The following is a 54,452-nucleotide window of genomic DNA, read 5'->3' as shown; positions in this document are numbered from 1 at the left end:
ACCGCGCCAACGCCGCGGCGGCCCGCGACACCACCCGTTGAGAGCGAGGGCTGACATACCCGTTCAGCGCCCGAGGGCGCCACCTTCATGGCGGTCATCTCCACGGCCACCGGCGGCGTCGCCCCGCACGAGCAGAGGGCGGCCTCGGCGGCCCTCAACACCATGCAGCAGGTGGGCGGGTCGGTCGGCACCGCGCTGCTCAACACGATCGCGGCCGGCGCGACCACGGACTGGCTGACGGACCACCGGATCGACCCCGCCCGGCGGACACCGCGGACGGTGGCGGCACTGGCGGAGGCGACGGTGCACGGCTTCTCCGCGGCGACCTGGACCTCCGCGGGCATCATGCTCCTGGCCGCGGCGGCCGAGGACCGGGAGGCCGTCGGGATACCGGTCCACGCCGGTTAGCCCACCGGCGGGCCGGCCTCACCCGCGCGGGAACGGGCTGGCGGGGGTCCCGCCGCCCGTTCCCGCGCGGTCAGGAGGTCAGGTTCTCCCGCCAGCCCGGGTCGGCGGTCAGGACCGTGAGGTACTGGGTCGCCCGGGACACCGCCACGTACAGCACCCGCAGGCCGCGGGGGGACTGGGTGGCGATGGTCTCCGGGGCGACGATCACCGCCGCGTCGAACTCCAGGCCCTTCGCCTCCAGGACGTCCAGGGCCTGGACGCGTTCGGGGAGCCCGGCGGCCAGGCGTTCCCGGTCGGCGGGGGTCCACCGGTCGCCGCCGAGGGGGAGCGGCACGATCAGCCCGATCGTGCCCTCCACCCGCGTCAGCAGCTCCTCCACGGCGGCGCGGGCGGCGGCCTCCAGCTCGGCGGACGGGACCACGTCCACGACCGGCATGATCCCGGAGGACCGGACGGCCCGGGCCGGGCGGGCCTCCGGCAGGGCCATCGCCAGGACGCGGGTCGCGACCGCCGCGATCTCGGTCGAGTTGCGGTAGTTGGTCGTCAGCTCGTACTCGTGGCGGACGCTGCGGGCGGGCCGACGCCGGCCGCGGGACTTGCGCTCCCGCTGCTCGCCGCCCAGGGCGGCGTCCATCGCCCGGCGGGCCTCGTCCAGGTCCTCCCACGCGCTCTGCGCCGGGTCCTCCACGATCGTCCAGGACGCCTGGCGGCCCCGGCGGCCCAGCATCCGCCACTGCATCGGCGACAGGTCCTGGGCCTCGTCCACGACGATGTGCGCGTACTCGGGGCGCTCCTCGGCCACGCCGTCGTCGACGCGGCGGGACCGCTCGATGCGCTCGATGGAGGTGGTGAGCTCCTGCATCTCCGGCTCCCAGTCGTCGCCCGCGACCTCCTGGCCGGTGAGGATGTTGATCCCGTCCACCACGTACGGGTCGTCCTCGCGGACCCGGCGGCGCGACGGACGCGGCGGCGGGCCCAGCAGCGCGTCGAGCTCGTCGAGCAGCGCGACGTCCTGGTAGGTGACGGTCTCCGGCAGCGCCGCCCAGGAGCGCGCCAGCGCGGTCACCGCGCCGCGGTCCAGCTCGCGGCCCGCGGCGCGGCGCAGCCGGTCGGCGTCGGCGAGGGAACCCAGCACCTCCAGCGGGCGGCGGATCGGCCACCACGCCACCAGGAAGTCGGTGAACGCGCGCTGCTCGCGGACCCGCTTGTCGAAGTCGCCGCGCCTGCCGGGGGCGTCGGCCGCCGACGTCCCCTGCCGGTCGATCTCGGCCAGGCCGTCGGCGGCGAGGATCTGGCTCCACAGCTCCAGGTTGGCGTCGGGGGACTGGGCGGCGGCGTCCGGTCCGCCGAGGTCGGTGAAGCGCCGCCACAGCGCGTCCAGCAGCGCCTCGGCCGCGCGGGCGCGGGCGGCGTTCACGCTGCCCCGGCTGCGGCGGTGCACGTCGCCGCGGATCCGGTCGAGGGCGGGACGGTCCAGCGCCACGACCACGCCCCGGTAGACGACGCGCAGCTCGTCCGGCGCGCCGGGGGCCTGGTCGGCCACCGCGCGGCGCAGCACCCGCGCCATGTCCGCCGCGCCCTTCAGGCGCGCCAGCTCCGGGGTGTCGTGGCCGGTCGCCCGCACCCCGTCCACCAGGTCGCCGAGCGAGCGCAGCGCCGCCGACCCCTCGCCGAGGGACGGCAGGACGCGCTCGATGTAGGCGGTGAAGCGACGGTTCGGGCCGACGACCAGCACGCCGCGCGACCCGAACCGGCGGCGGTGCCGGAACAGCAGGTACGCCACCCGGTGCAGCGCCACGGCGGTCTTGCCGGTGCCGGGGGCCCCGCGCACCAGCACGGTCCCGTCGGCGGGCGCGCGGATCACCTCGTCCTGCTCGCGCTGGATGGTGGCCACGATGTCGCGCATCGCGCCCTCGCGGGTGCGGGCCAGCGACGCCAGGAACGCCCCGTCGCCGACCACGGTCAGCCCGTCGGCGGCGTCGGGGTCGAGCAGGTCGTCCTCCAGGTCCACGACGGTGTGGCCGCGCGAGTGCAGCACCCGGCGGCGGATCACCCCGCGCGGGACCTCGGGCGTGGCCTGGTAGAAGTCCTCGGCGGCCGGGGCCCGCCAGTCGATCACCAGGGAGTCGTGGTCGCGGGTCCGCACGCCGATCCGGCCGATGTAGCGCACCTCGCGCCCGTCGACGATCCGCCCCGGGGCCTGGGCGCCGTCACCGTCGCCGCCGGACGGGGCGCCGGGCAGCGGGCGCGGCGTCAGGTCCAGGCGGCCGAACACCAGGCCGTCGTCGGCGATGTCCAGCGCCTGCGCGCGCAGCGCCGCCTGGTGGACCATCGCGTCCCGGTCCACCAGCGAGCCCTTGGTCCCGGCCTGCGCCTGCCGGTACCCCTCCTTGATCATCTCCTGGGCGGCGGCGCGCATCTCCTCCAGTCGCCGGTACGCCACGTCGACGTACTCCTGTTCGGCGGCGATCTCCTGGTCCTTGACCGTGCCGCTGCGGCCGGTGGCCGGGGACGACATGCAGGCTGCTCCTCGCGACGGTGCGCCCGGGGACGGTCCCCCGGGGGAAGGAGACAGCTTATGCGGTACCGCCGACACGGGAGGCGACGCGGCGCTCAGGACCGGTGCGGGTCGGTGCGCGCGGCGATGACGTGCCGGGTGGCGCGGGGCAGGAGGCGCTTGGCGGTGACCGTCGCGCGGGTCAGCGCGTCGGGGAACACGTACAGGTCGTCCTCGGGCCGGGCCAGCGAACGCTCGACCGCGTCCAGCACCCGTCCGGGCGGCATCCCCTTCGCGCCGCCGGTCGCGGCGGGGTGCCGGGCGGCGATGGCGCGGTACATGGGCGTGTCCACCTGCCGGGGGCACACGCAGCGGAACGTCACGCCGCTTCCCCGGTGCTCGACCGCCAGCGCCTCCACGAACGCGTTCACCGCGGCCTTCGCCGACGCGTAGGCGCTGGTCAGGTGACCCGGCAGCCAGGCGCCCAGCGACGAGAACACGACCAGTTCGCCGCGGCCCCGTGCCAGCATCCCCGGCAGCGTCGCGCGCGCCACGACGACGGTGCCGAGGAAGTCGACGCGCAGGACGCGTTCGACCTCGGCCAGCGGCTGCTCCAGCGCCGCGCCGAGCGGGCTGATCGCGGCGGCGTGGACGACGCGGTGGACCGCGCCGCTCTCGGCGACGACGCGCGCGACGGCGTCCGGGTCGGTGACGTCGCAGACGCGGGTGTGCAGGTTGGGGGAGCGGCGGGCGGTGGCGGCGAGGCCGTCGGCGTCGACGTCCACGGCCACCACGTCCCAGGCCGCCGCCGCGAGCCGCCGCGCGGCCAGCGCCCCCAGGCCGCTTCCCGCCCCGGTGACCAGCGCCGTCCGCGTCATGACCGCACCTCCGTGGCCGCGTCGAAGACCATCTCCAGGTGCTCCACGCACGTGCCGCTCAGCGCCCGGGCGCGGTCGAGCCCCAGACCGCGCAGCTCCGCCGCGACCGGGTGGTCGCCGAGCCGCAGGGACACCCCGCCGGGACGGGCGCGCACGCCGTGCGGGGCCATCGTCCACGGCACCCGCCGGGTGACGCCGTCCAGGCAGGAGAAGGCGTCGAACGTGGACGCGGCGGCCCGGCCGGGCATCCGCACGCCCGGCCGGATCGCCACCTCCAGGGCGGTCCGGCCGCCGACGCGGACCGCGCACCGCCTGATCCGGCCCGACAGGTCCATCGGGATGTCGGCCATCTCCTTGGGGAAGCCCCAGATCGAGCGGCCCGCCTCCAGCGTGAACGCCTGGTTCACCGGCAGCCAGTGGATGAACGCGCCGAAGCCGCGGGCCCGGCCGGGCGGGCGGACCAGGAACGCGACCGCGAACTCGTGGTAGGGCCCGAGGTCCCCGTCGGCGTAGCGGACGAACGCCAGCGAGCAGATCGCCCGTCCCGGCAGCGGCCGGGCGACCTCCAGCCCGGAGTAGCCGATCACGGCCTGGGCGGGGCCGGCGGGCACGGCGAACATCGCCGACGCCACGGACGCGTCCCGGACGCGCACCGGGAGGGCGACGGTCTCGCCCTGGATGACATGGGTGGTGGCAGTGGTCGTCACGCCATAAGTAGAACAGGTTCTCGTTTTGATGTCACGGGGTGTCCCGCCGCCGGTTCCCGCCTTCCACGGCGATGCGAATGCGTTCCAGCGTCGCGCGCATCCCCCGGCGGTTCAGCGCGGCACGGCGGTCGGCGGGGACGCCGGTGAAGACCCGGCCCATCAGCGACACCGGCCGCGCGCTCCGCGAGTCGCGCCGCAGGTCCTCCCAGTACTCGGTCAGCCGGGTCCGGCCGCCGCCGATGCCCTCGATCCGGTAGCCCCACAGCGCCACCGGCATCCCGAAGCTCGCCACCCGGAACGCGAACACCTCGCCCGGCACCACCGCCGACACCCGGCAGGTGGTGAACCAGACCCGCCAGCCCAGCCGGTTGAACCCGACGAACCGGGTGCCCTCCGCCACCTCGCCGCGCACCCACACCGCGAACAGCTCGGGGCTCCACTCCGGCATCCGCCGCAGGTCCGACACCGCCGCGTAGACCTCCGCCGGTCCGGCGCCGACGGCCACGCTCTCCTCGACGACCCACTCACGCTCCATGCCGACGATCATCTCGCGGCGCCGTGGGGTGGCGGGCGCGGGGCGGTCAGCGGAGCGCGGCGAAGCGGTCCCGCCAGGCGGCGTACCAGCCCGCGAACCACGGGTGCGGCTCGGCCAGCGGCAGGATGTAGGTGATGGTCTCGGCGTAGTAGCGGCGCTGGAAGTCCGGCGCCATCCGGTCGAGGGTCTGCACGTTGCTGACCCGGTCGGCCAGCTTCACCAGCACGGCCCGCTCCGGGGCGTCGCCGAGCCGCCGCAGGTAGGCGGCCTTGGCGGCGCGCTTGGCCTGCCGGTCCGGCCCGGCCGCCGGCGGCTTGGTGAGCCAGTCGACCAGCTCGGCGACACCCTCCCCGAATTCGGCCTCGACGTCGGCGACGGTCGCGTCGGTGTCCTCGACGACGTCGTGCAGCAGCGCGGCGGCCAGCATGTCGGGATCGGTGACCCCGGCCCCGCGCACCAGCACCTCCAGCGCCTCCAGCAAGTGTTCCAGGTAGGGCGCGCCGGTCGGGCGCCGCTGGTCGCCGTGCCAGCGCGTCGCCGCCTCCGCGGCGCGTTCCAGCGTCGCGACGACCCGCTCGTCCAGCCCGGCGGCCGCCAGTCCCGCGCGGGCCTCGTCCCAGGTCCGCCAGCTCGTGAACATCTCCATGCGCATCCCCGTCCCGCTCGTCTCCTGCCCGCATTCTGCCTGGTGGACCCGGCATACCGGGCGAACGCCGGGAAGGGCCACCGCGGGCGGGTCATCCGTTTCCCGTCGAATGTCCCAGTGATGATCAAGAATGGCGCCATGGGATGGATCGGGATCGCGACGGGTCACGAGCTCACCGTCGAGGGGACGCGGCGGCCGGTGCTCGCCTGCCGGACGGCCGCGGGCCACGCGCCGGCCAAGATGCCCGCCAACGTCAGGAAGGATCCGGTCGCGGTACGCCTCGCCGCCCTCTGCGACCGGCTCGGCGAGCACGCGCGGGCGGTGCACGACCAGGTCGAGTCCTGGATGGTGCGGTCGCTGCCCGTCCCCGCCGCGGTGTTCGCGGCCGTGTGGGACGACCCGGTGTGGCGCGAGACGCTCACCGACCTGGTCATCGCCCCGATCGTCGACGGCGCGCCCGACCTCGACCGCTGCGCGCCCCTGCGCGAGGGCGCGTGGACGGGCGCGGACGCCTTCGCGATCCCGCACCCGCTGCTGCTCGGCGACGAGCTGCCCCTCTGGCGGGGACGGAACCTCACGCAGGTCGTCGAGCAGGTACGCCGCGAGGTGTGGACGCGTCCCGCGAGCATGGACCGCACGTTCGGCGTGGTCGACACCCTCGGGTACATGGACGCCCGCTACGAGAGCGGCGCCGCGTTCGAGCGCCGCGTGCACGGGCTGGGCGGGCGGATCAAGGGGGACAGGGCGCGGTTCACCGTGCACGCGCCCGAGCCGCTCGGCATCGAGATCGACCTGGACTGGAGCGGGCCGATGAGCCCGGCCTACATGGCGTCGCTGAGCTTCACCGCGGGCGGCCGGGAGATCGGCGACATCGCCTGGTCCGAGGGCGTCCGCCTCCTCATGGCCCTGTACGCGGACCGCACCGTGGACGAGACGGAGCCGGTGGTGGAGGCGGCCGAGGCGTACTCCCGCTACTGCGACGCCCACCAGGGCGAGCCCGGCACCGTGGCGCCCTCCGGCACCACCGCTCCGACACGGGACGTGCTGCTGCGTGCCGGGGCGGTGCTGCCGGGCACGCCCGCCGGCTCCGGCGAGGACACGTCCGTCGCCGTCCGCTACGAGCATCCCGTCCTGGACGAGCCGGTCGTCACACTCGTCCGGCGCGCGGCCGTCGACGGGGACAAGGCCGAGAAGTCGCTGTACGGCCTGGCCCCGGTGGCGGAGACCGGCGTCGGCGCCGTGCACGCGGGTCCGCTCGGCTTCCTGGCGTCCGCCCTGCGCCGGTACCCGGCGCACCGCGCCCGCATCCTGGCCGCGCACACCGAGCTGCGGGCCGCCCGCGGCCTGGCCGCCCGCAAGCCCGGCCTCGCGCGCACCGCGCTCACCCGTACCGGCGACGACCTGGAGACGCACGCCCCCGAGCTGCTGCCGTCGTTCCACGAGGAGTGCGCGCGGATCCTGGCCGCCGCGGGCAGCGCCCGCTTCGCCGCCGCGTTCTTCGAGAAGGCCCGGGCCGCCGAGGACGCGCACGCGCTGCCGGTCGACGAGGCCGCGCTCGTCGCGGCGCACCTCGCCGCGGGACCGGACGCCGTCGGGACGGCCACGCTCAAGAAGCACGGCAAGCGGCTCGCCGCCCGCCATCCCGCCCCCGGCGCGTACCGCTGGCACCGCGGCCTGCTCACCGGCTGGTGCGAGGAGGTCCCGGGCGGCGCGGACGGCGCGCTGGCCCTGGCCGACGGCTGGGCGGCGCTGGCGAAGGCCGCCGGGCACGCGCTCGGCGGGCCCGAGGACGAACGCGCCGTACGGGCCCTGCTGGAGAGCGGCTGCATGGAGTCGGCACCGCGGGCCCTCTGGAAGTTCGTCCTTCCGCTGCTCGGCCCGATGGCGCGGGCGGACGCGGGCGTCGGCCGCGCGCTCCTCGGCGTCCTGCCGCTGCCCGCCAAGGACACCCCCCGGGCGAGGAGCGCGGCGGTGGCGCTCCTGCTCGGCAACCTCGCGGGCGCGGGCCTGACCGCCCCGTTCACCACGTCCCCCGGGCTGGCGGGGGCGGCGGCGAAGGACTGGCTCGGCCGCTTCCTGAAGCTGTACGCGGGGCTGGCACTCCCCGTCGCCGGTCTCGGCGACCTCCTGCACGATGCCGGTGCGCGGCTGCGCGCGGAGGGTCTCACCTGCGACGACCACGAGGCGGTACTGGGAACGGACGAGGACGAGGTCAATTACTGGGAGGACACCGCCGCCGACCTCCCGCTCCTCGACCTCCTCCTGGACCGCGGCGTCCCGCTCGCGCGGCCCCGGCTGCTGCACACGTTCAAGCTGTACGACCGGCTCGCCTCCGGAGCGGGCACCGACCTGGCCGCCGTCGCCGCCGACCCGGACTGGGCCCCGCTGCTGCGCGACGCGATCGTGGGCAACGTGACCAACCAGCTCAACGTCACCGAGCCCGCCGTCCCGAAGCAGACCGCCCCCGAGACCGTCCGGGCCCTGACCGCCACACCGGGAACGGCGCGGATCGTCGCCGCCATCCTGGCCGAGCACGCCGAGCGGGTCCCCCGCCAGGGGCTTCCGGACGCGCACGCCGCCCTGTGCGACGCCGGGCGGTTCACCATCGCCGGAGTCCCCGGCCCTCTCCTGGACAGCGTGCGGACGATCGCGACCGGGACCGACCCGGCCCGCGCCCTCGCCCTCACCCTGAGCGGCGGCGTCCTCGACGAACTGGAACTGCCCGCCTTCGTCCCCGGTCACGTCGACACCTTCGTCGACTACCTGGAGGAGAGCGGCGCCGACCTGCTCCTGATCCAGTCCGGCCGGCTCTGGGAGCACCAGTTCCGCGCCTCCGTCGTCACACCGGAGGGAGTCGGCCCGTCCCATGGCTTCGGCACGTACGAGTCCGTCTCCAGCCGGTCCCACGAACGGACCGAGGCGCGCGACCTCTACGACCGCTGCCTGATCGCCGTGAACGGCCGGGTCACCGTACTGGACCACGGCGGCCCGCACTGCCCGCACGGCGGCGCGCACCCCGCCGCCCGCCGCGTCGCACCGGCCGACGGCGAGCGGGTCGTCTTCCCCGGCGGCGCCGAGGCCACCGTGTGGCGCGGCCAGGGGCGGATCATCGAGCTGCGGGACCCGGCCGGGCGGACCATCGGCCGCTACGTCCGCGGCTGGGGCCGGGTGCCCGAGCACGACGGCGCCGCGAACATCGGCACGGTCGAGCACCACCGCTACGCGTCCGGGACCCGCCTGGTCGCGCCTCCCGGCTGGTGGTCGGCGATGCGGCCGCGCGACCCCGAGGGGTCCAGGGCGCTGCGCGCCGTTGACGAGAGGAAGGCGCAGGACCTGATCGACGTCGTGGACGCCGCGCTCGCCGCCGACCTCATGCGGGCGCTGGACCCCGAGAGCGAGTACTCGAAGCAGGACGCCGTCCGCGACGAGCTGGCGGGACGGCTCCGCCCGCTCCTGCCGGAGATCACCGACGAGTCGCTCCGGAAGGGCGTCACGTTCCTGGTGTGGACGGCCGTCGAATGCCGCGAGCGCGCGTTCGCCCTGCTGGAACGCCTGGCACTGACCCCGCCGCCCCACCTGCGCCCGGCTCCCGCCTCCGCGGCGCCCGCCGTCCGGTCCGAGAAGGTCCCCGAGCCGGACGACCCGGGGCCCCAGTCCGCGTACGACAGGATCGTCCACTTCACCCGGACCGCCGTCGACGTGCCGTACGAGAAGGAGATCGCGACATTCCACGCCCCCGCCGTCAAGGGGGTCGAGAACACGCTGGGCCGCCTCGGCGCCGCCGTCCTGGAAGCCGCGTGGGACGACGGCGGCGGGCGCGCGCGGCTCCGGGAACTGGCCGCCGTCCCCGAACTCCTCCGTACCGACGGCACCTGGCACGTCGCCCGGCTGCGCCCGGAGTACGAACTCGGGCAGATCCGCTCGGGCTACGGCCCCATCGCGGCCGCCGCCGTCGCCGACTACGAGGAGGTGGGGCACGGGTACGCGGTCACGGCGCTCCTCTACACCCCGGATGGCCCCGATCCGCTCCTGTTCACCCGCAACCGCGTCGTCGAGCTGCGGACCTGCCGTGGCTGGGGCGACCCGGACCGGCTCCGGCGGGCGCTCGACCTGATCGCCGAGAACGGCCCGCCGCCCGTGGACCGGGAGGCGACCGTACGGGCGTTCGCCGAGGCCACCGGCCTGTCACCGGCCCAGTGCCTGATCCTGCTGTCCACCTCGGCCCGCACGCTCTCCTGGCCGGACGGCTGGGCGCGGGGTCGCGCCGCCGCCCTCCGCGAGGGCGACGCCGCCCGCGCCCGCGAACTCGACCTGACCCAGGCCGGGCTGCGCGCCGCCACGCTCTCCCTGGAGGCGCTCACCACCACCGACGAGGCCGTCGAGGTCGTCGAGCTGCTCATGCCCGACGACCCCGCCGACCTCTGGCGCACGGGCCCCGACCTGGACCGGGCGGTCGCGTACTGGACGGAACGCCACCCGAGGCTCACCCCGCTCACCACCGGGCAGTGGGTCACCCTCGCCTCCGGCGCCGAGGACGCCCTGGAAGCGCTGATCGCCCTGCTCGGCGAGCGTCCGTCCGTACCGCCGCCGGGTCACATCGCCCGCGCCGCGAGCCTCCTGGCCGACCGCCTGCCCAAGGACCACCCCGCCCGTACGACCGCCGCCGCCCGCCTGCGTGACCTGCACGAACACGTCACCGGCCCGGACGCGACCCTCCCCATCGCCACCGGGGTCACCTCGGTCGCCGCCCTGGAGCGAGCCGCCGGGGCGACCGCGGCCCACCTCCCGGAGGGCAGGCTCGCCATCAGCGAGGCCCTCACCCTGGAGCCTGCCGGGGACGGCTACCGCGTCCACCTCCGCCCGTCCCGCTGGTCCGACCTGGACGCGCTGGCCCCGGCCCTCCGCCGCGGCGGCGCCACCGATGCCGCCCTGGTCGTGGCGGACCTGCGCTTCCTCCGTTCGCCCGAGTCACGGGAGGTCGCGGCCCGGCTGGAGTGACGTTCCCGGAGGGGCCGCCTCGCAGGTCCTGCCGGGACACAGGGTCTACGCCCGCCTCGGCGAACACATCTCCGCCCAGGTCACCGCCGACGTACCCGCTGACCGGTCCCTCCGCCGCCGCCGAAATCCGGTCCGATCGTCCTCGAAGGACGGTTCGTCCGCGTGCTCTGGCCCGCTCGTGTCGCGCGGGAGGCACGGGACAGGGCATGGTGGAGTCCTTGCGGTACCGCTGGGAGAACAGGTCTGACGGAAAGGCCGGACGGGAGGCGCACGGTCGTGGTCGGGGGCCGGCAGCGGCTGGTGCTCGGGGTGGGCGCGGGGGCGGTGGCGGCGGTCGTGTGCGCCGTGCTGGTCTCGCGGCTGGTCGTCAGCGCCGAGTGGTGGCAGGTCCGGCACGCGGTGACCGACCGCCCCGTGGCGTGGATGGAGCGGATCGGCCCGCCGCCGGGCCCGCTGGCCGTGCGGTGGCAGCGGTCGGCGCGGGTGCACAGCGGGCCCGTCGCCGGGTACGACAGCGTCTCCTACGAGATCGTCCTCGGGCAGGTGGTGACCGCGACCGGGCGCGGGCTGGAGGTCCGCGACGCGCGGACCGGACGGGACCGGTGGAGCTACCGCCGGGTCGGCTGGACGCTGCTGGGCTGGGCCGCGACCCGCGGCCAGGTGGTCGGCTACTTCGAACGCGACGGGCGGCGCGGCGAGCACCAGATGGTCGGGTTCGACGCGCTGTCGGGCGGGATGCTGTGGCGGCGGACCGGCGACCGGCCCGCCGCGGTGGGACGCACGACGCTGCGCTGGCCCGGCGGGTCCGGCGTGGTGATCACGGCGGACGCGCGCCGCACCGCGGTGTTCGGCAGGTCGGCCGAGAGCGGGCTGCGGCTGTGGAAGCTGCGGCTCCAGCCCGGATGCCGCCTGTTCGAGGACGCCGCCCACCCCTCCGACGGCGTGGAGGAGCTGACGGCCGTGGCGCTGGACTGCGGGCGCCGCAGCCGACTGATGGCGCTCGAACCCGCCTCCGGCCGGGTGCGGTGGATCCGGGACCTCCGGTCGGACGTGGCCCCCGAGGTCACGGCGCTGGGCGAGGTCACGCTGGTCGCCGACGGCGCCGAGCTGCGCGCCTACGACCGGCACGGGACGCTGGTCGGGACCTGGGACGGCGACGTGTGCGGCGACGCGATGTGCCCGTCGGCGCTCACCGACAACGGGCGGCTGGTCGTGGTGCTGCGGACCGGCGAGCGCCCGGAGAGGGCGCGGATGGTGGTGGTGCGGATCGCCGACCGGCGGACCGAGTGGGACCGGGAGGTCCCGGGGTACACCGCCCTCGCGCACGCCGGGGACCGCGTGTACGCGCTGCGCCCGAGGCTGGCCGAGTGGCTGCTTCCGGCGGCGGTGGACCTGGTGGACCTGCGGGAGGGGCACGGCGGGCGGACGACGACCGTTCCGGTGCCGTTCACGCTGGACCCGGACCTGCGCGGGGTGCGGCCGTGGCTGTCGGCGGCGGGCGGCTACCTGTTCGCGGCGGTGCCCGAGGCCGCGCCCCGCCCGGAGGGCTCGGCGCGGCTGGTGTCGCTGAGCGGCGGCCCGGTCGGCCCCGGCCCCGACGAGCTGGCCGGGGTGCGCCCCCAGGAGTGGCCGGACGCCTGCGCGCTGCTGACCAAGGAGGACCTGTCGGCGGTGGGCCTGGCCGACCACGTGGCCCGCCCGGGCCGGACGAGGGTCGGCCCGGTGCCGCTCCCGCGCCCGGTGACCTGCACCTACGAGCCGAAGGAGAAGCGCGGCGCCGACCGCCGCCCGGCGCGCGTCAACGAGGGGCTCGGCCGCCGCTCCCTGACGGTGACGGTCCGCTGGACGGCCTCCTCCGGCCCGGCCGCCTCGGGCCTGCTCAACGCGTTGCAGGCGACCCAGGCCCAGGCCCGCCGCCGCTTCGACCTGGGCGGTGACGAGGCCTACGACATCGGCCCGACCTCGGGCACCGTCGCGCTGCGCGTAGGCCGCCGCATCGTGGTGGTGAGCGCCTCGCCCCCGGCGACGACCCCCCGCCTGGCCCGCACGGTGGCCACGGCGGTCACCCGCCACCCCGCCCCCTGACCGGCCGGGCGGTCAGGCGGTCCGGGGGCTCAGGGCGGGCCGCTCCCCGGGCGTGTAGGCGCCGGCCCAGGTCTCCAGGTGGTGGACGAACGGGCGGGCCTGGACCGGCCAGTGGAAGCGCTCGCGGGCCGTCTTGTAGCCCTGGCTCGCCAGCGAGTCGCGCAGGTCCTGGTCCTTGCGGAGGCGGCGCATCGCCTCGGCGGCGGCCTCGGGCGCGTTGAACGGGACCACCAGGCCGCTGCCCGTGGGCTCCACGATGCCGCGGGCCGGGGCGAGCGGCGTGGTGATCACCGGGATGCCGTGGGCCATGTACTCGATGACCTTGGTCGGCATCGAGTGGCGGTAGTTCGGCTCGTCGTGCAGCAGCGACAGGCCCGCCGTCGCGCCCTCGACGATGCGCAGGGCGCGGTCGTTGGGGACGAAGCCGTACCAGCGCAGCAGGCCCTCGCGCTGGGCGTCGCGCAGGGCCGGGCGGACCTCGGGGTCGGCCGCGCCGATCAGCTCGACCATGATGCCCTCGGGCGCCAGCAGCCGCGCCATCTCGATCATGTCGAACGCGCCCCGCGCCCGCGACAGGTGCCCCACGTACACCGCGCGGTTGTCGTCCGGCGGCGTGGGTGGGGTGTCGGCCACGTAGGTGGTGTTGGGGACGACCGGGTGCTCCCGCGTGAAGCGGTCGCGGTAGCCCTCCTCGGCCAGCAGCAGGTGGTGGCGCCGCTCGGCGCGCCGCTCCAGGCGGCGCACCGCCGGGCGCAGCAGCGGCGCCAGCGGCGCGGGCAGCCAGCCCTTGGCGGTGAGGGCGGCGGCGGTGTCCTCGTGGACGTCCCACACGACCGTGCGGCGGCGCACCGCCCGCGGCATCCCCACCAGCAGCTCGGGGTCGTGCAGCAGGACGATGTCGGCGTAGGCGGAGTGCTCGGCCAGCGCGCGGTGCGCCGCCCGCAGGGCGTGCAGGCGGCGGCGGCCGGTGGCGCGGGGAACGTCCACGGGGCTGATGTTGCGCCACGGCGTCACGTTGCAGGCCCGGAACGGCGCGATGTAGGTGACCTCGTGACCGGCGTCGAGAAGCGAACGGATCTGCCGGTGCAGAATCCGGGCGTCCTCGGGGTGGTGCACGACCGTGCAAACACAGACCCGCATTCCATTCACTCCGGAAAAGAGCCGGGAATCATCCGAGAATGATTCTTGTGGCAGGGGGGAAAGCGCCGATGACGGGCCGCTGGACGGGAGGTTAAGGATCACAGGAGTTCGACGGTCTCGGCGGCGCGGCCCCGGGTGCGGCCCCGCGTGTCGAACAGCAGGCGGGCGTGCCGGGTCAGCGTCGCGGGGTCGTAGTCGCGGTGGTCGGCCAGCACGATCGTCAGGTCCGCGGCCTCCAGCGCGGCCGTCAGGTCGGTGCTGCGCGGCACCTCGGCGTCGCCGACCCGCCAGCGGTCCACGTGCGGGTCGTGGAACGTCAGCTCCGCGCCGAGCTTGGCCAGGCGGCGCGCCACCGGGCGGGCCGGGGACTCGCGCTGGTCGGCGATGTCGGCCTTGTAGGTGACGCCGAGCAGCAGCACCCGGGAGCCCTTGAGGGCGCGGCCCTCGCGGTTGAGGAGCTGCTGGGCGCGTTCGACGACGTAGCGGGGCATGCGGTCGTTGATCTCCTGGGCCAGTTCCACGAAGCGGAAGGGGTAGCCCAGGGAGCGGACCTTGTAGGACAGGTAGTTGGGGTCGATGGGGATGCAGTGGCCGCCGACGCCGGGTCCGGGGCGGAAGGCCTGGAAGCCGAAGGGTTTGGTGGCGGCGCAGTCGATGGCGTCCCACAGGTCGATGCCCAGTTCGTGGCAGAAGACCGCCATCTCGTTGACCAGGGCGATGTTGACGTGCCGGTAGGTGTTCTCCAGCAGCTTGGCCATCTCGGCCTCGCGGGTGCCCTTGGCCTGCACCACCTCCTCCACGAACTTGCCGTAGAAGGACGCCGCCGCCGACGCGCAGTTCCCCGTCAGGCCGCCGACGATCTTCGGGGTGTTCGCGACGCCGTACACCGGGTTGCCCGGGTCGATGCGCTCGGGCGAGAACGCCAGGTGGAAGTCCCGCCCCGCGACCAGCCCGGACTCCTCCAGGATCGGCCGGACGACCTCGTCGGTGGTGCCGGGATAGGTGGTGGACTCCAGCACCACCAGCGTCCCGGACGACAGGTGACGCGCGATCGTCGCGGCCGCGCCGCGCACCGCGGTCAGGTCCGGCCCGCCCTCGGCCGACAGCGGCGTCGGAACGCAGATCACCACCGTGCGGGCCCCGTCGAGGACCGCCTCGTCGGTCGAGGGCGTGAAGCCCGCCTCCCGCATCGCCGCGACCTCGGCGTCCGAGACGTCGTCGATGTGCGAACGGCCCGCGGACAGCCCCGCCACCACGCGTTCGTCCAGGTCCAGGCCGCCGACGGCCAGGCCCGCCCGGCAGGCCTCGCGCACCAGCGGCAGCCCGACGTAGCCGAGCCCGATGACCACCAGATCCACCCGGTGGCTCCCTTCACGAGACAGTGATCCGTTCATGCCGGACGCTTTCCGGCGACGTTCGGACTGTAAGGGAGCGCCATCGGGCGAATCGCCCCTGCTTCCACCTCTTCCGGAACTGTTAACGAAGCCGTCACGTCGGGTTCCACGATTTCGGCGAGGTCGCTGACATCACTTGTTATTACTGGGAGTTCATGTTTCGGCAAGAAGGGAAATCGTGCAGGAATCACCATCCGCCGCACCCGTCTCCGCGCCGGTTTCCGGCCCGGTCCTGCACGTCCTGGGGGCCCGGCCGAACTTCGTCAAGGCCGCCCCCGTGATCCGGGCGCTGGGCGAGCGCGGCGCGCACCAGACCGTCGTGCACACGGGGCAGCACTACGACGAGCGCATGTCCGACGTCTTCTTCCGCGACCTCGGCCTGCCCGAGCCGGACGTCAACCTCGGCGTCGGCTCCGGCGGCCACGCCGAGCAGACGGCGGCGCTGCTGGTCGGCCTGGAGCGCGAGTTCCTCGACCGCGCCCCCGCACTGGTGGTCGTCTACGGCGACGTGAACTCCACGGTCGCCGCCGCGCTGGCCGCCGCCAAGATCCACATTCCGGTGGCGCACGTGGAGGCCGGGCTGCGGTCGTTCGACATGACGATGCCCGAGGAGGTCAACCGCCGCCTCACCGACCAGCTGTCGGACCTGTGCTTCGTCACCAGCCCCGAGGCGATCGGCCACCTGGCCGGCGAGGGCGTGCCCACCGGGCGGATCCACCTGGTCGGCAACCCGATGATCGACACGCTGCTGGCCAACCTGGACCGGTTCGACGTCGCCGCCGCCCGCGCCGCCCACGGCCTGCCCGAACGCTACGTGCTGGCGACCCTGCACCGCCCCGCCAACGTCGACGACCCCGCCACCGCCGGGGCGCTGGTCGGGCACCTGCACGGCGTCGCCGACCTGGCCGACGTCGTGATCCCCGTGCACCCGCGCGGCCGCGCGACGCTGCTGGCCGCCGGGCTCGCCGACCACCCCCGCCTGCACGTCCTCGACCCGCTCGGCTACGTGGACTTCCTCGCCGCGGTGCGCGGCGCGGCGGCCGTCGTCACCGACTCCGGCGGGCTCCAGGAGGAGACGACGATCCTCGGCGTCCCCTGCCTGACGGTCCGCCCCAACACCGAACGCCCCGTCACCATCACCCACGGCACCAACCGCCTCGTCACGTTCGAGGAGGTCGTCCCCGCCGTCCGCAAGGCGCTGGAGGCTGGGACCGCGGGCGAGCGCCGCACGCCGCCGCTGTGGGACGGCGCGGCCGGGCCCCGCATCGCCGACATCATCCTGGAGTTCCTCGGTGACTAGCTCCGACGACCCCGTGAAGGCCCACCGCCAGGCCGCGCGGCTGCGCGCCCAGCTCAAGGAGAGCCAGACGCGCGTCCAGGAGCTGGAACGCCGCCTGGAGGCGCTGGAGAACTCCACGACCGTGCAGGTCGGCAGGCTGGTCGCGGGCGCGGCCCGCAACCCCAAGCGGCGCGCCCCCCGGCTGCCCCGCGAGCTGTACCGGGTCTGGAAGCAGCGGCACGCGCCCCGGCCCGTCAGGGGCGGCCGCAACGGGGAGCACCCCGTCGAGCCCGAGCGCGTCGACCGCCCCGAGAACCGGCTGCTGGTCGCCGGGCCCCACGAGGGGCCGATCGTCGCGGGCGTCCTGGCCCCCGGCACCGCCGACGCGCTGCGCCGCCGCATCCCCGCCCTGAAGGTCGTCGAGCTGTACCCGCACGACGCGGCGACGGTCCTGCCGGGCGCCGACGTGGACGCCCTCGTCGTGGACGCCCGCGCCGGGGACCCCGGCGGCCCGTGGGCCTACCTGGGCGTCCCGGGGGTGTTCGACCGCGAACGCGCCCTGCACCACCTGCGCGACCTCGCTCACCGGCGCGACCTTCCCCGCGTCCTGGTCGGCGACCCCGTGCCCCCCGTCCTGGCGTCCCTGGACTGGGACGCCACCGATCTCGCCGCCGCCCTGTCCCACCGAAAGGATCTCCTGTGCGACCTCGCGCCCTCGTCTACGGCGACGTCGATCTCAACCTGATCGACGGTTCGGCGATCTGGGCCCAGGGCATGGTGCAGGCCCTCGCCCGCGCGGGCTGCGCGGTGACGCTGGTCCTGAAGGCCCCGGTCCGGACGGGGCGCCTGGTCGACCCGCTGCGCGCCCTGCCGAACGTGACCGTCCGCAGCCCGCACGCCGAGGGGCTGGTCGCGACCGACCAGGGCATGCACCCCCGCACCGCCGCCACCGTCCTCGCCCGGATCGACGCCGCCGGCCCGCACGACCTGGTCGTGGTGCGGGGCCGCCGCCTGGCCGGGCGGCTCGCCCACACCGACCTGTCCGGACGGCTCTGGACGTACCTGACCGACGTCCCGCAGTCGGCGGCGGGCTTCACCGGGCAGGTGCGGGGCGAGCTCAACCGGGTCGCCGACGCCTCCCGGCTGCTGCTGTGCCAGACCGAGGAGCTGCGGGGCTTCCTGGAGAGCGCGGTGCCCGCCGCCGCGGGCAAGAGCGTGCTGTTCCCGCCGGTCGTGGTGCTCCCCGACGGCCTGGAGCCCCGCTCCGAGGGGGCCCCGGAGGGCCGCACCCTGCGCATGGTCTACACCGGCAAGTTCGCCCCGCGCTGGAACACCCTGGAGATGACCCGGCTCCCGGCGCTGCTCGGCCGGCGCGGCATGGACGCCGAGCTCCACATGGTCGGCGACAAGGTCCACGACGACCCCGACGACCCCGGCTACGCGCCCCGGATGCGCGCGGCGCTGGAGGGCAGCCCCGGCGTGGTCTGGCACGGCGGCCACCCGCGCGCCGAGGCGATGCGGCTGACCGCCGCCGGGGACGTCGGCGTGTCCTGGCGGCACCCGAGCATGGACGCCAGCCTGGAGCTGTCCACCAAGATCCTGGAGTGCGGGGCGCTGAACGTGCCCGTCGTGCTCAACCGCACCCCCATGCACGAACGCCTCCTCGGCGCGGACTACCCGCTGTTCGCCGCGACGGAGGACGACGTGGTGGACGCGTTGACGCTGGTCGGCAAGAGCCCCGACGCCTACGCGCTGGCCGCCCGGCGCTGCCGCGACGCCGCCGCCGACTACACCCTGGACGCCGCCGCCGAACGCCTGACCCGCTCCCTGGCGGCGGCGTTCCCCGAACCCGACCGGCGGGTGCTGCGCGCCGGGGGCCGCAAGCTGCGCGTCGGCGTCGCCTCGCACGACCTGAAGTTCTTCACGCGGCTGCTGGAGTACTTCGACTCCCGGCCCGACATGGAGGTCCGCGTCGACCACTGGTCGGCGCTGCGCGCCCACGACCCCGAGCGCGGCCAGGAGCTCGTCGACTGGGCCGACGTGATCATCTGCGAGTGGTGCGGTCCCAACGCCCTCTGGTACGCCGAGCGCAAGCGCCCCGGCCAGCGCCTGGTGGTCCGGCTGCACCGTTTCGAGCTGTACGCCGACTGGCCCAAGCGGCTGAACATCGACGCCGTCGACCAGGTGATCTGCGTCAGCCCCCACTACGCCGACCTGACCCGCGAGAGGACGGGCTGGCCGCGGGACAAGGTCACCGTCATCCCCAACTGGGTGGACGACGCCGACCTCGACCGCCCCAAGCTCCCCGGCGCCGAGCACCACCTCGGCTTCATCGGCGTCGCGCCGTCCCGCAAGCGCCTGGACCTGGCCCTGGACGTGCTGGAGCGCCTGCGCCGCGACGATCCGCGCTTCACGCTGTTCGTGAAGACCAAGCTCCCCTGGGAGTACTGGTGGATCTGGCGGAAGAAGGAGGAGCGCGAGCACTACGAGGAGGCGTTCCGCCGCATCCGCCGCTCCCCGCTGCTGGCGGGCGCGGTCGTGTTCGACGACTACGGCCGGGACGTGGCGGCGTGGCTGCGACGCGTCGGGTTCGTGCTGTCTACCAGCGACGACGAGAGCTTCCACCTGGCGCCCGCCGAGGGCATGGCGTCCGGCGCGGTCCCGGCGCTGCTGCCGTGGCCGGGAGCCGACACGATCTACGACACGCGCTGGATCCACGACGGCACCGACGCGATGGCCGACGCGATCGCGGCGACGGTCGCCGAGGGCCGGTGGGACACCGAGCGCCGTCTCGCCCAGTCGCAGGTCCGCAGCGCCTACGCCCTGGACGAGGTCTGCCGCCGGTGGACGGAGCTCCTGGCGGCGGAGGCGACGGACGCGGCCCCGGCGGCGGTCACAGCCTGAACACCCGGTCGACGACGCGGGAGGCGGCCTTGCCGTCGTCGAGCGGGCAGAACCGCTCCACGAACGCGTCGTACCTCTCCTTGTAGTCCCGGGCCGTGACGTCGGCGTCGCGGATCGCCTCGATCAGGGCGTCCGACGACTCGACCAGCGGCCCGGGGGCCTCGGCCTCGAAGTCGAAGTAGAAGCCGCGCAGCCGGTCCCGGTAGTCGGCCAGGTCGTAGGTGAAGAACAGCATCGGCCGCCGGGTGTTGGCGTAGTCGAACATCACCGACGAGTAGTCCGTGATCATCACGTCGGCGACCAGGTACAGCTCGGCGATGTCGGGGTACAGCGACACGTCCCGCACGAACCCCGACCCGTCCTCGGGGACGCCGTCCACGACGTTGCTGTGCAGCCGCACCAGCAGCACGTGGTCGTCGCCCAGCTCGGCCCGCGCCCGGTCCAGGTCCAGCCGCATGTCGTGCCGGTAGCGGCCCCGGCTGTAGTACTGGTCGTCCCGCCAGGTCGGCGCGTACAGCACGATCCGCTTGCCGGCGGGGATGCCCAGCCTGGCCCGCACCCCGGCGGCGATCGCGTCGGCGTCGGGGTGGTACAGCACGTCGTTGCGCGGGTAGCCGGTCTCGATCAGCTCGCCCTTGAACGAGAACGCGCGCCGGAAGATCTCGGTGCTGAACGGGTTGGGCGACAGCAGGTGGGTCCACTCCGGCAGCGTCGGCGCCACCGGCGCCTCGGCGGCCTTGCCCTTGCTCGCCTGGGCCCGCAGGGCGTGCTTCATGCCCGGCGCGTAGGCGAAGTGGACCTCCTTGATGTCCTTGCCGATCTTCTTCAGCGGGGTGCCGTGCCAGGTCTGCAGCACGGTCTGGTCGGGGTGCCGCTGGAACCAGTCGCCGAGGCGGTGGTTGGCGACGATGTACCGCGCCGACGCCATCGCCTCGTGCCACTCGCGCCCGTTCAGCCGGATCGGCCGGACGGTGTCGGGCAGCTCGACCTGGCCGTCGTTGACGACCCACAGCTGCTCCAGCCCCACGCCCCGGCGCACCAGCTCCTCGTGGATCGCGCGGGTGCTGTCGGAGTACTGGCGGCCGTTGAAGCAGGAGAACACCACCGCGTCGCGCAGCCCGGTCTTCGCGACCTTGGCGCGCGCCTCGGCGCGCAGCGCGGACGCGCCGTTGCCGCGCTCCTCGGGGGCCAGGTCGCTGGTCACCGCGATCGCCAGGCCGTTGCCGCGCATCTCCAGCTCGTAGCCGCGCCGCCGCACCTCGACCGCGTGCGGCTCGATCGCCCCGGCGGCCCGCACGGCCAGCGGGCGCCCGCCCCGGGGCCGGAACAGCACATCCCAGCGGCCCTGCCGCAGCGGCAGCACGCCCGCCACGCTCGGCACGGCCGCGACCGGCACCGACGCGCGCAGCCGGTCGCCGTCGGCGACCATCGGGAAGGAGTAGTCCTTGCTGCGGCCCCGGCTGCGCAGCACCAGCTCGCCGTCGGTGTGGACCGGGTGGGCGCCGGTGACGGTCAGGGTGCCGTCGGCGGCGAGCACGGCGGTGTCCACCTGGAACCGGGAGGTGCGCAGTTCGAGGCGCAGGTACCCGGACGCGCCGCGCCCGGCGAACGCCTCCTGCACGCCGATCAGCCTGCGGACGTCGGCGGCGTCCTCGGCGAGCACCAGCGGCTCGCCGTCCAGCAGCACCGCCCAGTCGCGGGTGTCGTCGATGGCCTTGGGGTCGGCGTTGCCGTCGCCCTCGGGCAGCGGGACGCGCGCCCGGAAGGTGTTCCCGGAGACGGTGACCGGCACGTGCGCCACGTCGTCGCCGAGCGTCAGCGTCATCTCGCGGGGCGGCGCGGCGGCGGTGCCCTCGATCTCCAGCTCGTCCCCGGCCCAGCGCAGCGCGGTCGCGCGGGCGGTGACGGTCTCCACCGAGATCCGCAGCACGCCGTCCACGATCCGCGGCACGATCCGCACGTCGTCGGCCACGTACTGGTACGGGGGGCGCGCCCCGGACCCGCCGGTCCCGCCGCGCAGCGGGGCCGAACGCAGCACGCCCGCGTTGAAGACGGTCGCCTCCACGTCCCAGTGGCCGTCCACCCACCGGCCGCGCCGCCGCAGCTTCCTCGGGTCGATCGTGAACTCGAACCCGGTCCACGGGCCCGCCTTCTTGCCCGGCTTGGGCGTCTTGCGGGCCAGCAGCGGGATGCGGCGGCGGCCCTGCCGCAGCGTCACGCTCTTGATCGCGGTCCAGCGGCGGCTGCTGGACACCGAGTTGATGTACGCCTCGCCGGACACCACCAGCCTGCCGTCGCGCCAGGCCACCTCGTGGACGCGGCTGCGCAGCCGCACCTCGGTGCGCGCCCGGTACAGTTCCGGCGGCAGGTCCATCTTGTCGTCCTTCCAGTACGGATGGACGACGTAGCGGTGCAGGCCCTCCCGGACGATCGCCGGGGAGGGCTTGCCGCGCGCGTAGCGGACGACCTTGACCAGCTCGGTGCGGCGGCGCTGGGCGGCCAGGTGCCACTTCAGCCGGGTCACCGCCGGCACGTAGGCCAGGGCCTGCGGCTCCAGCCAGTCGGCGTGCGCGGCCACCAGCTCGATGATCTGGTCGCGTTCGGGGTCGGCGGCGTCGGGCAGGCCGTCCAGGAACGCGCGCAGCTCCTCGTTCAGCACGGCGGTCAGGAACCGGCGGCGGTCCCGGGGCCGCCACGCGCCGTCCATCCGCTCCAGCACGGCCTTGACGGCCGCGAACGAGTGCGCGGCGGCCTGCGGCTCGGCGCACGGCTGCGGGGTGAGCTCGCCGCGGCGGCGCACCACCACGTCGGCGAGGACGTCCACCCCGTCGGCCAGGTGGTGCGCGGGCACCACGACGGCCAGGTCCTCGTCCCGGTCCACGTCGGGGAACGCCAGCCGGTGCCGCTCCCAGAACGCCTTCCGGAACAGCTTGCCCGACACCGTCCGGTCGGCCAGCAGGTTCGGGCGCCGCCGGATGTGCGTCCCGGAGACGGTGTCGGCGAACGCCGCGCGCAGCGCGGCCGGGCGCACCGAGCCGCCCTCGCGGCGCACCGCGACCGAACCGGCGGCGAAGTCGCAGCCGCTGGCGGCCAGCGAGGCGTGCAGGCGGTGCAGCGCGTCGGCGGGCAGCACGTCGCCGTCGTCGGCGAACGCCAGGTACTCCCCGGTCGCCTGGCCGACGCCGATCGCCCGCGCCATGCCCCGGCTCGGCGCGCCCTGCCGGATCAGCCGGAACCGCTCGTCGGGCAGCTCCACTCCGGCCACGGCTCCGGTGCCGCCGTCCACCACCAGCACTTCGAGTTCACGGTGGGTCTGCTCGGCCAACGACTGGAGGGTCTCGGCGAGGTCCGCGCCGGTGCGGCGGGCGCTGACCACGACACTGATCCGATGAGTCGCCAAAGCGGGCTCCTTAAGGCGGGCCCCGCGCCCCCTGTCAGGGGCGCGGGGAACGGCGGAACGCCGGGTGCGGGGGGTTCACCTGGAACGCCGGAGGGGTGTGGGAGAGGGGAGGAGAAGGGTAACCGACCGGGGCTACTTCTTCGGCGGACGCCCGGCGTCCTTGTCGTCAAGGAAGATCCGGCGGACCGCGCGCTCGCTGGCCTGGCCGTCCTCCCACGGGCAGAACCGCTCGCGGAACGCGTCGCGGAACTTGGTGTACTGCGACTCCCACGGGGCCCCGGACGCGAACGACTGGAGCAGCTCGTCCTCGGTGTAGGCCACGAGGCCGGGCGGGAACTCGGTGATGTCGAAGTTCACGCCGCGGGTGATCTTGTAGGTCTCCCAGTCGTTGGCGAAGACCACGATGGGCCGGTCCGGCAGCACCGCGTAGTCGAACATCGCCGACGAGTAGTCCGTCAGCATCGCGTCGGAGGCGATGTAGAGGTCCTCGACGGTCGGGTACGCCGACACGTCGATGACCCGCTCGGGGTCCAGCGTGCCGGGGGCCGGGCGGTAGAAGTAGTGCGCCCGCAGCAGCAGCACGTACTCGTCGCCCAGCTCGCGCGCGAACCGCTGGATGTCGAACATCGGCTCGAACTTGTTGCGGTACTCGCGGTGCGTGGGCGTGTAGAGGACGGCCTTCTTGCCCTCGGGGATCGCCAGCCGCTCCCGGAGGCGGGCCCTCTCCTTGTCGGTGGCGCGGACCAGGCGGTCGTTGCGCGGGTAGCCGATCTCCAGCATCTCGGCGTTCACCGGGAAGCTGCGCTCCCACGCCTCGGTGGTCAGCGGGTTTGCCGAGACGTGGAAGTCCCAGCGCTCGCTGCGCTCCATCAGCTCGGTGAAGTCCATCCCCTTGGCGCCGGCGGGGAAGTACTGCTGGTCCAGGCCCATGCGCTTGAGCGGGGTGCCGTGCTGCGTCATCACGTGCACCTGCCCCTTGCGCTTGATCACGTGGTTGGGGAAGTTCACGTTGTTGACGAAGTACTTGGACCGGGCCATCGTCCGGTAGTACTCGCGGGTCCCGCTGACCACGAACGGGACGCCCTTGGGCATCCCGGCCGCCTTGGACGGCTTGACGATCCAGACGCTGCGGACGTGCGGGGCCAGCTCCCTGGCCTTCTCGTACATCGCGGCCGGGTTGCAGGCGTAGCCGCGGTACCAGTAGGAGGCGAACACCGCGGTGTTCGCCTCGACCGGGCGGCGCAGCTGGGTGTGGTAGTACGCCCGCATGCCCTTGCGCTTGGCGAAGTTGATGCCCTTGCGGACCTTCTTCTTGGCCTTGCCCGCCTTCTTGCGCAGGGCCTTGCGCGCCATGAAGCGGTCGTAGCCCTTGAGGTCGTTCTTCCGGATGAACTCGTACTTGACGGCGAGCGTCTCCAGGAGCGGCCCGGGGTTCTTGGTGGCCGAGGCGATGGAGCCCTCGGTGGGCCGGTCGTGGCCCGCCGGGCGGTACTTGTTGAACGTCTTCGACATCTCGGCGAAGAACCGGGCGCGCTCGGCCGGCGGCACGCGGTCGCCGCGCTCCAGGATGACCAGCAGGTGCCAGATCGTCCGGTCGAACATCATCGGGCGGAACCGGTCGGCCTCCGGGCCCATGGAGTCCATGAACGCGAAGATCCGGTCGTACTGCGCGAACGCGTCGAAGTGCTTGGTGGAGGCGGTGCGGGTGATCGCGCCCTGCCGCCGCTGCCGGTAGATGTAGCAGACCTGGTCCAGCAGGCTGATCTTCTCGGCGGCCATGAGGACCGGGTAGGTGACGTTGACGTCCTCGTAGTACCCGTGGCTGAACCGCAGGCCGAGCCCCAGCAGGAAGTCCCGGCGGATCGCGCGGTTCCAGGCCGTCATCATCAGCCGCAGCACGCTCTGCCGGTCGGCGGCGGTGAACACGTCCGGGGCCGGGGGCTCGCGGAACAGGTGGTTGATCACGCTGCGCTTGACCCGGCCGTCCCAGTACTCGCGCGCGTAGTCGAAGACCAGCACGTCGGGGCGGGTCTCGCAGAGCCGGTCGTAGACCGACCGGACGCCGTCGGAGGTGGCGTAGTCGTCGCTGTCGAAGAACCACACGTAGTCGCCGGTGGCGCGGTCGAGGCCGACGTTGCGGGCCCCGCCGAGGCCCTGGTTCTCGGTCAGGTGGATCACCTGGAGGCGCGGGTCCCGGGCGGCGTACTCGTCGAGGATCTCGCCGCTGTGGTCGGGCGAGCAGTCGTTCACCGCGATGACCTCCAGGCTGGGGAGGTCGGGGACCAGGATCGAGTCCAGGCACTGCCGCAGGTATCCCTGCACCCGGTGGACCGGAACGATGATGCTGAGCGAGAGGGCGGGGCCGGAATTCATACAGTGGGCCAATCGACTACTGGACGGGCGGGCCGAGGGGAGCAGCCTGCGGGTGAACCGGCCGTGGAGCGCCGGTGTCCCGACAGAAGCGCCCTAGGGACTTTAGCGCCAACCGTGGGAGTTGGTTCGCCACTTGCTCATGTGAGGTTAACGCTGACTTCGGGCACAAAAGGGTATCCGGCGCTGTTGGACGATCAAATTGGACACAGAGCGTGACCGGTGTCCGGCGGACGTCGGGGCGCGCCGGACGGCGGCCCCGCGCGGACGGGCCGCGCGAGCGGGCGGCGGCCCCTCGCGAAGGGTCCGCACACTCCGGCTCATCGGCCGTGACCTGGGCATAAACCGTCAATGTGACCTTTGGGAAGAGGCTGAGTAGGCTTTCGGGCGACCGACGTAACCGGATGTTCACTCAGCGTACCCATGGAATCGCCGATCACGGGGAGAACACCCGGCGACACCCCCCGCGCGTCGCCGGTCAACCGGGCGTGTCCGTCGGACGTCTGGCAGAGGGGGCGACCCCGCGAACGGTCCGCGCGTTCCGCCACCGGTCGCGTCGGCGACCGCTCCCCGCGGTGCGACGCTGCGTAATCACGGAGGCCGTCATCGAAACGGTAACGGCCCGGCCAAGGGAAGGCAGTCCAGTTTGCGTGTGGCAGAACTCGTGAGGCGGACGGCACGGGGCACGGGACGGTTCCTGACGGCGCACGGCCTGTTCCTCGCCGCGCTGGCCGGGGCGGTGGCGCTGCGCTGGATCGCGATCCTCGGCTTCCCGTGGATCTTCTGGTTCGGGGACTCGCGGACCTACCTGAACGCGGCGATCCAGTTCGCCCCCGACGACCTGCGGCCGAGCGGGTACTCGGTGTTCCTGTGGGCACTGCGGCCGTTCGAGAGCTGGACCGTGGTGCTGGCGGTCCAGCACGCGCTGGGCGCGCTCACCGGCGTCATGGTCTACGCGATCGTGTGGCGGGGGCTGCGGACCGGCCGGCCGCGCTGGCGGCCCTGGGCTCCCGGCCTGGTGGCCACGCTGGTGACGCTGCCGGTGCTCTACGACGCCTACCAGATCCAGCTCGAACACATGCTCATGTCGGACGGGCTGTTCACGTTCCTGCTGACGGCGGGCGTGACGCTGGTGCTGTGGCGGCGGCGGACGAGCTGGTGGGCGGCCGCGCCGGCGGGGCTCGCGCTGGGCGCGGCGGCGATGGTCCGCTCGGTCGGCCTGCCGCTGATCGCCGTGGTGCTGTTCTGCATGCTGCTGCGCCGCGCGGGCTGGCGGGCGCTGGTGTCGGTGGTCGCCGGGGTCGCCGTTCCGCTGCTGCTCTACCTGCACTGGTTCCACGGGACCTGGGGGGTCCACACCTTCACCAAGAGCGACCAGATCTGGATGTACGGCCGCGTCGTCGACTTCGCCCGCTGCGACGTGATCAAGCCGAGGCCCGAGCTGGAGGTGTTCTGCATGGACCGCGTGCCGCCCCGGCCCCGGGTCCCCGCCCGGGCCTACCAGGCGATGTGGACCAGCGACACGCCGTTCCGCCACTTCCCCGAGGACAAGCGCAGCGTCCGCGCCAACGAGCTCGCCGGGGAGTTCGTCAAGGAGGCCATCGCCAAGCAGCCCGGCGACTACCTGAACGTGGTGGTCCGCGACACGCTGCGCGCGTTCGAGTGGAAGCGCGAGGACTACCCGACCCCCTGGACGGTGGCCCAGTACGACTTCCCGGTCGGCGCGTCCCAGTCGGACATGCAGCGGCTCTACCTCGACTGGTACACCAACGGCAGGCCGGTCATCCACCGCGTCGTGGAGCCGCAGGGCGCCTGGATGCGCGACTACCAGCACACCTTCTACCTGCGGGGCCCGTTCCTCGGGGTCTACATGCTGGTGGGCCTGGCGGGCGTGCTGCTGCGCGTCCGGCGGCTGGGCGGCCCGGTCCTGCTGCCGTGGGGCATCGCCCTGGCCCTGCTGGTGGTCCCGGCGGCCACGGCGGACTTCGACTACCGCTACCTGCTGCCGTGCATCCCGTTCGCGGTGCTGGCGGCGGGCCTCACGCTGGCCCGCGAGCCCCGCACGGTCGCGCACGCGCCCGCCCGGTCGGGGCCCGAGGCCGCGGGGGAGCCCGAGGCCGCCGACGAGCCGGAGACCTCCGAGGGGGTCGAGGCCGTCGGAGAGCCCGAGCACGAGGGCCAGCGCGCCTGAGACGGCGCCCGAGAACGCGGAACGCCCCCGGCCACCGGCCGGGGGCGTTCCCGTGTCTCAGGGGGTCACGCGCTGTGCGAGTAGTGGACCTGCTCGGGCAGCTCCGCGCGCAGCGCCTCGACCTTCCCCTCCAGCTTCGCCAGGCTGCGGCTGTAGTCGCGCGTGGAGAGCCAGAACTTGTAGATGATGACCAGCTCGAACGCCAGCAGCCCCGCGCCCGCCACGACCGTCGTCGGGATGATCGCGCCGGGGACGGCCGCCGCCAGCACCGGGGCGACGACGAACACCCCCATCTGGAACTCGATACCGCTGAACAGGTGCGGCCGGATGCGGGTGCGGGCCAGGAACGGGCGGATCCGCGCGTACCAGGGGAACTTCTCGTGGAAGCCCTGCTGGAGCACCTGGTGGGTGGGCTGCTCGCCCAGGACCCGGTCCTCCATGTCGGCCTCCGGATCGCTGCGCAGCGCGTTCTCGGCGGCCCGCAGCTCCTCGCTGACGGCGGTGACGTCCTCGCCCCGGAGCCGGCGGGCGGCCAGCTCCAGCTCGTGGGCCTCCAGCCGGGTCGCGTTCAGCTTGGCCCGCATCTGGGCGCGGACCTTGTAGGTCTCCAGCGCGTCCATGTAGCGGAGCATGTCCAGGAACACCACGGCCACGGCGGTCCACACGTAGGCCACGTTGTCGGTGATCAGGTACTGCCCGGCCATCAGCGCGATCGCGCAGAGCAGCACGCGGATCCGGTCGAAGATGTAGTCCAGCCATGCGCCGAAGACCGAGCCGTTGCCCTTCAGCCGGGCGATCTTGCCGTCCATGCAGTCGAGCGTGAACGACAGGTGGTACAGCAGCGCGCCGAGCAGGAGGTAGGGCCAGGTCCCGACGAGGAAGCAGGCACCCGCCCCGAGGCCGAGGATCAGCGCGCCGACGGTGAGCTGGTTGGGGGTGATGTTGGTCCGGTTGGCCGTGACCTTGACCAGCCGGGCGGCGAGCGGGTCGACCAGCAGTACCGTCCACCATGCGTCACGCGCTTTGTACGTTCGTTGCCGAACGTCGTCCAGCGTGAAGTTCGCCATGGGGAACTGTCCTTTCCTCTTGCGATGAGACCTTCCCGCGCTGCGGGGGGTGATACCGGCCGAAGACGGTCGCGGGGGCCTCCGTGATGGTAGCGACCCCCGGAGGTTGGTTACCCTCTGTTGCTTTTTTGTCACATATCGGGGTGACGGCCCGGGAGCGGACCTGCCGCGCGGGCGGAGCCGACGTCCCACGCACAGTATTTCGCGTGGAACGACCGGTATGCGGCGTGACCGGGCAAGATCACGGGATTGAGACCTGGCGGCGCGCCGGGCCCCGCGGAGAGGGTCAGCTCTTCGCGCCGCCGCGCGCGGGCGGGCGCAGCCTGGTGAACGCCCAGGTCATCTTGGGCTCCAGCGCCCAGCTCATCGCCTTCTTGACCGGCGGGGAGCACAGGAACGTGCCGACCACGACCGCCCCGACGATGATCACGATCGTGCCCGGCGTGGTGGCCATCCAGTCGAGCTTCCACCAGCCGAAGAACGACAGCGCCCGCGTGACGAACCCGTGCAGCAGGTAGGCGTACAGGGTGTTGGCGCCCAGCGCGGTGAACCAGGTGCGGCGGCGCGGCACCACGGCCAGGAACGCGAACACCAGCACCGTCGCGCAGACCATCATGCCCATCCGCATCGCGGTGCCGGTGACGTTGTCGACGCCCAGGTCCTCGTGCGGCGACCGCCAGTAGATCCACTCCTTGGCCATGTGGTTCATGGCCAGGTAGGCGGCGGCCAGGCCGCCCGCCAGGATCCCGAACCCGATCCACCGCGACGACGGCCGCTTGACGACCTCGAAGTGCTCGGGCCGCAGCAGCAGGCCCAGCACGTAGAACGGCAGCAGCCCGATCACCCGGTGGATGTTGAAGGTGCCGCCGAGGTCGCTCATGTACGACAGCAGCGAGAACGCCACCGCCACCGCCAGCGGCCAGCGGATCTGCTGCCACACCGGGGTGGACAGCCGCCACATGAACAGCGCGCACAGGAACCAGGTCAGGTAGTACGGCTTCAGCAGGCTGATCTCAAGGGTGTTGCGGCCGACCAGCCAGTCGTAGGTGGAGTAGGCGGTCTCGAACACCACGTACGGCACGCCGACCGTGGTGATCAGCCGCCGGGCCTTGCTGCCGGAGAACGTCCAGTTCCGCGAGAGGTAGCCGGTGACCACGATGAACAGCGGCATGTGGAACATGTAGATGTACAGGTACAGCCCCTTGGCGAGCGGCACCTTCATCAGTCCGGCGATGGCGTGGCCGACCACCACCAGGATGATCGCCAGGAACTTGGCGTTGTCGAAGAACGGGTCGCGCTCCCTGCGCCGGGGCGCGGGCGCCGCCTCCCGCCCACCCGTCCCGGCGGCCGGGTCGGGGGGCGTCGGCGGTGTCTCCGTTGCGGGCCTGAGCGTGTACGTCATGAGGCGGGGGCGACCCTCGGGATAGGGGGACTGCTGGGATCGGGGCCGTGCCGTGCGGGCCACGGCGTCGCGGTCAGGATGTCGCGGGTCAGGGCTTCTTGCAGGGGTCCTCGTTGGCGCGGATCTCGCCCTGCACCTTGGTGGGCAGGCCCACGCTGCGGGCCTTCACGCCCGGCCACCCGCTGCCGACGATCAGCTCCACCACGCCCGCCGTGCCGCCGGAGGCGCGGGCCTGCGGCTGCGGGGTGCCGTTGATCGCCTTGGCGAGGGTCTGGGCGTGCTGGTCGGCGCCGGGGCCGTACAGCACGCGGGTGGCGGTCTGCCGGCCCGTCGCGTTGCCGCCGACCTCGACCTGGAAGCCCTGGGCGCGCAGGTCCTCGGCGACCCGGCCGGCCTGGCCGGAGATGCCGCTGCCGTTGTAGACGCGGACCCGGACCTGGCTGGCGGGGATCTTCGGCGCGCTGCCCTTGGGCTCGGGCGCGGGCACGGTCTTGTCGTTGCGGACGGCCGCGAAGAACGGCTGGGCCGCGGCGGTGAGCGCGACCCGGTTGGGGTCGAGCGGGTCCGGGCCGGACGGGACGGTGACGAAGCGCAGCTTGCCCGAGGACATGCCCTGCATGCCCTGGGCGATCTGCATCATCGTCGAGATCTTGAGCTCGCTGTCGGTGGTCAGCGACTTGGTGACCGCGCTGAGCAGCCCGGTCAGCTTGCCGGGGTCGCTGAGCACGCCCTTGCTGAGCGCCCGGTCGGCCAGCGCGCCCATGAACTTCTGCTGGCGCTTGATGCGGTCGGTGTCGGAGCCGTCGCCGAGGCCGTACCGGTTGCGGACGTAGGCCAGCGCGGTCTCGCCGCTGATGACGTGCCGCCCGGCGGACAGCCGCAGCTTGGACTTGGGGTCGTTGACGCTCTTGGTCAGGCAGACCGGGACGCCGCCGACGGCCTTGGTGATCGTCTTGAAGCCGTTGAAGTCGACCTGCACGAAGTGGTCGATCTTGATCTGGCTGAGCTTCTCGATGGTGGTGACGACGCAGGGCGCGCCGCCGATGGTGAACGCCGAGTTGATCTGCGCCCGGGCCTGCGGGGCCGACCGGCCGCCGTTGGAGGTCTTGCAGGAGGGCATCGGCACCATCAGGTCGCGCGGGAAGCTGATGCCCATCGCCTGGCCGCCGCCGGGCGACAGGTGCAGCAGGATCATGGTGTCGGAGCGGGGCGGGTCGTTCCGCATCTGCCGCCCGTACTTGCCGTTGGCGCCCGCGCGGGTGTCCGACCCGAGCAGCAGGATGTTCAGCGCGCTGTTGAGCTTCTTCGGCCGGTCCTTGCCCAGCGCGGCGTTGAGGTCCTGCTGGTTGATGTTGCCCATCACCTTCCGGTAGTAGCCGTAGAAGGTGAGCGAGGAGGCCACCAGCAGGACCGACAGGCCGATCGACACCCAGCCGAGGATGCGCCAGCCGCGTCGCCGCGCCGGATCCTGGGGAGGATCGGCGTCGTCGACGTACTCCATGTACATCGGGTTGCTGTTCATCGGCTCCGTGGGTGGGGGCTTGGCCCGCTTCCTGGGGGGTCGGGAAACAGAGAGTAGGTCAGGCGAGCCGGTGTACGGACCCGGATGCGTCATTCCATCCGGACAGTCCGGCCACCGCGGTCACATGCTCCAGGGTCACGCGGCGATCTAGGGATGCTTTGTCGAAGTTTCGTTGGATTATGACGGAAGCCCCTGAGGTTAGTGGTGCAAGAAGACCGGCCTGAACCCCGAGGGGTGTGGTGTACGGCATGTCAACCAACACCCTGTCCTGGGCGTCCAGCCCCCATTTCGCCGCGTGTGCGCGGGCTTCGTCGACCAGCTGCGCCCCGGTGAATGTGGCCTTTGTCACAGATAGGGCTGGTGTGTCAGGCGTGACTCCCGGGGGCGGGGTGAACCGGTCGCCGTACGACCGCACCTCCACGGCGTAGTCGGTGATCCCGGCCGGGGCGTCGGCCAGCGGCCCGCCGAGCGCGTGCAGCGACAGCCCGACGACCTCCTCGGCGTCCGGGTCGTCCAGCACGTCCGGCAGCACCTCCTCGGCCGCCGCCAGCAGGTAGGGCTCCCCGGCCGGGCCGGCCCCGACCAGACCGGCCAGGTCGCCGCCCCGGCCGCGCACCTCCGCCGGGTCGAGCGGCCGGGCGACCAGCCCCGCCGACCAGCAGGCCAGCAGCCACACCGCCGTCTGCCAGTGCGGCGGCAGCGCCAGCACCACGCGGGTGCCCGGCTGCGCGCCCAGCCCGTCCACCAGCAGGTTCGCGGTCTTGGCGACCCAGTTGTCGAACGTGCGCGCCGACAGCTCCACCCGCTCGCCGGTCCGGTCGTCGTAGAACGTCACGAACGGCCGGGACGGGTCGGCGGCGACCCTCCGGCGCAGCAGGTCGGCCGGTGACCGGACGTCGCTCACATCGCTCATGGAGCAGAAGGGTATGGCTTGTCCCCGCTCCGGCCCGCCTCCCGGTGGGCGCGGTGGGCGAGCCGCTACGCTCCGCGACGATGGATCCACATTCCGACGGCCCGGGGCGCCCGCGGGCATGACCTGGGGCAGGCTCCTCGCCCGCATGACCGTCGCCCCGGTCCTGCTGTGCACGGCGTGGCTGGCGGTGTCGTCGGCGTTGCTGCTGGCGGGGGCGTTCGGGCCGGGTCCGGCGTTCGCGCTGTTCCTGCCGGCCGCCGCGCTGGCGCTGTGGCGGGGGTGGCGGTACGCGCCCGCGCCGGACGGGGGGCCGCGCGCGCCGTGGTGGTCGCCGGCCGGGGTCGCGCTGGTGACGGCCGGGTTCCTGGCGGCGCAGATCGCCATGCGCTCCGAGCAGGTCATCGTGCGCCGCGACCCGGGGGCCTACGCGCAGATCGCGATCTGGCTCGGCGACCACGGCTCGCTGCCGATCCCGCAGGCGCGCTGGGCGTTCGGCGGCGGCGACCCGGCGCTGGAGTTCGGCGGCCCGGGGTTCGCCCAGGTGGGCGAGGCGGTGGTCCCGACGTTCGCGGCCGGGCTGCCGCTGCTGCTGGCGCTGGGCGGCTGGATCGGCGGCGTGCAGGCGTCGCTGCTGACGGCCCCGCTGCTGGGGGCGGGCGCGGTGCTGACGTTCGGCGGGCTGACGGCGCGGCTGGTCGGGCCCCGGTGGGCTCCGGTGGGGGCGCTGCTGCTGGCGCTGACCGCGCCGATGATCTGGGTGTCGCGGGCCGCGTTCAGCGAACTCCCCGCGCTGGTGCTGCTGCTCGGCGGGCTGTGCCTGCTGCACGACGCCCGGCCGCACGCCAGGGACGGCCGGTACCGGGGCAAGGCGCTGCTGGCCGGGCTGGCGTTCGGGCTGGTCGTGCTGGTGCGGATCGACGGGCTGCGGGACGTGCTGCCGGTCGCGGTGGCCGCCGTGCTGCTGACCGCGCGGCGGCGGCGCGCCGGGCCGATGCTGGCGGCGGGCCTGACCGCGGGCGCGGGCGCCGGGCTGGCCGCGGGGCTGCTGCTGACCCGGCCCCACCCGCGGTACCCGCACGACTCGCCGGTCCCGCTGCTGCTGGGCACGGCGCTGGCGCTGGCCACGGCCGGAGGGCTGGCGTTCCTGCTGCGCGGCCGGCACACCGGGCCGCGGCTGAAGAACCTGACGACCCCGCTGACGCGCGGGTGGCCGCCGAACGCCGCGACGGCCCTCCCCCTGGCGGCGGTTGCGGCGCTGGCGGCCCGGCCGCTGGCGCAGACGGTGCGGTCGGCGTCCGTCGACGGCCCGGCCGAGCGGTTCGTCGCGGAGGTGCAGCGCCTCAACGGCCTGCCCGCCGACCCCGCCCGCCAGTACGCGGAGATCTCGCTGTACTGGGTCATCTGGTACGTCGGGGTGCCGGTGCTGCTGCTGGCGGCCGTCGCGGCGGGCCTGCTGCTGCGGCGGCTGCTGCTCGGCCGCGCGCCCGGCTGGGGCGTCCCCCTCGCGGTGGTGGGATGGGCGACGGCGACGGCGCTGTGGCGGCCCGCCGTCGCGCCCGACCATCCGTGGGCGTCGCGGCGGCTGGCCGACATCGTGATCCCCGGCCTGGTGCTGCTGGCGGTGTGGGGCGCGGCGTGGACGGTGCGGCGGTTCCGGTGCGCCGGATACGGGACGGTGGTCGTCGCGGCGGCGGCGTGGGTCGCGGTGACGACGCTGGCCGCGCCGGTCGCGCTGGCGTCGGCGTGGCTGTGGAACGCGCGCACCGACCAGGGCGAGATCGCCGCCGTGCGCGGACTGTGCGCCCGGCTGGGGCCGGGCCGCTCGGTCGTGGCGCTGGACCGGCCGACCGCCGACCGGTTCCTGCCGGTGGTGCGGTCGATGTGCGGGCTGCCCGCCGCGGCCGTCACCGCCGCCGCCACCCCCGACGACGTGCGCCGCGTCGCCGACCGGGTCTACCGCGCCGGGCGGCGGCCGGTGCTGCTGGCCGCCGACCCGGCGCTCCTGGTGCCCCACGGGCCGGTCGCCCCCGGCCTCGCGCTGCGCACCCGGCAGGACGAGCGCACGCTGCTGGTCCCCCCGGGCGGCACGCTGCCGCTGGAGATCGACGTGTGGCTCACCTCCCCGCCGCGCCGGTGACCCCGCGGACCGGACCGTCCGCGCCGGGCCGCCGGGGCGAGTATTCTCGCCGTGCGTGAGTACCGAGCCCAGCGAATCCGTGCACGTGACGATCGTGCTGCCCTGCTACAACGAGCAGGATCACGTGATCGACGAGGTGGAGCGCATCACCAAGGCGATGGACGCCAGCGGCAAGACCTACGAGCTGCTGGCCATCGACGACCGCTCCACCGACGAGACCCTGGCACGGCTGCGGGAGGCCGAACCGCGCTTCCCGCACCTGAGGGTGATCGCCTTCCAGCACAACAGCGGCTCGGGCACCGTCCGCCGGATCGGCACCCAGCAGGCCCGCGGCGAGATCGTCGTGTGGACCGACGCCGACATGACCTACCCCAACGAGCGCATCCCCGAGCTCGTGGAGATCCTCGACACCGACCCGGCGGTCGACCAGGTCGTGGGGGCCCGCAAGACCGAGGAGGGCACGCACAAGCTCCTGCGGGTGCCCGCCAAGTGGTTCATCCGCAAGGTCGCCGAGCGGCTCACCAACACGCGGATCCCCGACCTGAACTCGGGGCTGCGGGCGTTCCGCCGCCAGGTGTCGCTGCCCTACCTGCGGCTGCTGCCGCCCGGGTTCTCCTGCGTCACCACGATCACCATCGCGTTCCTGTCGAACCAGCACCCGGTCCACTACCTGCCGATCGACTACTACAAGCGGGCCGGCAAGTCGAAGTTCCACTTCTTCAAGGACGCCTACCGCTACATCCTCCAGGTCCTGCGGATGGTGATGTACTTCAACCCGCTCAAGGTCCTGATGCCGCCCGCGCTGTGGCTGATCGTGATCGGCCTGCTCAAGGGCGTGTTCGACATGGTCGTCCACTTCGGCTACTTCGCCAACAACACCATCATGATCTTCGTGACGGGGTTGATCATCGGATCGATGGCCCTGCTGGCGGACCTGATCGTGAGATCCCGGGGAGACGTCTAGTGCGCATCGCGATCGTCGGTCCCGCGTTCCCCTACAAGGGCGGCGGGGCGCAGCACACCACCGAGCTGGCGCACCGGCTGGCCGCCGCCGGGCACACCGTGCGGATCGAGACCTGGCGCGCCCAGTACCCGGGGTTCCTGTACCCGGGCCGGCAGACGATCGAGGAGCCGGAGGGGGAGCCGTTCCCCAACACCGGCCGCGACCTGGACTGGCGGCGCCCCGACGGCTGGTTCCGCGTCGGCCGCGCCCTGCGGTCGGCCGACCTGGTGGTGCTGTCGGTCCTCAGCCCCGTGCAGGTGCCGTCCTACCTGGGCATCCTCTCCGGCATCGGCGGGAAGGCCCGGACGGTCGCGCTGTGCCACAACGTCCTGCCGCACGAACGCAAGCCCTACGACGTCCCCCTGATGAGGAAGCTGCTGGGCCGCGTGGACGGCGTCCTGGTCCACTCCGCCCAGCAGGCGGACCTGGCCCGCGACCTGACCGCCGGGCCGATCCGCACCGCCGAGATGCCCGCCCACCTCCCCAAAGCGGGCAACGTCAGCGTCGCCGCCGACGACACCGTCCACCGGCGCCTGCTCTTCTTCGGCATCGTCCGCCCCTACAAGGGGCTGGACATCCTGCTGCGGGCGCTCGCCAAGGGGCCCGAGGACGTGTCGCTGACCGTCGCGGGCGAGTTCTGGGGCGGGCTGGACGAGACCAGGGCGCTGATCGGCAAGCTGGGCCTGAACGCCCGGGTGGACCTGCGGCCGGGCTACGTCCCCGCCTCGGAGATGCCCGCCCTGTTCGCCAGCGCCGACGCCCTGGTGCTGCCGTACCGGACCGCGACGGCCTCCCAGAACGTCTGGATCGCCCACGAGCACGGCCTCCCGGTGATCGCGACGACCGTCGGCGGCTTCCCCGACCAGGTCCGCGACGGCGTGGACGGCCTGCTGGTCGGCCCCGAGGACGTGAGCTCGCTGGCCGACGCGATCCGCCGCTTCTACGCGCCGGGCGAGCCGGAGCGGCTGCGCTCCCACGTGCGCCCGGTGGACCACGGCCCCCTCTGGGACGCCTACGTGGCCGAGCTGACCTCGTCCTGAGCCGGGGCGGGCGGCCTCGGCCGCCCGCCCAGCAGGACCGCCACCCCCGCGCCCAGCAGGTCGGCGACCGTCAGCAGCACCCGGGACGCCAGCGCCACCACGATCGGGGCCCCGGCGGGCAGCACCGGGCTCAGCACCACGACCATCGCGCCCTCGCGCGCCCCGATCCCGCCGGGCGCGATGAACACCAGGAACCCCGCGACGAACGCCAGCGCGTACGCGCCCGTCGCCACGAACGGCAGGCTCGGCCCGTCCCCGCCGACGGCCATGCACAGCAGCCACAGGTGGACGCCGAACAGCAGCCAGCCGGCCAGCGTCCACACCACCGCGACCAGCGTCGCGCCGAGCCCGACGGGATGCTCCAGCGGGGGCCGCCGCACGATCCGCAGCGCGGTGTCCAGCCCCCACGTCACGATCCTCGGATGGAGGCAGGCCAGCAGCACCGGGGCCAGCGGGAACAGCCACCAGTAGCGCTCCCGCGCGGCGGCGGAGGACAGCGGCAGCGTCACCGCCGCGACCGCCAGCCCGCACGCGGTGGACGTGGCGATCGCCAGCATCGTCGCCGAGAAGCTGCGCGCCCGGGGCACCTGGTGCTCGCGCGCCATCTCGATCTGCGTGACCAGCGCCCACACCTTGCCCGGCACGTACTTGCCCAGCGCCGAGATCGCGGTGATCCGGAACGCGGGCCGCAGCGGCATCGGCGAGCCCAGGCCCACCAGGAACGTCCGCCACCCCAGCATCCACGCGAACAGCCCGGCCGCGCCGAACGCGAACGCCCCCAGCAGCGTCCCCGCCGACATCTGCTCGAACGCCCGCACGGTCGCGTCCCACTGCGAGACCAGGCTCCACGCGCAGAAACCCAGCGCGAGCAGCACCAACAGCACACGGACGGTCCGCACCGCGAGGGCCTTGACGTTCACCGCACCAGGGTAGGTGAACGCGCCCACCTCGCACGCACGGCGCCGTTCCCGCCGTAAAGTGGCGCCGATGAAACTCTCCGATGTGGTCGCCTTCATGGGGCACCAGGTGCATGTCTGCCGGTACCGAGAGGCCGGGACGCTGCTCGACTGGATGGGCCGGGACCTGCGCGGCAAACGCGTCCTGGACGTCGCGGGCGGCGACGGCTACTGGGCGGGTCAGACCGTCAGGCGCGGCGCGTGGGCGGTCTCGATCGACCTGGCCCGCAAGAAGATGGTCTACGGGCGGACCCTGGCGCACCCCCCGGCGCTGATCGAGTGCGACGCGCTGAAGCTGCCGTTCCGGGACGGGTCGTTCGACGCGATCCTGTCGGTCTGCGCGATCGAGCACTTCGACGACGGCGGCAGGTCGCTGGACGAGATGGCCCGGGTGCTCGCGCCCGGCGGCGAGCTGTTCATGTCGGCCGACGTGCTGAGCCGCGCCGACGCCTGGCCGAAGCTGCGCGACGCGCACAAGGCCAAGTACCACGTGCAGCACACCTACACCCACGAGACGCTGGGCAAGCTGCTCGACGAGCGCGGCATGGACCTGGTCCGGTACAGCTACCAGTTCCGGACGGCGGCGGCCGAGCGGCTGTACCTGTCGCTGTCGGCCTACGGGGGCAGGGTGGGCTTCAACGCCGCCGCGCCCCTCACCCCGCTGGTGGCGCTCGCCGACCGCGGGGCACCTAACGACAGGGGCAGCATCGTGCTGCTCCACGCCCGCAAAAGGTCCGCCTAGCCCCGGCGGGGGCGTAGGCTGAAGGCAAAGAGTGATCTACGCCACTCGCTTCCACCGGAAGGGGTGAGCCCCGTGACGGGATCGGTCGGCACCGACCGCCGCCGGACACCTCGGGTTCTGATCGACGCCACCGCCGTCCCGGCCGACCGGGGCGGGCTGGGGCGGTACGTGGAGGGTCTGCTGGGCGCGCTGCACGCGCTCGGCGCGGACCTGGCCGTGGCCTGCCAGCGCGCCGACGAGCAGCACTTCGCCAAGCTCGCCCCGGGCGCGCGGGTGGTGCCGGGCCCGGCGGCGCTCGCGCACCGGGCGTCCCGGCTCGCCTGGGAGCAGACCGGGCTGCCGCAGGTCGCCGAGCGCGTCGCGGCCGACGTCATCCACCTGCCGACCTACACGATCCCGACCCGGCCCGGCCGCCCCACGGTCGTGACGATCCACGACGTGACGCTGTTCACCGAGCCCGAGCGTCACGACCCGCTGCGCACCACCTACGTCAAGTCCGCCACCCGCACGGCCGCGCGCCGCGCGACGCGGCTGATCGCGCCGTCCCGGGCGACGCGCGACGAGCTGGTGCGGGTGCTGGGGGCCGACCCCTCGCACATCGACGTGGCCTACCACGGCGTGGACCACGAGGTCTTCCACCGGCCCTCCGAGGACGAGGTCAAGTCGGTGTCGGACCGGCTCGGCCTGCACGGCTACCCCTACGTGGCGTACCTGGGGGCGCTGGAGCCGCGCAAGAACGTCCCCAACCTGATCCGCGGCTGGGCGCGGGCCTGCGAGCACCTGCCCGAGCCGCCCGCGCTGGTGCTGGCGGGCGGCGGCGGCTGGGACGACGAGGTGGACGCGGCGCTGGCGACCGTTCCGCTGGGGCTGCGGGTGGTGCGGCCCGGCTACCTGCCGTGGGCGGCGCTGCCGGGGTTCTTCGGCGGGGCGCTGGTGGTGGCGCTGCCCAGCCGGTGCGAGGGGTTCGGGCTGCCGGTGCTGGAGGCGATGGCGTGCGGTGCGCCGGTGCTGACGACGCGGCGCGGCCCGCTGCCGGAGGTCGGGGGCGACGCGGTCGCCTACACCGAACCCGATCCGGCGGGCATCGCGGCGGCGCTGGAGTCCCTGGTGGTGGACCCCGACCGCCGCCGGGAACTGGCCACCGCGGCGGTCACGCGGTCGCGGGAGTTCAGCTGGGAGGAGTCGGCGCGGGCGCATCTGCGGTCGTATGAGCGAGCCGTCTCCCAGTACGCCGCTTCCCGGTAGTTTGGTCGCCCATGGAAGCCATCTTGCTGGTCGGGGGCCGGGGGACGCGCCTGCGGCCGTTGACGATCTCGACGCCGAAGCCGCTGCTGCCCACCGCCGGGGCTCCGTTCCTGGCGCACCAGCTCGCGCGGGCGCACGCCGCCGGGGTGACCCGGATCGTGTTCGCGACCTCCTACCGGGCGGAGATGTTCGAGGCGGCGTTCGGCACCTCCGCGCACGGCGTGGAGCTGACCTACGTCAGCGAGCGTGAGCCCCTGGGCACCGGCGGCGCGATCCGCAACGCCGCGCCCGCGCTCACCAGCGGGCCCGACGACCCCGTCCTGATCCTCAACGGCGACATCCTGTCCGGCCACGACGTGCGCGCCCAGGTGGAGCTGCACGAGAAGGCCGGGGCCGCCGCGACGCTGCACCTGACGAAGGTGGAGGACCCCTCCCGGTTCGGGTCGGTGCCGACCGACGGGCAGGGCCGGGTGACGGCGTTCCTGGAGAAGACCAACAACCCCGTCACCGACCAGATCAACGCGGGCTGCTACGTGTTCCGCCGCTCGGCGATCGACACGATCCCCGAGGGCGAGGTCGTGTCGGTGGAGCGCGAGACGTTCCCCGGACTGATCTCCTCCGGGCAGGTCGTCATGGGCTACGTCGAGGCGGGCTACTGGCTGGACGTGGGCACGCCCGAGGCGTTCGTGCAGGGCTCCCGCGATATGGTCCTCGGCCGCATCGCCTCGTCCGCGATGCCGGGCGAGCCGGGCCAGCGGCTGCTGCTGGACGGCGCGGTCGTGTCGCCCCGCGCGGTGGTGCGCGGCGGGACGGTCGTCGGGCGCGGCGCGGAGGTCGAGGGCGGCGCGACCGTGGAGGGCAGCGTGCTCCAGGACGGCGCGTTCGTGGCCGAGGGCGCGACGGTCCGCGACTCGGTGGTCGGGCGCGGCGCGCGGGTCGGCGCGGGCGCGGTGCTGGACGGGGTGATCCTCGGCGACGGCGCGTCCGTCGGCCCCGGCAACGAGCTGCGCAACGGCCTGCGCCTGTGGCCGGGCATCGCGCTGCCGCCGACCGCCGTGCGGTTCTCGGCCGACGACTCCTGAGCACGGGGCCCGCGAACGTGCTGACCCGGGACTGGACCGCGCCGTGGCCCCTGGACCTCAGACGGGTGCTACGGCCGGTCCGGCGCGGGCCGAACGACCCGGCGTTCCGGATCGACCGCGACGGGACGTTCTGGCGCGCCTGCCGCACGCCCGAGGGGCCGGGGACGCTGCGGCTGCGGCAGCGGGGGAGCGTCGTCCACGCCGCCGCCTGGGGCGACGGCGCGGGCTGGCTGCTGGACGGCCTGCCGGACCTGCTGGGCGCCGGCGACGTCCCCGAGGAGTTCGTCGCGCGCCACCCGGCCGTCGCGGAGGCGGTGCGGCGCAGCGCCGGGCTGCGCCTGGCCCGGACGGGTCTGGTCTTCGAGGCGCTGGTGCCGTCGATCCTGGAGCAGAAGGTCCTGCTGGAGGAGGCGTGGCGGGCCTGGGGGTACCTGCTGCGCCGGTTCGGCGAGCCCGCCCCCGGTCCGGCGGAGTCGACCCGGGGGCTGCGGGTCCCGCCGCCGCCCCGGGTCTGGGCGCTGATCCCGTCGTGGGAGTGGCACCGCAGCGGGGCCGAGCCCGTCCGGGCCCGCACCATCGTCGGCGCGGCCCGGATGGCGGACCGGCTGGAGGCCGACCCCTCGATGGAGCGGCTGACCTCCCTGCCGGGCATCGGGGTCTGGACGGCCGCCGAGGCCCGCCAGCGGGCGCTGGGCGACGCCGACGCGGTCTCCGTCGGCGACTACCACCTGCCCCGGATCGTGGGCCGGGCGCTGTGCGGCCGCCCCGTGGACGACGCCGGGATGCTGGAGCTCCTGGCCCCGTACGCGGGTCACCGGCACCGCGTCATCAGACTGCTTGAAGTTCACGGCGCGCGTGCCGAGCGTCGCGCTCCGCGTCTTCCGGTGCGGGACTACCGGCGGTTCTGAAAGAGGGCTGGGTCCTCCGGCGCAGCCGGAAGTTGTTCGGGGCCCAGTCCAGCCCGTCGCGGGTGTCGGCGCCGAACAGGACGCCGAGCAGCCCGAACGCGGCCAGGGTCAGGACGAGTGCGATGAGGGTGAGCATGACAGGAACCGTCCTTCACACGAGTCGTGGGGTGTGGGGGGCGAGCCTTGGCCGGGGCTCTGTGGACGTTCCGCGCGGTTCGTACCTTTAGTTTGACTCCGTCCAACATGTAGGTCCAGCGATCTTTACTGCAGGGTTCGTGTAAGAATTCCTTCACGATGCTCGATCTGGAACGGCTCCGGGCGCTGCGCGAGCTGAAGCTGCGCGGCACGGTCGGCGCTGTCGCCGACGCCCTCGGGTACACCCCCTCGGCGGTCTCCCAGCAGCTTGCGCAGCTCCAGAAGGAGGTGGGCGTGCCGCTGGTGGAGAGGGTCGGCCGCCGGCTGCGCCTGACCCGGGCCGGGGAGGTGCTCGCCGAGGAGGCCGACGGGCTGCTGGCCGCCGCGCAGCGCGCCGTCGAGTCCAGCCTGGCCGCCAGCGGGAGGGTGGCCGGGACGGTCCGCGTCGTCGGTTTCCAGACGGCGCTGCTGCACGTGCTGTCCCCCGCGCTGCCCGGCCTGGCCGCGGAGTACCCCGACCTGGTCGTGGAGATCCTGGACGAGGAGTTCCAGCGGATGCTCCAGGCGCTGGTGCTCCAGGAGATCGACGTCGTGGTCACCGACGAGTACTCCCATCTGCCGCGCCCGCGCCGTCCCGAGCTGACCGCCGAGGTGCTCGTCACCGAGCCGATGCGGCTGGCGATGTCCGCCGACCACCCGCTGGCGGCCTCCGGCGACCCGGTGCGGATGGCGGACCTGGCCGACACCCCGTGGGTGACCGGTCACCTCGGCACCAACCACTCCGACCTGCTGGACCGCGCCTGCGTCGAGCTCGGCGGCTTCCGGCCCCGCATCCGCATCCGCTCCAACGACCTGCTGGTGCTGCGCGCGATGGTCGCCAACGCCGGGGCGGTGTCCCTCATGCCGGACCTCGCCCTGGCCGAACGCGAGACCGGCGTGGTGGTCCGCGATCTGGCCGACGCCCCGGTCCGCCGCCGGATGGTCATGTGGTGGCGGGTCGGCGCGGAGGTGCGGCCGTCGGTGCGCGCGGTGCTGGAGGCGTTCCGCCGGTCGGCCGACGAGCTGGTGGAACGGCGGCCCGGCCTGGTGCGCGGCATCCCGGCGGGGGAGCGGTCGCCGTTCCCTGGCCCGGGCGGGGAATAGATCGCCGCGGCCCGTCGCTGTCCCGGACGTCGATCGTTTGGGCCTCCCCGCCCGCCCCGAAATTATGACGATTGGCATAGAGTGCCCGCATGGACGCTGGTGTGACCGAATCCGCCTTGCGACGGGCGTTGGCGCGGGCCCGTGACGGCAAGACCCTCGACCCCTCCGAGGCCACCACGCTGCTGCACGCCCGCGGCGCGCAGCTCGACGACCTGCTCGCCTACGCCGCCCGCACGCGCGACGCCGGACTGGAGGCCGCCGGGCGGCCGGGCGTCATCACCTACAGCAAGAAGGTCTTCATCCCGCTGACCCGGCTGTGCCGGGACCGCTGCGGGTACTGCACGTTCGCGACAGTCCCGCACAGGCTGGAGTCGCCCTATCTCAGCCCCGACGAGGTGCTGGAGATCGCCCGGCAGGGCGCGGCGATGGGCTGCAAGGAGGCGCTGTTCACCCTCGGCGACCGGCCCGAGGACCGCTGGAAGGCCGCCCGCGAGTGGCTGGACGCGCACGGCTACGACGACACCCTCTCCTACGTGCGCGCCATGGCCGTGCGGGTGCTGGAGGAGACCGGCCTGCTGCCGCACCTCAACCCCGGCGTCATGAGCTGGCGGGACCTCCAGCGGCTCAAGCCCGTGGCGCCGTCCATGGGGATGATGCTGGAGACCACCGCGACGCGGCTGTTCAGCGAGAAGGGCGGGCCGCACTTCGGGTCGCCCGACAAGGACCCGGCGGTGCGGCTGCGGGTGCTGGAGGACGCCGGGCGCGTCAACGTCCCGTTCACCACCGGCATCCTGATCGGCATCGGCGAGACGGTCGCCGAACGCGCCGACGCCCTGTTCGCGATCCGCAGGACGATGCGGGAGTACGGCGCGATCCAGGAAGTGATCATCCAGAACTTCCGCGCCAAGCCCGACACCAAGATGAGGGCGATGCCGGACGCCGAGCTGGAGGAGCTGGCCGCCACCATCGCCGTCGCCCGCCTGGTCCTCGGCCCGAAGGCCCGCCTCCAGGCCCCGCCGAACCTGGTGGACGACGAGTACGCGCTGATGCTGCGCGCCGGCATCGACGACTGGGGCGGCGTCTCCCCGCTGACCCCCGACCACGTCAACCCCGAACGCCCCTGGCCGCAGATCGACGAGCTCGCCGCGCGGACCGCCGAGTCCGGCTTCACCCTCCGCGAGCGCCTGACGATCTACCCCGAGTACGTCAACCGGGGCGAGCCGTGGCTGGACCCGCGCCTGGCCGGGCACGTCGCCGCGCTCGCCGACCCGGCGACCGGGCTGGCCCGCGAGGACGCGCGTCCCGAGGGCCGCCCCTGGCAGGAGCCGGACGGCGGGTTCGCGGCGTCCGGCCGCACCGACCTGCACGTCGAGATCGACACCACCGGCCGCACGAGCGACCGCCGCGAGGACTTCGACGAGGTCTACGGCGACTGGGACGCCGCCCGGGAGCGCATCGGCGCGCCGGTCCGGTTCGACGCCGACGTCCGGGCGGCCCTCGCCGCCGCCGAGCGGGACCCGGCCGGGCTGTCCGACGACGAGGCGCTGGCGCTGCTGCACGCCGACGGCCCCGAGCTGGACGCGCTCGCCGCGCTCGCCGACGACCTGCGCCGCGAGGCCGTCGGCGACGACGTCACCTACGTCGTCACCCGCAACATCAACTTCACGAACGTCTGCTACACCGGCTGCCGGTTCTGCGCGTTCGCCCAGCGCCGCACCGACGCCGACGCCTACACGCTCTCGCTGGAGCAGGTCGGCGACCGCGTGGACGAGGCGTGGGAGGCCGGGGCGACCGAGATCTGCATGCAGGGCGGCATCCATCCCGACCTGCCCGGCACCGCCTACTTCGACCTCGCGCGCGAGGTGAAGAAGCGCGCCCCGGGCATCCACCTGCACTCCTACAGCCCGATGGAGGTCGTCAACGGCGTCGCCCGCACCGACCTGTCGGTCCGCGAGTGGCTGATCGCGGCGAAGGAGGCGGGCGTGGACTCGCTGCCCGGCACCGCCGCCGAGATCCTCGACGACGACGTCCGCTGGGTGCTGACCAAGGGCAAGCTGCCCACCGACCAGTGGGTCGAGGTCGTCACCACCGCCCACGAGGTCGGCCTGCCGACGACCTCCACGATGATGTACGGGCACGTGGACACCCCCGCCCACTGGGTCGCGCACATCAAGCTGCTGCGGTCGATCCAGGAGCGCACCGGCGGGTTCAGCGAGTTCGTGCTGCTGCCGTTCGTGCACCACAACTCGCCGATCTACCTGGCGGGCCTGGCCCGTCCCGGCCCCACCGTCCGGGAGAACATCGCCGTCCACGCCCTGGCCCGGATCCTGCTGCACGGCGCGATCCCCAACATCCAGACCTCCTGGGTGAAGCTCGGCGAGGAGCTGTGCACGCGCGTCCTCCAGGGCGGGGTCAACGACCTGGGCGGCACGCTGATGGAGGAGACCATCAGCCGCATGGCCGGGTCGGAGAACGGCTCGTTCAAGGCGATCAGCGAGCTGGAGGCCATCGCCGAGCGCGCGGGCCGTCCCGCCCGCCAGCGCGACACCCTCTACGGCGAGGTCCCCGCCGAACGCGTCGAGGCCGCCCGCCGCACCGACGGCATCGGGCATTTCGGGAAGCTGCGGAACCTGCCGCTGGTGAGCTCGTGACGCCCGTGTTGTATTACTGACCCCGTGGAGAAAGAGGCGAAGCGGCGGCGGCCCGTCGTCCGGGCGGCCGCCGTCGCCGTCGCCGTCGCGGCGGCCGGGGGCGGGGTGTGGGCGTCCGGGGCGTTCGGCTCCTCCTGCGACGGCTCGCCCGTGGAGATCCGGATCGCCGCGCAGCCCGGGCTCGCGCCCGCGCTGAACGAGATCGCCTCCCGCTTCAACGCCGAGGGCCGCCGGGTCGGCGAGGACCGCTGCGCCCGCGCGGTCGTCGAGCCGGTCGAGCCCGCCGAGTACGTGCGCGCCCCGACCGGCGCGGACGTGTGGATCCCCGAGTCGGGGCTGTGGCTCGGCGCGGCCCGGAGGAAGGGGCAGCGGAACGTCCCGCCGTTCGGCCGGTCGATCGCCACGACCCCGGTCGTCCTGGCCGCGCCCCGGCCCGTCGCCGCCGAGCTGCGCGACGCCGACGTCACCGCGAGCTGGCGGCTGCTGCTGCGCGACCGCGCCGGGGGCCTGGAGCTGGTCCGCCGCGCCGTCGACCCCGCCCGCGGCATGGCCGGGGCCGTCACGGCGCTCGGCCTGGCGCGGGCCACCGGCGGGCAGGCCCCGCCGCGCGAGGTCACCCGGGCGCTGCTGCGCGCCACCCCCAAGGCGGGGCCGTTCGACGGGATCACCGCCGCCGAACGCTTCGACCGCCATCTGGTCGCCGCCGGCGAGCAGGCCGTCGTCGCCTACAACCAGGCCCACCGGCCGAACCCCCTGGCGGCGCTCGCGCCGCGCGAGGGCACGCTCCTGCTGGACCACCCCTACACGGTCCTCACCAAGGACTGGGCGCGCGCGGACGCCGCCGAGGCGTTCCGGTCGACGCTGGGCGCGCGTGCGGCGCTGGACGTGCTGCACCGCGGCGGGTTCCGCACCCCGGAGGGCACGTTCCCCGCCGCCCACGCCCAGCGCCTCGGCCTGCCCGCGGAGATGCCGAGGATCCTGCGCCTGCCGACCCCGAAGGAGATCGAGCGGGCCATGGCGCCCTGGCGCTAGCGGACCTCGATGAACGCCGCCGGGTCGCGCGGCGGGCGACCGCGCGGGGGAGCGGCGGCGTGGCCGACACCGACCGCGCCCATCGGGTCCCACCCGTCGGGCAGGTCCAGGCACTCGCGGACCACGTCGCGGCAGAACATCGTGCTCGACACCCAGCACGAGCCCAGCCCCTCCACGGCGAGCTGCACCAGGAGGTTCTGCACGCCCGCGCCGGTCGCGACGACGAACATCTCGCGCTCGGCGGCGGCGCGCCGCTCGTCGGGGTAGTCGTGCGAGCCCTCCATCACCAGGCACGGCACGATCAGGTAGGGCGCGCGGCGCAGCACGTCGCCCCGGCGCAGCCGCCTGGCGATCGACTCCTCGGTGAAGCCGTCGCGCCGCAGGTCCGCCTCCCACGCGTCGCGCATCGCGTCCAGCAGTCCGGTCCGCGCCTCCTCCGACTCCAGCAGCACGAACCGCCACGGCGTGGTGTGGTGCGGCGCGGGCGCGGTGATCGCGGCGGCGACGGCGCGGCGCACCGCCTCCCCGTCCACCGGCTCGTCGGTGAACTCGCGGACCGTGCGGCGCGCGTACAGCACGTCGGCCGCGCCGTAGCGGAACATGTCCTCCGCCGAGGGGCGCACCAGCGCCCGCGCGCCCGGCCCGTCCTCCTCGGTCACCAGCGGGCCGAGGCCCCGCACGACCGCGATCGGCACGCCGTCGAGCTTGCCCTTCACCAGCTCGGCGGCCGAGGCGATCTCGTCGGCGACGGCGGTGACGGTCGCGTTCAGCGGGTTGCCGTGGGCGTCCTCGCGGCCCCGGAAGTCGTGCAGCGGGCGCAGCCCGGCGACGCCGATGGCGTTGTCGGTCAGCCCGTTGCGCCAGGGACGGCCCATGGTGTCGGAGACGATCACGGCGACGTCGCGGCCGGTCCGCGCGCGCAGCGCGGCGCGGATGCGGCGGGCCGAGGCGTCGGGGTCCTCCGGCAGCAGCAGGACGGTGCCGGGCGCGGTGTTGGAGGCGTCCACCCCGGCGGCGGCCAGCACCAGGCCCTGGCGGGTCTCCACGATCCGCGTCTCGCCGCCGGCGTGCCGGCGCCGGGCCACGACCCGGACGGTCTCGGCGTCGATCGCCTTCTCCCGGTCGTCGGCGACCAGGACGCGGCCCTCCGCCTTGCTCACGATCTTGGAGGTGACCACCAGCACGTCGCCGTCCTCGACCATGCCGGCCGGGACGAACGCGGCGATGTCGTCGCCCTCCCCCACCTCGGGGACATCGGGGATCCCGAACACCCGCACGTTCACGCGGCCGACTCCCCCGACAGCTCCCGGGCCAGCCCGACGGCGGCGGCGGCGATCGCCCGGGTGGCGTCGGCGTCGCTCATCAGCAGCGGGCGCGACCGCACCGCGATCCCGTCCACCGCCACGCCGGCGTCGGCCTCGTCGACCAGCCAGCCGTCCAGCAGGTCCGGCCCGTAGTGCTCGGCGACGGCGCGGGCGGAGGTCTCCACGCCGATCGCGGTCAGGCACGCGTCGGCCATGCCGCGCACCGGGGCGCCCCCGATGATCGGGGAGACGCCGACGACGGTCTTGGCGGCGACCGCGTCGCGGACGCCGGGGATCGCCAGGATCGTGCCGACGCTCACCACCGGGTTGGACGGCGGGAGCAGCACGAAGTCGGCCGACTCGATCGCCTTCAGCACGCCCGGCGCGGGCCTGGCCTCGTCCGCGCCGACCGGGACGATCGACCGCGCCGGGAGCGCGGCGCGCAGCCGCACCCACCACTCCTGGAAGTGGATCGCGCGGCGGCCGTGCTCGGGGTCGTCGACCACGACGTGCGTCTCGACCTGGTCGTCGGTCATCGGGATCAGCCGCACGCCCGGCTTCCACCGGTCGCACAGCGCCTCGGTGACCGCCGACAGCTTGTACCCGGCCGCCAGCATCTGCGTCCGCACGATGTGGGTGGCGAAGTCCCGGTCGCCCAGCCCGAACCAGGACGGCCCGACGCCGTAGGCGAGCAGCTCCTCCTTCACCGTGAACGACTCGCCGGCGCGGCCCCAGCCCTGCTCCTCGTTGATGCCGCCGCCGAGCGTGTACATGACGGTGTCCAGGTCGGGGCAGACCCGCAGCCCGAACAGCGAGATGTCGTCACCGGTGTTGCCGATGACGGTGATGTCGGCCTCGGGGGCGGCCGCCTGCAGTCCGCGCAGGAAGCGGGCCCCACCGATGCCGCCCGCCAGCGCCACGATCCTCATGCCGATCAGCCTAAGGGCCGCGGCGGGCCGGGCCGGACACCGCCCGGCGATCAAGGGTGGGGCGGCGGTCAGGGCGGGGATGTGCGAAGCTTTTCGAAGAAACCGTTTGCCGTGACCGTGACAGCACCGCCGGGAGATGTCGCCGTGAACAAGGAAGCCGTCCAGCGCCTGCGCGAGCCCGCCGCCTGGGTCCTGCTGGGGGCCGCCGGACTGCAGCTGCTCGCCGGACTGATCGCCCTGCTGGCGGGCGGCGTCAGCGGCGAGATCGCCGGCCAGGAGGTCGGCAGCTCGTTCAAGTCGCGCGCCCTGGCCGAGATCACCGGCGGGTTCTTCACCCACACCGGCCAGGTGCTGCTGGTGGTGCTGGCGGTCGCGCTGTCGGTGTGGGCGACCGAGACCAGGCAGGCCCGCACCGTGGTGATGGGCGCCCTCGGCGTGCTGGGCGGCGTCGCGCTGTTCGGCGTGGTCGCGTGGCTGAGCGCGATGCTGGTGCCGTCGGGCCTGGCGAGCGCCGCCGACAAGCTGGCGGTGTTCCTGTACGGCGCGGCGCGGCTGGCGGTGGTCGGGCTGGCGATCTGGTTCGTCCTGACGGTCTTCAAGGGGATGCAGCCCGCGCGCCCGCAGGCCCAGCCCGGCCAGGTGGGCCAGGGCGGCTACCCCGATTTCGGCCAGCCGCAGGGGCAGCAGTTCGGGCAGCCCCAGCAGCAGTTCGGCCAGCCGGAGCAGGGCCAGCAGTACGGCCAGCCCCAGCAGTTCGGCCAGCAGCCCCAGCAGCAGTACCAGCAGTACGGGCAGCAGCCGCAGCAGGGGCAGCAGCCCGCCGAGGAGGAGAACGTCGGCGAGTGGACCCGCGCCTACGGAGGGGCGGGCAGCGACACCGGGCAGCCGGGTTACGGACAGCCCGGACAGGGGTACGGACAGCCGCAGCAGGGGCAGCAGCCGGGCCAGCAGCCCGGCGAGCAGCCGCCGAACGAGGGCGGGGACTGGTACCGCGACAACCGTCCGTCGTAGTGATCTCCTGATTACCCCAGGTGAAGCCGCGTTTATCTGATCTCTGGTCAAAGCAGATCGCGGTGCTACCCCAAAAACCCCTCTTTGTCCCTTCGGAAACTGGTTCCGCTTGACGGGGCAGGCACTACACACGTGTAATTTCGTGGGTGTAGTTCTATGCCTTCTCGGGGGATGGAGCTGGAGGGAAGGCATCGACCAGGGGGCTCCACGGGCTAGGAGGTGCGCTGTGAGCGAGGTGGTCATCCCGCTGGCGCACGGCACAGACGGCGAAGAGTTGGGCTGGCAGGAGCGCGCGTTGTGCGCGCAGACGGACCCGGAGGCGTTTTTTCCGGAGAAGGGCGGCTCCACTCGCGAGGCCAAGAAGGTGTGCCGGGCATGCGAGGTACGGGCCGAGTGCCTTGAGTACGCGTTGCAGCACGATGAACGTTTCGGAATTTGGGGGGGTCTGTCGGAGCGGGAGCGGCGGAAGCTGAAGCGTCAGGCCGGATGACGGCCGGCCGCCGCGGGCAGGGGGCCCGCGGCGGACCGCGTTCCGCCCCGCCGTCCCGGCCCCTGCCGGGGCGGCGACGGGACGCACGGCGCCGTGCGAGGGGGAGGCAGGGCATGCGCGCACGCGCGAACGCGGGTGGGCCGGCGCCGACCGGAACCGACTGACCAGGACCGACCGACGAGAACCGACCGAACCGATACCGCTACCGAACACGAAGCGACGGCCCGCGCGTCATGCGCGGGCCGTCGCGTCACCACGGGAGGGATTCCCTCCTGTCACCGGCCGGACGATCGGGGGTCTCCGCGGTCACGGAACGTCCGGCCGGAGTTCGGCGGGGGCGGTCGCGGGTCAGCGCACGCCGCGGCCCGGGGTCACGACCTGCGGCTTGCCGCAGTCGTTGCCGACGCCCTTGCACACCTTGAAGGTGATCTTCTTGATGTTGGCGGCCTTGACGCCGGTGGCCACGCTCTGGGGCTTCAGCTTCGCCCCGAACGGCACCTTCCGGGTGATGTCCTTGCCGGCCTTGCGGTCGATCGTGTACTGCAGGGAGGCGCGCATCTTCAGCCGGTTGTAGCCGGAGTAGTTGATCCGAACGTTGCCCGGCAGGAAGAGGACCTGGCCCTTGACGCGGACGGTGGACATCGCGTTGCACTTGCCGGTCTTCGGCAGACACACGTCGAAGGACTTGACGGGCTTGCCCGTGGCGTGGATGTCGGCGTGCGCGGTGGCGGTGCCGAGCATGCCCGCGCCCATGGCCAGGCCGAGGCCGCCGACGACGGCGGCGCGCTTGACGGCGATCGCAGGGGAGAAGCTCATTTTCTCATCCTTTTCGGATTGAGGGAGGGAAGGGCGGAGCAGGGATGTTCCGCCGTTCATTCCGGAAACGGGGGTCGGGTACTCGCATTTCTGGAGATCGTTCCGGGCCACGGGAAAACGCTGTTCGCGCTCATCCATGGATTTCGGATGCCCTTCCACAGCCTGCCGGCCGGCCGGGTGGGGCGCCCGCGCGGGAGGGCCGGGCGGCGGCTCGGCCACTTTCCGGTCCTGCGGGCCTCGCGATGGCGTACCCGCAGGTCCGTGAGGAAGACGCCGGGCTGCGCGACGGGTCCCGGCCGGGACGGCGGTCAGCGCCTGCGTCGTACGGCTCGACATCTGCCTTCTCCTTTCCCGCGAAGATCGGACACGACCGTGGGGAACGGTATGGAGTCCCGCGTCCCGGGCGCCAGGAACCATGGCACTAATGCGCCTGGTGCCTGACTCCCAATTTCCGGGCGGCGGCGCGCCCACATCGCCTTTCTTCTTGTTGCGGCGCCGGCGGCGGTGACAGGATCCCGGTGAAATACGGCACCGGATTCAGGAATCGGTGGCCGGTGAGGCGACGGGCCTCGGACCCGGCAGGGGAGGCCGGGGCCGAGGCCCGTCGTCGTGGGTGAGCGGGAGCGGGGGGATCAGGCGGAGGAGCCCGACAACACCCGGTGGAGCAGCAGCAGCGGGCCGGCGCCGGTGCCGCTGCGCCAGGTCTTGCCGAAGTCGTTGGAGCGGCTCGCCTTCCAGGTGTTGCCGGTGCCCTTGTTCTTGACCGTGCTGTGCTCCAGACCCTGCCCGGCGGCGTACTTCACCTTGCGCTTGGCGCGCATCCCGGTCGCCGACCCGGTGGTGATCATGTCGTCGTCGGAGGCGCCGACCAGCGTCCACTCGGTGCCGCCGGAGCCCTGCGGGTTCTGGCCCGCCCAGCGCAGGAACCCGCTGTTGGGACGGACGTCGCTGCACTGCTCCCAGCCGCGCACGGCCAGGCAGCTGGTGCCCCAGCTGGTCCCGGTGTGCGGGGTGCTGTAGGTGACGGCGTACCGGACGATCAGGCGGTCGGGCCAGTCCTTGTTGGCCCCGTACCGCCGGGTGCCCTCCAGCGCGGCCCGGATGACCAGCCCGCCCATGGAGTGCCCGACGACCGCGACGGGCTTGCCGCTCTTGCTGTAGTGGTCGTGGATGTCCCAGGCGAGCCGCCGTCCCAGCTCCTGGATGCGCGTGTTGAGATCGCCCTTGAACTTGCGCGTGCAGCGGGTGTCCTTGGCGTAGTACCCCCACGTGATCATGGGGGTGGTCCAGCCCTTGGCCCGCAGCGCGGAGATGGCGTTCTTCCACGTGCTGTCGCAGTTGATCTGAGCGTCCCCGGCCCGGCTGTGGTTCCAGTCGATGCCGTGCACGAAGTACACCGGGAGGGCGCCGGCGGCCGAGGCGGGGGCGGCGGTCGCGACGGCGGCGACGGCGGTGGCGGACAGCGCGGTGGACAGGACGGCGGACAGCGCGGCTGACCGCGCGGCGCGGGAGGGCATGGCGGCGTCCCTTCGGGTGGTGCGGAACGGCCGTGATCGCCATGATCAGGGCCGTTGATCACCCTGTCGGGAGTCGGGGGAGGCCGGTAGGTACCCAGGCACTATTCACCGCCGTGCGGGCAGGGGCGCGGACGGGCACGGGGCGGCGCGGAGAAGGGGCCCGCGCGGGTCAGTCGTCGGGGGAGTCGTAGCTCGGGTCGACCGACTCGGGGGCCAGGCCGAGGAGGTCGGCGACCTCCTCCACCAGCAGGTCGCGCACCAGCCGGGCCGTCTCGCGCTCGCCGGAGGCGCGCACCTCGACGGGGCGCCGGTAGACCACGATCCGCACCGGCCGGCCCGTGCCGCCGGACAGCGTCGCCGACAGCGGCACCGGCCCCTCGGAGCGGGGCTCCACGTCCGGGACCTCCATCACGGCGAACTCGACATGGGCCAGCTCCTGGTCCCAGCGTTCGGTCAGCCGGCGCACCTCGTCGTGGACGAGGTCGTCGAAGCGTTCCGCGCGGGTACGGGAGATCGGCGCCAACGGGGGCGTCAGGGGGCCGCGGAGGCCGCGACCGTGACGGTCACGACGCCGCACGCCAGCCACACGGGATCGCACGGTTCCCAGCTTACCGCCCGTCTCCGGAAGCCGTCCGGCCGCGCCCGGCCAGGCCCGGGGGCGCCCGGCCCCGCCGCGTTGGTACTGGAGCATCAGACGACCTTAGGTTTTGATCAAATTTTTGGGCCTGGAGTACCAGGTGGAGCCACTCCAGGAGAGCATGGGGCCGCCGGAACCGCCCGGTCCGGTTCATGATCGTGGCTAAAGTGACACAACGGTGCCCCCAGGGCACCGATGGGCCGATGATTGACGAAGGGTCGCTTTCGGTTGGGTCCCTCAACGTCGGATTCGGACGCGGACGGGCCCGTCCCGTCCCCGTTCCCTTCCTGGGACGAGGCGGTGGTCGTCGAGGCGCCCGGCCGGGCGCCGGGCGCCGCGCCGAACCCGTTCACCGGACCGGGGTCGTTCCCGGGGCCGGGGGCGCTGGCCTCCCGGCGGCTGCGGCGCAGCCGGGACCGGCTCACCCTCGCCGTCGCCGCCGCGCTGGGCCTCGGCCTGCTGCTGGGCGGGGGCGGCTGGGTGGTGGCCGTCCGCGGCCCCTCCTGTGACCCGGCGGCCCTGCTGACGGTGACCGCCGACCCCGCCGTCGCGCCCGCCGTCACCGCCGTCGCCGCCTCCCTCAACCGGGCGCGCCGCAAGGCGGGGCGCTGCGCGGCCGTGAAGGTCTCCGCCGGGCGGTCGGGGGAGACCGCGGCGCTGTTCCGCACCGGCCGGGGCACCCCCGACGTGTGGATCCCCGACTCCTCGCTGTGGCTGGACATGCTGCCGCGCGCGATCCGGCCCGCCGCCGGACGGCCCCCCGCCTCGGTCGCCTCCTCGCCGCTGGTGTTCGTGCTGACCACCGCGGACGCCCGGCGGCACCGCTCCGAGCTGGACCGGCGGGCCTGGGCGGCGTTCGGCCCCGGCGTCGCCGCCGACCGCGTGTTCCACGCGGCGAGGGCCGCCACGCCCCGCTACCTGCTGCGGGTCCCCGACCCGTCGCGGACCGGGGCGGGGATGCTGACGCTGCTGGCCCTGGAGTCCACCGTCCACGCCACGACGGCGCGCGGCGTCACCGCCCGGTTCGCCGCGACCATGCGCACCGTCCGGACGCTTCCGGACGGGACGGACCTGGGCGCGGCGCTCACCGGCGTGGGCGAGGACGGGCCCGCCGAGGTCGCCGTGGTCCCCGAGCACCGGGCGTGGCGGCACACCGGGACGCGCGCCGTCCGGCCCGTCGAGACCGTCTATCCCGCGCACGGGGCCCCCTACCTGGACTTCCCGTTCTTCGTCGCGGCGCGCGGCGCGGCCGACGGCCGGACCGCGGCGGCGCTGCTGGCGGAGCTGCGCGGCGCCGACGGCACCGCCCAGCTCCGGCAGGTCGGGCTGCGCAGCGCG

General features: G+C 73.9%; 39 protein-coding genes. 20 read left to right on the top strand and 19 right to left on the bottom strand.

Features of this window, described 5'->3' with window-relative positions; translation table 11 throughout:
• Positions 1-87 precede the first annotated feature (87 nt).
• On the top strand, positions 88-408 hold the full coding sequence (locus tag AKI01S_RS22515; protein WP_067821328.1) for an MFS transporter: 321 nt from the start codon (positions 88-90) through the stop codon (positions 406-408).
• 70 nt (positions 409-478) lie between these two features.
• Here AKI01S_RS22515 and AKI01S_RS22510 read toward each other — a convergent pair whose 3' ends face one another.
• The 5 genes from AKI01S_RS22510 to AKI01S_RS22490 form a co-directional block, all read right to left on the bottom strand.
• Entirely contained in the window at positions 479-2,926 is a 2,448-nt protein-coding gene (locus AKI01S_RS22510; protein WP_067821325.1) for a HelD family protein, read from the bottom strand.
• 95 nt (positions 2,927-3,021) lie between these two features.
• Positions 3,022-3,783, bottom strand: a complete 762-nt coding sequence (locus AKI01S_RS22505) for an SDR family NAD(P)-dependent oxidoreductase (RefSeq protein WP_067821322.1) — start codon at positions 3,781-3,783, stop codon at positions 3,022-3,024.
• Positions 3,780-4,490, bottom strand: coding sequence for an acetoacetate decarboxylase family protein (locus AKI01S_RS22500; protein ID WP_067821319.1), 711 nt, complete (start codon positions 4,488-4,490; stop codon positions 3,780-3,782). Before AKI01S_RS22500 ends, AKI01S_RS22505 begins: the two co-directional genes overlap by 4 nt.
• Positions 4,491-4,521: 31 nt before the next feature.
• The gene (locus tag AKI01S_RS22495) at positions 4,522-5,025 is read right to left on the bottom strand and encodes an SRPBCC family protein (RefSeq protein ID WP_067821316.1); all 504 of its coding nucleotides are present in this window, start codon (positions 5,023-5,025) and stop codon (positions 4,522-4,524) included.
• Between the two features lie 46 nt (positions 5,026-5,071).
• The gene (locus AKI01S_RS22490) at positions 5,072-5,671 is read right to left on the bottom strand and encodes an HD domain-containing protein (RefSeq protein ID WP_067821340.1); all 600 of its coding nucleotides are present in this window, start codon (positions 5,669-5,671) and stop codon (positions 5,072-5,074) included.
• A gap of 138 nt (positions 5,672-5,809) precedes the next feature.
• Between AKI01S_RS22490 and AKI01S_RS22485 the strand changes: the two genes are divergently transcribed.
• Positions 5,810-10,669 (top strand): DUF4132 domain-containing protein, encoded by a 4,860-nt coding sequence (locus AKI01S_RS22485; protein WP_067821313.1) that lies wholly within the window; start codon positions 5,810-5,812, stop codon positions 10,667-10,669.
• 276 nt (positions 10,670-10,945) lie between these two features.
• Entirely contained in the window at positions 10,946-12,754 is a 1,809-nt protein-coding gene (locus tag AKI01S_RS22480; protein ID WP_067821310.1) for an outer membrane protein assembly factor BamB family protein, read from the top strand.
• A 12-nt stretch (positions 12,755-12,766) separates the two neighbouring features.
• On the opposite strand, the gene AKI01S_RS22475 is transcribed toward AKI01S_RS22480, so the two are convergent.
• A complete protein-coding gene (locus AKI01S_RS22475; RefSeq protein ID WP_067821307.1) occupies positions 12,767-13,894 on the bottom strand; it encodes a glycosyltransferase family 4 protein in 1,128 nt (375 codons plus the stop codon).
• Between the two features lie 98 nt (positions 13,895-13,992).
• Positions 13,993-15,288, bottom strand: coding sequence for a nucleotide sugar dehydrogenase (locus AKI01S_RS22470; protein WP_067821304.1), 1,296 nt, complete (start codon positions 15,286-15,288; stop codon positions 13,993-13,995).
• Positions 15,289-15,520: 232 nt separating this feature from the next.
• On the opposite strand from AKI01S_RS22470, the gene wecB reads away from it, so the two are divergent.
• Genes wecB through AKI01S_RS22455 form a run of 3 tightly spaced genes read left to right on the top strand, consistent with a single transcriptional unit; the run spans position 15,521 to position 19,471 of the window.
• Positions 15,521-16,588: a non-hydrolyzing UDP-N-acetylglucosamine 2-epimerase gene (gene wecB / locus AKI01S_RS22465; protein WP_067821337.1), complete on the top strand. Its 1,068-nt coding sequence runs from the start codon at positions 15,521-15,523 to the stop codon at positions 16,586-16,588.
• Positions 16,581-17,312: a hypothetical protein gene (locus tag AKI01S_RS22460; protein WP_067821302.1), complete on the top strand. Its 732-nt coding sequence runs from the start codon at positions 16,581-16,583 to the stop codon at positions 17,310-17,312. Before wecB ends, AKI01S_RS22460 begins: the two co-directional genes overlap by 8 nt.
• Positions 17,313-17,341: 29 nt before the next feature.
• A complete protein-coding gene (locus AKI01S_RS22455; protein ID WP_157420018.1) occupies positions 17,342-19,471 on the top strand; it encodes a glycosyltransferase in 2,130 nt (709 codons plus the stop codon).
• Here AKI01S_RS22455 and AKI01S_RS22450 read toward each other — a convergent pair.
• The gene (locus AKI01S_RS22450; protein ID WP_067821299.1) at positions 19,461-22,871 is read right to left on the bottom strand and encodes a bifunctional glycosyltransferase/CDP-glycerol:glycerophosphate glycerophosphotransferase; all 3,411 of its coding nucleotides are present in this window, start codon (positions 22,869-22,871) and stop codon (positions 19,461-19,463) included. The two genes, AKI01S_RS22455 and AKI01S_RS22450, sit on opposite strands and share 11 nt — an antisense overlap.
• A 132-nt stretch (positions 22,872-23,003) precedes the next feature.
• A complete protein-coding gene (locus tag AKI01S_RS22445; RefSeq protein WP_067821296.1) occupies positions 23,004-25,244 on the bottom strand; it encodes a bifunctional glycosyltransferase/CDP-glycerol:glycerophosphate glycerophosphotransferase in 2,241 nt (746 codons plus the stop codon).
• A gap of 649 nt (positions 25,245-25,893) precedes the next feature.
• On the opposite strand from AKI01S_RS22445, the gene AKI01S_RS22440 reads away from it, so the two are divergent.
• Positions 25,894-27,432 carry a hypothetical protein gene (locus AKI01S_RS22440; protein WP_157420014.1) on the top strand — a complete coding sequence of 513 codons (1,539 nt, stop codon included), beginning with the start codon at positions 25,894-25,896 and terminating at the stop codon, positions 27,430-27,432.
• Between the two features lie 65 nt (positions 27,433-27,497).
• Here AKI01S_RS22440 and AKI01S_RS22435 read toward each other — a convergent pair whose 3' ends face one another.
• The 4 genes from AKI01S_RS22435 to AKI01S_RS22420 all read right to left on the bottom strand — a co-directional run bounded on the left by AKI01S_RS22435 (position 27,498) and on the right by AKI01S_RS22420 (position 32,336).
• The gene (locus AKI01S_RS22435; RefSeq protein ID WP_067821290.1) at positions 27,498-28,499 is read right to left on the bottom strand and encodes a CDP-alcohol phosphatidyltransferase family protein; all 1,002 of its coding nucleotides are present in this window, start codon (positions 28,497-28,499) and stop codon (positions 27,498-27,500) included.
• Between the two features lie 286 nt (positions 28,500-28,785).
• Positions 28,786-29,901 (bottom strand): acyltransferase family protein, encoded by a 1,116-nt coding sequence (locus tag AKI01S_RS22430; protein WP_067821286.1) that lies wholly within the window; start codon positions 29,899-29,901, stop codon positions 28,786-28,788.
• Between the two features lie 88 nt (positions 29,902-29,989).
• Positions 29,990-31,423, bottom strand: coding sequence for an LCP family protein (locus tag AKI01S_RS22425; protein ID WP_067821283.1), 1,434 nt, complete (start codon positions 31,421-31,423; stop codon positions 29,990-29,992).
• A gap of 58 nt (positions 31,424-31,481) precedes the next feature.
• The gene (locus AKI01S_RS22420; RefSeq protein ID WP_067821280.1) at positions 31,482-32,336 is read right to left on the bottom strand and encodes a TIGR03089 family protein; all 855 of its coding nucleotides are present in this window, start codon (positions 32,334-32,336) and stop codon (positions 31,482-31,484) included.
• Between the two features lie 118 nt (positions 32,337-32,454).
• Between AKI01S_RS22420 and AKI01S_RS22415 the strand changes: the two genes are divergently transcribed.
• The 3 genes from AKI01S_RS22415 to AKI01S_RS22405 are packed head-to-tail and all read left to right on the top strand — an operon-like array spanning position 32,455 to position 36,516.
• Positions 32,455-34,473: a hypothetical protein gene (locus tag AKI01S_RS22415; RefSeq protein ID WP_067821277.1), complete on the top strand. Its 2,019-nt coding sequence runs from the start codon at positions 32,455-32,457 to the stop codon at positions 34,471-34,473.
• A 55-nt stretch (positions 34,474-34,528) separates the two neighbouring features.
• On the top strand, positions 34,529-35,437 hold the full coding sequence (locus tag AKI01S_RS22410; protein ID WP_067821273.1) for a glycosyltransferase family 2 protein: 909 nt from the start codon (positions 34,529-34,531) through the stop codon (positions 35,435-35,437).
• Complete coding sequence (locus AKI01S_RS22405; protein WP_067821270.1) at positions 35,437-36,516, top strand: glycosyltransferase family 4 protein; 1,080 nt, start codon at positions 35,437-35,439, stop codon at positions 36,514-36,516. The genes AKI01S_RS22410 and AKI01S_RS22405 overlap by 1 nt, the downstream gene beginning before the upstream one ends.
• On the opposite strand, the gene AKI01S_RS22400 is transcribed toward AKI01S_RS22405, so the two are convergent.
• Complete coding sequence (locus AKI01S_RS22400) at positions 36,489-37,436, bottom strand: lysylphosphatidylglycerol synthase transmembrane domain-containing protein (protein WP_245681730.1); 948 nt, start codon at positions 37,434-37,436, stop codon at positions 36,489-36,491. The genes AKI01S_RS22405 and AKI01S_RS22400 overlap by 28 nt on opposite strands.
• A 67-nt stretch (positions 37,437-37,503) precedes the next feature.
• Here AKI01S_RS22400 and AKI01S_RS22395 point away from each other — a divergent pair, with 67 nt between their 5' ends.
• The 7 genes from AKI01S_RS22395 to AKI01S_RS22365 all read left to right on the top strand — a co-directional run bounded on the left by AKI01S_RS22395 (position 37,504) and on the right by AKI01S_RS22365 (position 46,410).
• Positions 37,504-38,214 carry a class I SAM-dependent methyltransferase gene (locus AKI01S_RS22395; protein WP_174567407.1) on the top strand — a complete coding sequence of 237 codons (711 nt, stop codon included), beginning with the start codon at positions 37,504-37,506 and terminating at the stop codon, positions 38,212-38,214.
• Between the two features lie 72 nt (positions 38,215-38,286).
• Positions 38,287-39,459, top strand: coding sequence for a glycosyltransferase family 4 protein (locus AKI01S_RS22390; RefSeq protein ID WP_067821264.1), 1,173 nt, complete (start codon positions 38,287-38,289; stop codon positions 39,457-39,459).
• Between the two features lie 11 nt (positions 39,460-39,470).
• Positions 39,471-40,541: a mannose-1-phosphate guanylyltransferase gene (gene manB, locus AKI01S_RS22385; RefSeq protein ID WP_067821261.1), complete on the top strand. Its 1,071-nt coding sequence runs from the start codon at positions 39,471-39,473 to the stop codon at positions 40,539-40,541.
• Between the two features lie 17 nt (positions 40,542-40,558).
• Positions 40,559-41,449, top strand: coding sequence for a DNA-3-methyladenine glycosylase family protein (locus AKI01S_RS22380; protein ID WP_067821258.1), 891 nt, complete (start codon positions 40,559-40,561; stop codon positions 41,447-41,449).
• A 294-nt stretch (positions 41,450-41,743) separates the two neighbouring features.
• Positions 41,744-42,727 (top strand): LysR family transcriptional regulator, encoded by a 984-nt coding sequence (locus tag AKI01S_RS22375; RefSeq protein WP_067821254.1) that lies wholly within the window; start codon positions 41,744-41,746, stop codon positions 42,725-42,727.
• An 89-nt stretch (positions 42,728-42,816) separates the two neighbouring features.
• A complete protein-coding gene (locus tag AKI01S_RS22370) occupies positions 42,817-45,378 on the top strand; it encodes a bifunctional FO biosynthesis protein CofGH (RefSeq protein ID WP_067821249.1) in 2,562 nt (853 codons plus the stop codon).
• A gap of 24 nt (positions 45,379-45,402) precedes the next feature.
• A complete protein-coding gene (locus tag AKI01S_RS22365; protein WP_067821246.1) occupies positions 45,403-46,410 on the top strand; it encodes a substrate-binding domain-containing protein in 1,008 nt (335 codons plus the stop codon).
• Here AKI01S_RS22365 and AKI01S_RS22360 read toward each other — a convergent pair.
• The gene (locus AKI01S_RS22360; RefSeq protein WP_067821244.1) at positions 46,407-47,693 is read right to left on the bottom strand and encodes a coenzyme F420-0:L-glutamate ligase; all 1,287 of its coding nucleotides are present in this window, start codon (positions 47,691-47,693) and stop codon (positions 46,407-46,409) included. The genes AKI01S_RS22365 and AKI01S_RS22360 overlap by 4 nt on opposite strands.
• Positions 47,690-48,643: a 2-phospho-L-lactate transferase gene (cofD, locus tag AKI01S_RS22355; protein ID WP_067821241.1), complete on the bottom strand. Its 954-nt coding sequence runs from the start codon at positions 48,641-48,643 to the stop codon at positions 47,690-47,692. The genes AKI01S_RS22360 and cofD overlap by 4 nt, the downstream gene beginning before the upstream one ends.
• A 144-nt stretch (positions 48,644-48,787) precedes the next feature.
• Here cofD and AKI01S_RS22350 point away from each other — a divergent pair, with 144 nt between their 5' ends.
• Both AKI01S_RS22350 and AKI01S_RS22345 read left to right on the top strand, forming a co-directional pair.
• Complete coding sequence (locus AKI01S_RS22350) at positions 48,788-49,654, top strand: hypothetical protein (RefSeq protein WP_067821235.1); 867 nt, start codon at positions 48,788-48,790, stop codon at positions 49,652-49,654.
• Positions 49,655-49,880: 226 nt separating this feature from the next.
• Positions 49,881-50,144: a WhiB family transcriptional regulator gene (locus AKI01S_RS22345; RefSeq protein ID WP_067821232.1), complete on the top strand. Its 264-nt coding sequence runs from the start codon at positions 49,881-49,883 to the stop codon at positions 50,142-50,144.
• A gap of 348 nt (positions 50,145-50,492) precedes the next feature.
• Here AKI01S_RS22345 and AKI01S_RS22340 read toward each other — a convergent pair whose 3' ends face one another.
• The 3 genes from AKI01S_RS22340 to AKI01S_RS22330 form a co-directional block, all read right to left on the bottom strand.
• Positions 50,493-50,960: a hypothetical protein gene (locus AKI01S_RS22340; protein ID WP_067821229.1), complete on the bottom strand. Its 468-nt coding sequence runs from the start codon at positions 50,958-50,960 to the stop codon at positions 50,493-50,495.
• Positions 50,961-51,592: 632 nt separating this feature from the next.
• Positions 51,593-52,477 (bottom strand): esterase/lipase family protein, encoded by an 885-nt coding sequence (locus tag AKI01S_RS22335; RefSeq protein WP_067821227.1) that lies wholly within the window; start codon positions 52,475-52,477, stop codon positions 51,593-51,595.
• A 169-nt stretch (positions 52,478-52,646) separates the two neighbouring features.
• Positions 52,647-53,063, bottom strand: a complete 417-nt coding sequence (locus AKI01S_RS22330) for a metallopeptidase family protein (protein WP_067821224.1) — start codon at positions 53,061-53,063, stop codon at positions 52,647-52,649.
• A gap of 351 nt (positions 53,064-53,414) precedes the next feature.
• On the opposite strand from AKI01S_RS22330, the gene AKI01S_RS22325 reads away from it, so the two are divergent.
• The coding region (locus tag AKI01S_RS22325; RefSeq protein WP_157420012.1) for a substrate-binding domain-containing protein at positions 53,415-54,452 on the top strand (1,038 nt) is incomplete at its 3' end.

Origin of the sequence: Actinomadura kijaniata NBRC 14229, assembly GCF_001552175.1 — a bacterium.
Classification (GTDB): Bacteria; Actinomycetota; Actinomycetes; order Streptosporangiales; family Streptosporangiaceae; genus Spirillospora; species Spirillospora kijaniata.
The sequence above is the reverse complement of the archived record's forward strand: the minus strand, read 5'-3'. Positions and strand labels throughout refer to the sequence as shown.

Coding starts and splice junctions, on each gene's coding strand:
- AKI01S_RS22430 (WP_067821286.1), bottom strand. CDS start 29,901: ATGACGTACACGCTCAGGCCCGCAACGGAGACACCGCCGACGCCCCCC.
- cofD (WP_067821241.1), bottom strand. CDS start 48,643: ATGAGGATCGTGGCGCTGGCGGGCGGCATCGGTGGGGCCCGCTTCCTG.
- AKI01S_RS22395 (WP_174567407.1), top strand. CDS start 37,504: ATGAAACTCTCCGATGTGGTCGCCTTCATGGGGCACCAGGTGCATGTC.
- AKI01S_RS22455 (WP_157420018.1), top strand. CDS start 17,342: ATGGTGCAGGCCCTCGCCCGCGCGGGCTGCGCGGTGACGCTGGTCCTG.
- AKI01S_RS22445 (WP_067821296.1), bottom strand. CDS start 25,244: ATGAATTCCGGCCCCGCCCTCTCGCTCAGCATCATCGTTCCGGTCCAC.
- AKI01S_RS22470 (WP_067821304.1), bottom strand. CDS start 15,288: ATGAACGGATCACTGTCTCGTGAAGGGAGCCACCGGGTGGATCTGGTG.
- AKI01S_RS22485 (WP_067821313.1), top strand. CDS start 5,810: ATGGGATGGATCGGGATCGCGACGGGTCACGAGCTCACCGTCGAGGGG.
- AKI01S_RS22370 (WP_067821249.1), top strand. CDS start 42,817: ATGGACGCTGGTGTGACCGAATCCGCCTTGCGACGGGCGTTGGCGCGG.
- AKI01S_RS22510 (WP_067821325.1), bottom strand. CDS start 2,926: ATGTCGTCCCCGGCCACCGGCCGCAGCGGCACGGTCAAGGACCAGGAG.
- AKI01S_RS22475 (WP_067821307.1), bottom strand. CDS start 13,894: ATGCGGGTCTGTGTTTGCACGGTCGTGCACCACCCCGAGGACGCCCGG.
- AKI01S_RS22420 (WP_067821280.1), bottom strand. CDS start 32,336: ATGAGCGATGTGAGCGACGTCCGGTCACCGGCCGACCTGCTGCGCCGG.
- AKI01S_RS22340 (WP_067821229.1), bottom strand. CDS start 50,960: ATGAGCTTCTCCCCTGCGATCGCCGTCAAGCGCGCCGCCGTCGTCGGC.
- AKI01S_RS22515 (WP_067821328.1), top strand. CDS start 88: ATGGCGGTCATCTCCACGGCCACCGGCGGCGTCGCCCCGCACGAGCAG.
- AKI01S_RS22425 (WP_067821283.1), bottom strand. CDS start 31,423: ATGAACAGCAACCCGATGTACATGGAGTACGTCGACGACGCCGATCCT.
- AKI01S_RS22505 (WP_067821322.1), bottom strand. CDS start 3,783: ATGACGCGGACGGCGCTGGTCACCGGGGCGGGAAGCGGCCTGGGGGCG.
- manB (WP_067821261.1), top strand. CDS start 39,471: ATGGAAGCCATCTTGCTGGTCGGGGGCCGGGGGACGCGCCTGCGGCCG.
- AKI01S_RS22495 (WP_067821316.1), bottom strand. CDS start 5,025: ATGGAGCGTGAGTGGGTCGTCGAGGAGAGCGTGGCCGTCGGCGCCGGA.
- AKI01S_RS22435 (WP_067821290.1), bottom strand. CDS start 28,499: ATGGCGAACTTCACGCTGGACGACGTTCGGCAACGAACGTACAAAGCG.
- AKI01S_RS22375 (WP_067821254.1), top strand. CDS start 41,744: ATGCTCGATCTGGAACGGCTCCGGGCGCTGCGCGAGCTGAAGCTGCGC.
- AKI01S_RS22415 (WP_067821277.1), top strand. CDS start 32,455: ATGACCTGGGGCAGGCTCCTCGCCCGCATGACCGTCGCCCCGGTCCTG.
- AKI01S_RS22335 (WP_067821227.1), bottom strand. CDS start 52,477: ATGCCCTCCCGCGCCGCGCGGTCAGCCGCGCTGTCCGCCGTCCTGTCC.
- AKI01S_RS22490 (WP_067821340.1), bottom strand. CDS start 5,671: ATGGAGATGTTCACGAGCTGGCGGACCTGGGACGAGGCCCGCGCGGGA.